The organism is Brevibacillus sp. AG162, assembly GCF_006715575.1.
In the GTDB taxonomy this organism is placed as follows: Bacteria; Bacillota; Bacilli; order Brevibacillales; family Brevibacillaceae; genus Brevibacillus; species Brevibacillus brevis.
The window spans coordinates 1-55,608 of record NZ_VFNO01000001.1 but is presented as its reverse complement, the minus strand read 5'-3'; the positions used below and the strand labels follow the sequence as shown (position 1 = coordinate 55,608).

Below are 55,608 nucleotides of genomic sequence, written 5' to 3'. Positions count from 1 at the left end.
TCTTTCGTGTTACTTCTGGGATTCAAGCCACTCGCAGACTTGGGCTGACGGCTACTCTTGTTCGGGAAGACGGGCGGGAGGAAGATGTTTTCACGCTGATTGGTCCAAAAAAGTACGAGGTTCCATGGAAAGTCATGGAAGAGCAAGGCTGGATCGCGGAAGCGCATTGCCGAGAAATTCGGCTCCCCTTTGAGCCGAAGTGGCGGGAGGCTTATGCACATGCAACCGCTCGTCAAAAGTTTCGCATTGCGGCAGAAAATCCAAAAAAACTGGAGGTCGTCCGCGAGCTATTGGAGAGGCACGCCCACGATCGTGTTTTGATCATCGGGCAATATATCGATCAGCTTGAGCAGATGGCAACGGCCCTCCAACTGCCACTCATTACAGGAAAAGTACCGGACAAAGAACGTGAGCTTTTATACACGCAGTTTAAAAAAGGGGAAATTACACGCCTGATCGTATCCAAGGTAGCCAATTTTGCGGTCGATTTGCCGGATGCAAACGTCGCGATCCAAATTTCCGGGACGTATGGTTCCAGACAAGAAGAGGCACAGCGCCTGGGACGTATCTTAAGGCCCAAAACAGACAACAACACCGCCCATTTTTATACATTGGTAACACGAGACACGAGAGAGCAGGAGTTTTCGCTCCATCGCCAGCTTTTTCTGGTCGAACAAGGCTATCCATACGATATTATAGAAATGGAAACGCTGGTCTGAAACGTTTACGAATAACCAGCGTCTCATAGAGGGAAGGGAGGCCAAAGATTCAATGCAATCCGACGCCGAAATCATTCAGCGGATTCTTCAAGGCGACATCGAAGCGTATCGCGACCTCATCCAGCGATATCAGCATATGATCTATGTTTTCATTTACAAAATGGTAAACAATCGCTCTGATGCAGAGGATCTCACTCAGGAAGTATTTGTAAAAGCGTATGAAAAATTGTCCACATTCCGCGGGGACAGCCAATTTTCTTCTTGGTTACATACGCTTGCCCGAAATAAGAGCATCGACTTCTTGCGTCGCCGAAAGTATCATGACTCGGATGAACAATTGGCCTATGTGCCATCCAATACACGTGACGAATCCCCTCAGGAATCGCTCATGACAAAAGAGCAACGTCGAGAAATTCAGGAGGCCTTTGCCTTACTGTCAGATTCCTATCGAGAAGTGATCGTCCTTCGCTGTACGCACGAATATCCGTTTGAAAAAATAGCTACACTCCTCGGCATCGCCGAATCTACTGCTCGCGTCCGTTACTTGCGTGCTCGTCAGGAACTCGCAAAATTGTTATCCCGCAAGGAAGGGGGGCTCGTACATGAACTGCCAGGCATTTAGAAAAGCATGGCTAGATGACACAGATAGCGATTCGCACTCACATATTGAAACCTGTGACGAATGCATCGCTTGGATAGAAACGCAAATGACAACAGAAGAGGAGGTGCAGTTCTTGAAGGAGGTTCCACTGCCTCAAGCGAACCTGGAAGACAGAATCATGCAAGCAATCTACCAGACCGCCGGAAAAGGTGTACCCCCTCACGCCGCTACTGCATCTTCAGAGCAACAAACGAGCACAGTGATTTCAAAGCCAAACAAGCGTTGGACCAAAGGCTTCCCTTCATACGCCTGGGTTAGCGCAGCGGCTGTCTTGCTCGCAGTAGGTTTCGTCGGCTATCAACAGCTGACACCGGATAGTATTCAAATGGCTGCCATACAAGAAAACGGGATGAAAGACACCAGGAACACTCTTGCATTCGACGAAGCGGAATCAAAATCGGCACCGCAAGCTCCAGCGCAAGCTCCAGCACCTGCTATCGCTTCCGTTCCAGCAGCTGCTGATAGTCCGACGATGAAAAAAGCAGAAAGCAATCCAGAGTCCTCTGCTACACAATCGCAGGTCGCTCCGACTGCACCTGCAAAAGATACACCTCCTGCACCACCTCCCCAATCGAACAATGCGATTGCGATGGTGAAACCAGAGGAAAAAGTAGCAACACCAGAGCCACGTACGATCAATAAAGATGGGCAGAACAGCGTGGCATCTCGCGGATTACAGGGGAACTCAGCTGATCAAGCAGCAAAAGCGAAATCGGAAGTTCCAGCCGAGTCAGCAAATACGGGTAACCATATAGCCGCTAAGGAAGCCAATGGCGCTATTGCTGAGAATCCTACGACTTTTGGGATCGCTTCCCAAGCGGAACCAGATACTGCTGATGGCGGTGCGACTGAGAACGCATTAGTGGGTCCATCGTTGCCAGCGGCAGCGAAGCAACCCATTACGCTCTCCTCCTTCTCGGATTTGAACACCGCTGTACAAGCATCAGATATGCCCGTGCCCGCCCTGTCGCAAGCACCGAATGGGTTCTCGATGAGTACGGTATCGGTCCAATATGAATCCGAAACCAGCCAGAAGGTGACTCGCTTAACTGCAGATTACAAGCGGAACAACGACTGGATTCGCCTAGATGTTGTGCGTAATACAGAAGGCAAGCGCAGCCTCTCTATCCCAGGCACTTTCTCCGCTACTCAGTTGTTCGCGGTCAACGGAGAGCAAGCTATCGCCGTTTCTTTTGATCAAACGGATTCAAAAAGTTCAACAGCACAGCACGCGGTTCATTTTAACGCTCAATCCGACAACCAATCGTTGTATGTGGTAGTGACCGCAAACGGAGTTACCTTACATGATTTAATGGAAGCTACCAAGCATATCACGTGGAATCCGTAAAAAGCTCCCTACGATTAGAAAAGACACGACTTGATTTTCAGGATCGTGTCTTTTTTCTGTTCTAGATGAGGAGCTAACTAATGGACAAATTTCACATCTGCTTCGGCCTATCTGCCTACGGTACACTTCGATCCGTCTTCCGCAAACAGAATCTACTACAAACAGAAAGCATCATCTGTATCGAGGATGATTTTTCATTCGAAACAATCGACATAACGGCATTTAGTGTGAATTGCGATTACAAAGTAAGAAATATAGACGGCAACGAGGTATCTTATGTATTGAAAAGCGTAGGTGCCCTCCCTCCTAAATTGGTGATGGATGCTTATCAGGTGAAAAAGAATATGCCTGCGAACCGAGTTCATGAGCTGATCAAGCAGGGGCTGCTACAGTACCAAGGAGAGTTGATGCCTCTACGCCGGTTAGAGATTCGATTAACGTAAAAAACGCTGTTCTCTTTCGCAAAGAGACAGCGTTTTTTTCCTACTTTTAATGCTTTTGATTTTTCTCCTGGTTCCATTGCTTGATCTGCTCAATGATTTCCCGAATTTGATTCCGTGCTTCCATATGCTCAGGCTCGCTTCCCCAATGCTGAATCAGCGGCGGCATCGCTTTTGCCATTGTCGTGTACAGGCACCATACTTTTACCATTTCTACGCGCTCAGGAGTCGCTTCTCCTGTCAACAGCTCTGTAAATTTATGAACTAGATCCTCCAGTTCAGGGACCAACGCTTCTTTTTTCTCGTCCATGTCAGTTACCTCACTTTCGGGAACTTTCTATTTGTATCCTTGGTTTATTTTACGAAAAAACGCCCACTTGGAAAAGGAAGATTTTTCAGGTGGGATCGGTTACGCTTAAACTATCAAGCTGATCGAGGTGAAGACTTATCAAAGACATTCGTATTCGATTGATTCCGACAACCAGAGATAACTGGCAAGATGCATTACGCTTGCAGGTACAAGATGAGCAGCAGCGCTTTGTCCCGTCTGTTGCCGTTTCATTGGCGAAGGTCCATATCCGTCCTGATGGTGACAACTGCACCTATGAACCATTCTGTTTGTATGGAGCTGATGAAATGCTTGGGTTTGTCATGATTACCTATGACGCCTCAACAGATTGGTGTTACTGGTTCAACGGTTTTTTGATCGATCACCAGCATCAAGGCAAAGGATATGGCAGGGCGGCTCTAGCAGCGATAGTGGATATAGTACGGAGCCGTTTCCCGCAAAGCCGATTTGTCAACCTAACCGTTTGCCCGGACAATACAGGTGCAAGACATTTATACAGTCAATCTGGTTTTGAAGAAACTGGCGACGTATATGATGGAGAGATTGTCTATAGACTCGCATTATAATAAGTATGAACAAAAACCGCCAGAAATTGGCGGTTTTTCATGCAAACAAGCTATTTCCCTTCTGGTACCATGAATTGCAAAAGACCAAAAGCCACCCCTGCTGTCAATAACGCACTCCAGATAATGATGCCCACTGACATCCACAACATAAGCTTTTTCGTAGGTGCTCCCAGCGAAATACCGATGGCAGCTCCCAGCGGGGCTCCCGTTAAAAGCGGCGAAGCGAGACCAAGACCGACCACTCCGTATTTATCCCATATCTGCCACATACGCCCCTGACGATTGCTCCGTTTCTCTACTCGCTTTAAAAGCCAGGTACGCAAAGAACCTCCCACAAAAATAACAGCACCTGCGCTGATAATCGCACCCACCGCACTAAATATTCCGATCAGGACTGGTGGTAGCTGCAACATAAAACCTACAGGGATCGCTGCCCACAGCTCAAACATGCCAGATAGTGTCACAGAGCCTGCTTTCCATAATACATCCATTCTGTTTCGCCTTTCTCCTCTCGCTGTCTTTTTCATTCGTCTTGGTAAAGACGAGCAGACATGTCAGAAAGTAACGGAAAAAAGTCAAATTAGGATGTAACATCTCTACGGATAAAGGTCGCGTACGCAATGATCAGCGCTGCGATCGCCCATACACTCAACACGGTCAATGAGAACGGCAGCGTCATTCCCTTAATCGGAGGCAGTGTTCCATTGAGATAATTCGTAAGCTGCAAATTTACCACAAACAAGTATTTGGACGATTCCCAGGAGGATGCCATCTGCGTCAGGATCGTTCCGCTAATTAACGCTGCCATCATGATTCCCATCCCCGCAGCCGCACTTCGAACCAAAACAGAGACCATGAGTGTTACCGTTGCAACTACGACGCAGACGAACCAGCCTAGCCCGTACTGCATCAGCAAAAATTGCCATTGTGGCAGCATGAATGCACCTGAAGTCTCGAGCTCTCCTCCCGATACCTCAAAGCCAGTCAAAATGGGCAGATCCCAACCCGAATAGCCAAACACGACCCCAGAGAGCAAATAAGCAAGAATCAGCGTCGTGAGAACCGTGAGAGAGGTAAACAGCAGCAGGGTGATGTATTTGCTGGTCAGCACCTTCCATCGCCGTACGGGTCGCGTCAATAGCAGCTTGACCGTCCCCTCGCTAAACTCAGAAGATACGAGGTCAACCGCGAGTACGACGATAATCATCGGCAAAAACATCGAAATGGCTTGATCCATAAAGCCACGGGCGAAAGTAGGTCCACCTGGCGCCATCGGGTTTATGTCGTGATCCAAGTAATATTGCTGCTGTGCGATCCTGACCTTGATAAAATCCCGCCACTCTTCGGGAAGTCGGCTTGATGCCAGCCGGTTTTGCATATCGACGATTTGTTGGGTTAATAGCGGACGCCAGTCGGTTGTCCCCATTCGTTCTTGTGCAGTGACAACCGAGCGGTACTGCGCGTATGTAAAAATCGGGATCAGAATCGCCAAGATCAGTACGACGACGAGAAAACGGCGCCGACGCAGCAATTTTATGGTTTCATTCTGTACGAGCCCCACCATGCTCTGCTCCATGACTTCCCCCTCCTCCCGTCAATGTAAGGAACAGGTCTTCCAGTGTAACCGTCTTCGTCGCAATCCCCATCACAGGTATGCCGCCATTGACCAGCGCCTGATTAGCCTCGCTCACTTTTTCTATGTCCATGCGTGATTTCAGTCGCTCTTCACTGACCACCCACACATCTGTCACTACTGGCAGTTTTCGCAGGACTTCCTCGGCCTTTTGTATATGGGAAGACGGAATTGTCCAATCGACCTGATCAGCAAACTGCTCCATCAGTTCTTTGACTAATCCAACCGAAATGACCTTCCCTTGGCTGATAATCGCTACCCGGTCGCACATCATCTCGATTTCACTGAGAAGATGACTCGAAATGAAGACAGCGAGCCCTTCTTCTTCAGCAAGCTTGCGAATAAATTGGCGCAACTCGCGGATCCCCGCCGGGTCCAAACCGTTCGTCGGTTCGTCCAGGATCAATATTTTCGGACGGTGCAAAAGTGCCTGCGCGATCCCCAGACGCTGCCTCATTCCGAGCGAGTACGTTTTCACCTTATCATCAATTGCCCGCTCCAAATCAACAAAGCGGACGATTTCCTCAATACGCTCAGGCGTAATGCCGCCGCTCATTCTCGCAAACTGCTCCAAATTTTCTCTGCCCGTCAAAAATTTGTACAGCTCCGGGTTTTCGACAATACAACCAACCTGCGCAATCGCTTGCGGAAACTTTTCCTGAAGAGAGATCCCTCCAATGCGAATATCTCCCCCATCCGCTTTTGCCAATCCAACGAGCATGCGGATCGTGGTGGTTTTGCCTGCGCCATTCGGCCCGAGAAATCCAAATACCTCTCCGGCGAACACGTCAAACGTAATATCATGAATGATCGGCTTTTTGCCAATCGCTTTTTTCAATCCTTTTACTGAGAGGACCGTTTCGGCCAATGTGCGCCCTCCTATCTGAGTCACCCCTCGTCAACTGACGATGGCGTTCTGTTTATGGTACACTGTCATAAGATGTCCACCCACATTATACCATGACCATAGACTTTATAACGAATAGGAGGATACCCGATGCGCACATCCGGCCAATTTCTTTGGCGCACGGCAGGTCTCTTGTCTTTTCTCTCATTTCTCATATTTGCGACAGGATTTGTCCTCGCGATGAATCCGCAGCAGTTGGCACCATCCACAGCAACCCCACCTGCGCAAAAAGAGCAGCCACCCTCGCCTTTACCAGAAAAGGGTGTCCACAAAGTAGTCGCACTAGGGGATTCCCTCACGCGCGGTGCCGGAGACGCAAACGGGCAAGGCTATGTCGGACTCGTTCGCCAAGCATTGGAGAAAAAATCCGGCCAGTCTATTACATTCACCAACCTCGCGATTAATGGACAGGAATCATCTGAACTGCTCAAACAAATGTCCCAGGAGCAAGTAAAGAAGCTGCTCGCTGAAGCCGATCTGATTCTGTTTACCATCGGTGGCAATGACTTGTTCAGGCAGACAGGCGGGCTGTATACCATTGAAAAAGAAAAAGTGACCACAGCTGTTAAGCAGCTTGCGGTCAACTATGAAGAGATTCTCAAACAGATTCGCAGCGTCAACAAGACGGCGACAATCGTCTATACTTCCCTGTACAATCCTTTTGGCAATACGGAAGCATCCGCCGACACCATTGGGCCCGTGCTCGACTGGAACAATCAGGCGTCCCAAATCGCCTCACGGTACCCGCAAGTATTCGTGGTGCCGACTTACGACTTGTTCTTGCGCAAGGAACAAAACTACTTGTATACAGACCACTTCCACCCGAATGCTGATGGCTATAAACGGATGGCGGATCGTATTTTGCAAGCCTTAGAGTGATTCAACCCTCGATTGATTCATGGACTTGCCTCGAGCTGCCTCAAAGGCACGAGCACCCGCCCATTGGAATGCACTGCTCATCATCGAGGTAGCTGCTACCACCAGGAACAAGGTCGTGCCTCCGTAGTGTGCCAAAAGCATTCCACCCATCCACGGACCGATGAACTGGCCAAGGTTGCTGAAGCTTTTTGCACCGTAATAGCTGCCGCGCATACTCTCTGGCGCCATTCGGTCGATCAGGACGTCTCCTGCTGTAAACGTAAGGATTTCACCAATTGTGAAAAATACCATTGCCACAATGAATATCAGCCACGAATTGGCAAATGCATAACCTACGTCACCAACCGCATACATGGCGTTTCCCACCACAATCGCGGTGAGAGGCGTCTTTTTTTCTGCCCAGTTCGTCAATGGAAGCTGCATCACAATGACGACAATCGCATTGACTGTCATCAGGATGGCAAACAGCTCTGTTCCATTCACGACTGTCATTTCTGCGAATTTTGCCAGTGTAGAAGACATCTGCGAGTAGCCAATCGCTCCTAAAACACCAGCGAGCATGTACAAGCGAAATGCCTTGTCGTTCACCACAACACTGAATGCACGGCCGAATGTAACGACTTCTTTCTTTTGACCTTCAATTTGCTTAATGCCAAACTTGTTCAATAATCCTTGCAAGCTAATCACATAGATGAGATAAATCACTGCTGTCATCAGGAAAGGTAGAGCGACAGAGCTTTTCGCGAGGACTACCCCTGCGATAGGCCCTACCGCTACCCCCACATTAATCGCCATGTAGCGAATACCGAACACACGAAGCCGCTTCTCTGGTGGCGTTACATCTGCCATCAGCGCCTGGGAGACCGGTTCGTAGAAGGATCGACAGAGTCCCCCTGCTATATTGAGCAAAAGCAGTATCCACGGGTCTTTACTAAGGGCAAACCCAACGAACACGAACGTCCACACGTACAATGCACCTAGCATCACTCGCCTGCGCCCAATTCTGTCCGACCACGCTCCCGCAATAAAGCCTCCGATTGTACCCGCGAGCGGTCCTGCTCCAATAGTCAAACCGATCATCGCCAAGCTCATATCGGTTTGATTAGACAAGTATAAAAACAAAAACGGCATGCTCATCGAGCTGGCGGCCCGGACGAACACGGTCCCGACGACTAATGACCAGACGATCGGGTGAAACTCCTGCAAACGCATCTTGATCCAGCTCATTGTCTCTCTCCTCACCACTGTTATGCTTTACCATCTCTGCCAGAACAGATGCTCTGTGATGTTCCCATTGTAGAGAGGCAATGGACGTTCGTCAATGAGCATTCAAAATTTTTTGATTATGAAACATTTCTATGAGAGCAATCAAAATTTCGATAGGGTTGGACACATTACCACCTGGTCTATGCAAAAGACCGCCAGAAAACGCTGACGGTCTTTGCCTATCCTATTTACAAAACAACTTCTATACGATCAATCATTTCTCCCTGTTCGTTCCATTTCACTGCGCGGTAAACGCTATCGTGGTAGAACGTGAACCAAGCGCCTTGTTTGATCCCGTTGTTGATCCATTCTTCTTTTGCAAAGATGGATGTCATCGGGTAGTCGTCGTACGCCATCACCCATAATGGATTTTGATGGGCGTGTGTAGGCATGATGTCAGCTAGATGCAAAAGCAGCTGCCCCTCTGTCTCCATCCGGACGATAGCATGTCCCTGGCTGTGACCACCTGTATGATGAAGCGTGATTCCTGGCACAACTTCGTGCGAAGCTCCGTACGTCTTCACCTGAATCTCAATCGGACGCCAGTTCTCTTCCCAATATGTATTCTTCGAGCGAATATTCGGCTCTCTCATCTCCGCCCATTCCTGCTCCTGCACGTAGATGACAGCTTGTGGAAACGTAGAAACAAGTTGTCCATCACGGATAGAGACAAGTCCGTTGGCATGATCGTAGTGCATATGCGTCATGATGACGATATCAATATCGGCAGGAGTCAACCCTTTCGCAGTGAGGGAGTCCACGACTTGAGACTCTTCCTCCAATCCAAAATTGCGCTTCTGTTTTTCCGTTAGCCGATCATTTCCCATACCCGATTCAATCAAAATACGTTTGCCATGAGCCTGTACCAGGATTGGGTCAGCACGCAAAGGGATTTGATTGAGATCATTAGATGGATATCTTTTGCTCCAGAGCGGCTTGGGCACCACACCAAACATTGCGCCCCCGTCCAGCTTCGTGAGTCCACCTCTCAGCCAAGACAATTGAAACTGACCTACCTGCCATTCGTTCCCTACCATGATCCTGACGCCTCCTCGATTGCTCGGAATGATGATTAAAGATCGAAAGCGAAAAGCACCCGTTCAGGGTGCCTTACTGCTTTTCTGCTACACTTACAGTTCTAGTCGCCGGGGCGATTTCTAACAGGAGATCACTCGATACAGCCTGCACAGTGACATCTGAATCACTTCGTCTATGATGAAGCACGAGTTGCGCTACCTTTTCATTCTCTCGGTAAACGCTGATTAATGTCTGTAATGGATTGGCACTCCCGCCTGCGATCAACTTAAACCCCGGGGCTATCGTAAACGTCCATCCCTCCACCTCTACTAGCGGTGCCAACGAGTACAGGAAGTAACGTTTCCCTAAGAGAATGCCATTATGGTTCATCAAGGCGAGAGCCCCCAATCAAATGAATTTGAACAGTATAACTTCATTTTGCAAAAATTAGCGGAGGTTGAAAAGCGATTCGACAAAACTTCTAAAAAGACGACATGCTTTTCTTAATCATATCCGATCACCACTGTTTTCGAAATAGAAAATCTTCTCAGCGCCTTAAATCGCTCTTCCTACGGTCGCCCCCTCCAAAATGGCCCGCTTGGCATCGAGCTCTCCCGCTTCTTTCGCCCCGCCTATAAGGTGTACAGGCAGCCGATCAAGCAATGCGTGGTATAGCGAATTGTTGGAGGTCGCTCCAGCCGCTACAATGACCGTATCAGCAGGTATCATGCGTTCCTCCCCGTTCTGAATGAAATACACCCCTTCTTCTGCAATCCGGCTGTATTCAATTTGTGTCAGCATCTCTACGCCACGTCGCTTCAGGTTGGCGAGAACTGCCCAGCGCGTCGTTTTCCCCAAGCCCGATCCGACATGCTTCCCACGCCGCAGCATGCTGATTTTCCGTTTTCGCTGTTGCAGTTGCTGTACAGCTCTTCCATCCAGAATCCGGTACTCCTGCAAGTATTCCGCTGCCTTCGGTGAGATCGTTTCGTCGTGCATCAGCAAATGGGACAAATCACACGCGATTCCTCCCGCGCCCACGATGACCACTTGTCTACCGACCTTGGCGCGCTTTTCAAATACCGCATCATATCCCTTCACATGTCCGAGCTCTACACCTGGAATCTCAGGACGCCGCGGAATGACTCCCGTTGCCACCACAACTTCTGCAAAGCCTTCTTCGATCAGGGCCTCTGGCTCTGCCAGAGTTCCCAGCCTGATTTCGACACCAAGACGCGCAAGCTCTGTCCGGTAATAGCGAAGCGTTTCATTAAATTCCTCTTTGCCCGGCACCTGTCTGGCGTAGTTTAATTGTCCACCGATCTGTTTTTTGGCCTCCATGATGACCACCTGATGCCCTCGTTCTGCCAGCACGCGAGCTGCCTCCAAGCCGGCTGGCCCCGCACCGATTACAGCTACCTTCTTGCGGTTTTCCGCCGGAACCAACTGCCACTCTGCTTCTCTGCCCACGAGAGGATTGACCAGACAGGAGGCTACCTTCCCATCAAAAATATGGTCGAGACAGGCTTGATTGCAAGCAATACATGTGTTTACTTCATCAAAGCGTCCTTCTTTGCTTTTTCGAACGATATACGGGTCCGCTAAAAATGGACGGGCCATCGAAACCATATCACTGCATTCTTCATACAAAATCTTTTCAGCCTGGCGCACGTCGTTGATTCGATTGCTGGCGATAACCGGGATGTTCACGACCTGCTTGACTTGCTGGGCCACCCATACATACGCTCCACGCGGCACCATCATGCCAATCGTCGGTACTTGTGATTCATGCCAGCCAATACCGATATTGAGAGCATCAACCCCTGCCTCCTCCAGCATTTTGGCAAATTGCAATGTCTCATCCATCGTCGTACTATCTGGCATCAAGTCCAATCCCGACATACGGTAGATAATCGGATAATCCGTTCCCACTGCTTGGCGAACACGCTTAGCCACCTCGATGCCAAAGCGGGCTCTGCGTAAAAAGTCCCCACCCCACTCATCTTCTCGCTTATTGGTTACAGGGGACAAAAATTGATTGATCAAATATCCTTCCGAACCCATAATTTCTACGGCATCAAAGCCAGCTTTTTTTGCGCGTACGGCACCATCAGCAAAGCATTGAATCGTTGCTTCGATTTCCTCTACATGTAACTCTCGCGGCTTCCAACGGTTAATCGGCGCCTGCAATGGTGATGGTGCTACCGGGTCTAATCCTGTTGCTTCTTTGTACGCATAACGCCCGGCATGGAACAGCTGCAACGCAATTCTCCCATTGGCTTGATGAACCTCTTTCGTGATCAGGCGCAATTTCTCGATATCCTCATCTTGATATACATTGCAATACTCGTCGCCCATACCGCCTTCCGGATGTACGGCAGCCCCTCCTGTCACGATCAGACCTGCCTCTCCATTTGCACGCTCTGCATAAAAGGTAGCAAGCCGAGCAACACCATTCTGAAGCTTTTCAAATCCAACGTGCATGGACCCCATCATAATTCGATTTGGCAACGTCATCGAGCCAATTTGAATTGGTTCCCATACTTTTGAAAGTTCCACGATAAATGCCCTCCCAACGAGTGAATGCTCATTCATTTTTATTACCTATACGATTCTCTCTCTCCTCCTCATATTCCTCCTTCTTCACCTTTCATACAAAAAGCTCAGGACATTACTCCTGAGCTTTCCTTATGTACAGCCTATTTTTTACGTGCCGAGTTTGACGAGCATCCCCAAATCAGCGGAAAATCTTGCGATGGTTTCCGCAAATGCCATTTCCTCAGCTTCTGTTCGCGGCATCTGCACGACAAAGTGATAATCCAGCACAATATTCGCTTCTGCCTGCTTGCCAGGCTCCACAAAGCGGCGCTTTTCTGTCATCGAGCACTCAGCAACTAAGCTTTTTGCTTGCGTCCATAATTGTTGAATCTCCTCTTCTTGCAAGCTATAAGGATAGTCAATTTCTACCTCAATTTCACAGCTGTCCTCTTCCGCAAGCGAAAACAGATGGATGGTAGCCGTTGGTTGCTTCTCGTCCTCTGCCTCGGAAAACGTGATCAGAACCTCTTGCCCTTCCGATTCTTCCAACAAAGAATGATCAGAGCGCAAGACGATATCCGAAATCATTCCATGCGTATGTAACTGTTGATTTAGTTTTTCCACCATAAATTGTAGCACGTACTTCTTTCCTCCTGTTTCACGATATCCTCTCGTAGCAGTATAGCACGAGTTGTACAGATGCGAAAAACCCCTTCACGAGGAAGGGGTCGGTGTATTGTTCATATTTTTTTGATTCATGAATTCTGACAGCCACGCACGACGTACTTCTTTGTTTGGACAGTAACCTAAAATGTAGCTTTCTCCGCGCATATATTTTTCCTTAATCCACTCTTTATGCTTGCGGAAAAAGGCATGCTGGAAATCGATCGGCATCTGCTGATATTCTTCCAGTGCTGAAGGGTTCTGGAGGAAAAAATCTTCGTCGTACACAAACTCTTCGTTTTGTTGGCGGCTGATCAGGTACACAAAAGCAATCACCAGGAACAGGTTCACCAAAAAAATCGTCATAGAAATCCCTCCAGTCAATAATAATTATCTGATTAATCTGTCTTATCAGCATATTATTATTGTACCACGAAATTGGTGTTTTCTAAACCTTTTCCATAAACGAATTTTTAAAAATTTATATGAATCGACAAATAAAAAACACCCGCTCAAATGATGAACGGGTGTTTTCGTACTCGTTAGGAGTTCGTGCTAGGACCATCTGTAGGTGGACCAGCATCCTGACTGGTCGGCGGGATGATATCCGGCGGTGGGGAAGAGTTGTTGCCGTTATTACCTGCTGGTACATTCCCAGGAGATTGTGTTGCATCAGTCGCAGGCGTCTGTACTCCCTGACCTTGATCTGTCGACTGGCCTTGCCCTTCTGGGCTTACGACATCAGGTGGCGGCATTGCGCCTTCATTTGCCGTACCATCTTGATTGTCTGTTGGATTCGTCGGCTCTTGTTCTTTCGGAGCCTCCGTTTTTTGTTTCGCTGGCGTTGACGCAGCTGATTCTGTCGTTTTCTTCTTGACGCTCTTCTTGTTGCTTGTCGCAACCGCTTCACCAGAACCGAGTATCGGCGAATTGTTGAGCGACGCTACGACGCTCCCACTCAATCCCATCTCTGATTGCAAGGAATCGCGAACAGACTCGAGCTTTTCTTTTTCGAGATACGTATATCCTCCTTGCCAATATGCCCCATTATCCAATGCGGTGACCGTAGAGGAATTAAATCCTTTGAAATCGTAGGCCAAGCCTTTGATCTGATCCTTGGAAAGATCGGTATGTATATTCTTTGCGCCTACGTCCATGACATTAAATATCTTCGTCAAACCTTCAAGAGAACCCACTTTGCCCACGACAGCCTTGATGACCTCTTGTTGACGACGGTTGCGGTCGAAGTCACTGGAGTAGTACTTCGTTCCACGGTTGTCATGACGATGTCGTACATAACCAAGTGCCTGCTCGCCATTCAATGTTTGAAGTCCTGGCTGGAGATTGATGTGTGTATCGTCAGTTGGATCATCGTATACCAGTCTGCGATCCACATTGACTTCCACACCACCTAATTCGTCAATGACCGCTTTGAAACCATCGAAATCAATGGCTACAAAATGCTCAATCGGAATACCCAGTATTTCATTCAACGTTTTCTTCGTTAAGGAAATCCCATCTTCAGTAACCGTCTGGTTGTTCCGCTCTGCTTGCCTGCGTTCTGCTTCGCCATTGGCATAGACAGAATTGATCTTATGGTAGTCGCGATAGCCTGGGATCTTGACGCGTGTGTCCCGTGGAATCGATACCATGGTAACTTTCTTCGTCTTTGGGTTGGCAACTGCCACGATCATTACGTCTGTGTTCATCGAACCTGTTTCAGGACGGGTATCAGAACCAAGCAATACGAACGACATTGGCTTATCCGAATAGTAAACAGGATCGACATTTTGGGATACTGGCGAAGTAAACCCGCTGTTTACAGGGCTCGTTACTTCGGTCAGAGTGTCTTCAATTTTCCAATAAATTGCTCCAGCCACACCGCCAACCAGCAGTAAGGTGATCAATGTGAAGGATACCACGAGTTTACGTATTTTTCGATTACGGCTCGGCTGTTTCTTTCGAGAAGCTGAAGCGCGTGTTTTCACAACAGTATCTGGCATATGAATCAGTCTCCTTGTTCGCGCACGCTTTTTGACAAAGTAAAGGGAGGCACGATTTTGAATTGTGCCACTCGACAATATGCACCACTATTTTCTTCAGTTGGCAATACTCTGATTCAGGTATTGTATCATATCGTTGTCTGCATTTGTAGAAAAATGTTCCTTTAAACGAAAAGTCCCCCATCTTTTTGTCGATTAGGGGGACTTTAGTTGCACATATAATTTTCGGCTTATTGCAAGCCGCGTGGTGCCTGACTAAACCCTTGTACAGGACCTTCAGGACGCTTGTTTTTGGAGCGGTGTGAATCTCCGCCCTGCCGAACATGGCTCTCTTGTTTTCCGTTCACATCATTCGATTTCTTTTCCATGACATACACTCCTCCTCTATACCAACTAACGGGTAGTGTACGTCAAGCTATGTATTTTCATTCTCGGTCGAGGATCTGTCTTTCTTTTGCGGCATAGTAATCTTTTCGTGCCAAAAGGACATCGATATCGTATCGTCCATTTCCCTTTGTCCTCATCTCGGCCAGAGCAACGCCGAAAGCTGCTTGTTCTGCAAGGGACAACGCTTTGTTTTGCGCATAAATGATGCCCGCGGCAAACGCGTCTCCCGCGGACTCTCGAATCGGCATAGTCGGTGCAGCAAGCCATTTTTCCTCATGTGCGGTGCACAGCCACAATCCTGCTTCCCCACAAATGACCATGACCTGATGAATACCTTCTGCCACCAATTTTTTCGCGCATACTTCCACATCATTATAGGAATGAAGCGATTGGCCACCTAACACTTCCAGTTCATCAATGCTTGCAACAAGTATATGAACGCCTTCAAGCAACCCTTTCCATTTTTCTGCTTTTTTCACAGAAACAGGGTCTACGATGATCTTTTTGTCGAGTTTTCTGGCTTCCGCCAAAAATGCCCGCATGACCTCAACGGGAAGATTGGCATCCAGAAACAAGCCTGCGGCCTGAGGCAAGCGCTTGAGACCTTGCTGGACAATCTCCGCTGGCCACTCTTCATTTAATTCCATATCTGCAACAGCCGTGTACAATTCACCATCACGATCACGAATAGCCAAGTAGCGCCCAGTCGATTTCCCTGCGATTCGCAACATGCCATGGGTTGCCACTCCACTATTTGCTGTGACCTGTCTTAGCCATTCGCCATCTGCATCTTCTCCCACCAGAGCAAACAGCTGCACTTCTTCTCCTAGCCATCCCAGATTTTCCGCCACGTTTCGAGCTACGCCGCCTGCTGCTTGATGCACTTCACCTGGATTACTTGTTCCAGGCAACAGTCTGGCAGAAGTGACTCCCTGCACGTCAACATTGGCTCCTCCCACGCATAGCCAGTATTCTGTTATACCTTCCAGCATTCCAGCATTCCCCCTAGCCTTCTGCTCATGGTCTAGTCCATTGTGCTTCTCTCTTTTTTCGACAGCATCTCCCCATTTACCTACTATTTTAAAAACTTCCTGATAGATCAAATTCTTTATTTCCGATCATCATATTCCTTTCATACATGGATGACGTCCTGTAGAATCCATGCTACATTGAAAAAAATAAAAAGTAAGTTACCTAAGAAAGGTTGGGGATGGACTGACATGAGTGCCTCATCGACACCCATTCACTCTACACCGGCAGGGACTGCGGCACCGACTGTCTATCGCATGCTGTTTGCCATTAGCATTGCGCATCTGTTAAACGACAGCTTGCAAGCGGTCATCCCTGCATTGCTTCCAATTGTAGAGAAGAATCTGGCATTAACATTTACACAAGTCGGAATGATTTTACTCGTCATGAATCTTACTTCATCTGTTTTACAACCATTCGTCGGTTACTTCTCCGATCGCAAATCGATCCCTATATTGCCACCACTGGCTTTGATCGTATCGGGATTGGGGATGCTGGCTCTCGCTTTCTCTGGCAATTACTATTTCGTTCTCGCAGCAGTCGCCTGTGTTGGAATTGGCTCAGCCATCTTCCACCCTGAAGCCTCACGCTTCGCCCACTTGGCATCCGGTCCTCGCAGGGGGCTGGGACAATCCATTTTTCAAGTAGGTGGAAATGCTGGGCAAGCACTCGCTCCCTTGATGACCATCCTGGTCTTTGCGAACCTGGGCCAGACAGGCGCTGCCTGGTTTCTGCTGCCCGCGCTATTGGCCAGTGGCATCTTGCTCTATGTTGCTCTCTGGTATCGTGGGGAACAGCGTTTGAAAAAGGCGACTGCCGCACCTGTTACGTATACGAATCGGAACAAGCGGCTGATAGCCCTCGGCCTCCTGATTGTCATCGTCAGTGTGCGTTCCTGGATGAATGCTGGCTACCAAAGCTTTTACCAGTTTTATTTGATGTATGTGAAAGATATGGATTACGCCAATGCACAGCTCGTCATTTTTGGTTTTCTTTTCGCAGGAGCGATTGGGACATTTTTTGGCGGACCGCTGTCTGACCGATTCGGAAAAAGGAACTTGCTCATCATTTCCACACTCGGTTCACTTCCACTAACATTGCTGACGCCTTACGTCTCAGGCTTTTGGGCCTTTCCATTGCTGGTAATCAGCGGCTTTATCATGCTTTCCAGCTTCTCCGTCACGGTCGTATATGCGCAGGAACTATTGCCTGGCAAAATTGGGACCGTATCCGGGCTGATTATCGGTCTTGCCTTTGGAATGGGAGGCATGGGCGCTCTCGTATTCGGCTATCTCGCGGATCTCTACAGTCTGAGCTTTGTCATTCTGTTATGTTCGTTCCTCCCGTTGATCGGGTTTATGGGCTTTTTGCTGCCGAAAGACAAGACACTCCGCGAATGGGCTCACTAACCTATACCAAAGAAAAGCCAAAATCAAAAAACCCGAGGACGCGAATCCTCGGGTTTTTATTTATGCTATAGGGGATCTAGACCAATACACCTGTTGGTGCACCCAGCACTTGGGCAATGACTGGTGGATACACTTCAGGCGTACCAAACAGTCTCCAAGTACCATCCTCACCTTGACCGAACAAGCCATGGATCATCCAATCTGCTGTAAGCATAGCACCCAATTCAGCGCCAATAGACAGCTTGATTGTCTCGCCATTCGCACGTTTTGCCGTACAACCAGATGAAGTGATCTCTTGCACGAGCATGGATTCTTCCGTGATATCTTTGATCACCATCGGGTTGTTGTAAAGATTTTGAGTCGCTTCTTTTTCCAGCACACCGCGCAAGCGATAGGATTCCGGCAATGTTTCCTTCAACTCGGCGAACAATGGCTGCATGACAGGATAAAGCGCGTATGGTCCTTGCTTATCCAGCCACTTGAAGAACGCCGTCAAAACAGACATCAGATTTGTTGCCAACGTTTTGGTCGTTGCGTCCGTACGCGTGAAAATGTCGTGAACGAGGAAGTATACCAGGTCCTCTCTGCGCAACTGCTCCCATGTGAAAGATGGACCAAACGCTCCTCTGACGAATGAACGGAAGTTGTTCATAACCTCATCGTACTTTTTGACCGTTGCTTCCGACTTGCCCTCGGTCATCTCTTGCACGAAGCGATTGATGTCCGCAAGTCTGTCAGGATGTACGGTGTACACACTCTCAGGCAATCCCTCGATCAACGGACGGCGCAGCAGGTTATGCACATGCAGGCTGTCATTTGACAACGAGAGGCGAGGACGAAGCATGTCCATTCGGATAAAGCGAGCCAAGCCCTGTCCAATTTTATGATCCTGTTCCATTTGCTCCATCAGCTTGTGGAGTTTTTCATGCAGTACCTCGTTTTCTGCAGCTGCAACCAAGAGCGGAGCCAAATCATCGAGCTGTTCATGGGAAGTAACCAGCCATTTTTCAGCAAAATAGGTTTGGACTGCCCACTGCAACACTTTTGGTGGCAAAGTAGGCTGACTCGTGATAAACAGAGTTCCTTTGGACAAACGAGAGCCCGTTGAAGTAAGAACGCGAATCTCCTCTTCGTTCTCAAATGCAAGCAGCAGCAAAAGCTCTGAGACTTCGTCCAACTGCGGTGCATATCCTTCCAGAATCAGGTTGTCATCCTGCAAAATCACTTCTGCCTGTACTTCGTATAGCTCCAGCAAGGCATCCTTTAAATTCGGGAACAAATGCTCTTCCTTGCGCGTCGCATATACCCATATCTCACGAGCACCATCACGTTTTTTCAGCTCAAATGCAGGGTTCGACTCGATTACTTTCAGCAGCTGTTTACGATCTGGCATAGAATAGGTACGACGCAGAAGCGATTCTTGCTTCGGTGCTTCAGACTCGCTTGCCGCTTCACCAAATTGAACGATGAAGTGATACAGCTCTGTCGTATAGCTTCTCTTGCTCGTATCTGCCTTCGCAGCTTCTACTTCTGGATGCTGGTTTAACCACTCGAGCAGGCTTTCCTTGACATGTGGCTGCAAAATGATGCTGCCAGAGAAGAGCATATCACGCAGACCTAGATTCAGCAGGCGCCCTACGATCAATTGTCCAGGGACAACATTCAACGTATTGGCACGAAGCAGATAGTGTTTTTCTTCCGAAATCGGTTGTTGAACCGTGATGACATCACGATCCACTTCCACGATTTCATAAACATTCAGGTGCAATCCAGCAAACGCACGGCGAAGATCAGGCTCCATCCGACGTCCATGCTGTTTGATATAGTTCTCAAGCAGCGTGCTTCCACCTGTTTTGACGTCCAATACACACCAGTTGAAGAAATGGGCTGCCCATTCAGGACGTGCGACGCTCTCTTGGGTCAAGCCTACTTCTTCAGCAAAACGGTTCCGCGCTTCTTGAATCGTCTCGCTGGTTACATTTGCGCCGACAAAATGGTTCAGTCTTTCAACCCAGCCAGCGTATTCTTTTTGCAACTTTTGCTCGTGGCGGCTACGCAGCTCCGTAATGGGAGTGACAACCCCACAGCATTTTTTGTATTTTTTTCCGCTCCCACAAGGGCACAGTTCGTTTCTTCCTACCGACATAGAGGGTTTGGATCTCCTTTCCATCCCACGCGGCATGCGCGGGGAATCATGCACAATCCCCCTATTTTACCGCATTATTCGTCATGTGTTCAAGTGTTCTCGCTTTGATTCATGTGCGATACCCACATCCGTGTTGTTTCTTTCCCATTGGACAATAAATTGTTCCAGTCGATTCATCAACCTGACGATGCGCTGCTTCTCGCCCATGCATGCTGAAATAGCAGAGAGCTGGTTCGTGGCAAAAAGCTCCACCACTTCCTTCTCCATGTCTTGAAGGCGAATCCGATAGCCCGCGATAACCTCGCGCAGGATGGCAAATCTCTGCTCTAACCGGATCGTAGCCTCAAGTTTACTCATTGTTGTTCACTGGTCGCCAGTACCTGTTGAATGCCAAGTACGATCTGCTCATGCTTATGTTTCTCTTTCATCAGCACTTCTATAGCTTGCATATTGCTTTGTTGAAAATGAGCGACAACTTCTTGGGACATTTCTTGGTTTCTAGTCTCCAAGCGGTTGATGGCTTCTTGCATCAGTTTTTGTACTTCCTCGAGAACTTGCTGGTTGGTAATGGTAGACATAGTAGCTTCCTCCTTGGTAAATAGTAGTTCTTGTTGTTCTTCCACCTGGTGTAAGGGATTCGCTGGTTCTTCCAATGCAATTTCTTCTGAGACGGACTCGCTGTTTCCTATCGATACAGAAGGGGCAGCAACAGCAACCTCGAGGGCCGCCTGCTCTTCCTTGGAATCTTCGCTACGAGCAATGATGTACATGGTATCACCGTCAATGCGGAAGCGGTCATCTTGCGCAGGGAGAAAAGCAGCATCTGCAGCAATCCCTACTTCCTGCTCCAGAAAATGGACTAATGTTCGAGCAGCTACCTGCGTAATGCCATTATCGCGGCAAAACGCATACACTTGGTCATTGCCCAAACTCCACTCTGCCAAAAACCATCTGCTGTCGCCTTGATATTGCACAAAGCGAGGATCGCGTTCCAATTGCAGCATACGAAGAATCTGATTCCAGCCAAACTGCGTTTGACGACGCAGCTCTGCGACAATTTGCTCAAGCTTTTTGGGTGTTTGGCTATCGCGCAAATAGCGATGAGCCAAGTCGTACACTTGATGCGGCTGGCGAGTGATCTCTACGATCGCCTCTGAGCTTCCAACGCGCACTGGAGACTGCTCCATGTTCAACACTTTATCCAGTATCGTCTTGCAGTCCAGATCCAAAAAAGCATTCAGCTCATTCGCTTCCATCCGGGAGCAGATCTCCGTACGTGGAAGGGAGCGCTCACCGGGCCGGAATACCTTTTTTACAATACTTGGTAGGGTATAAGTTGGCCGTTTCATTGCACTTTCTCCTTCTCGTGATCGGCATTGTTTGCCAAATCAAATGGGAATCAAGAAGATATTCTACAAAAAGAAAAAAAATCCTACCTACCTTGAAGTGTTTATGAATTCCGATAATGATGAAAAGGAAAACCCGACATGGCTTCTACACCATATCGGGTATCGGTTATTGGATAGCTTTCCATTCCAGCCAGGTTTCTTCCACTGCACCCGTAGCAGCATCGATCTGCAGAGACTTGGCATCGGCTGTCGGTAAATAGGCCAGCTGCGGCAGTTGCGCTGAATGCGTACCTGCCTTCGGATACCAGTATGCCAAGCGCAGATTTGCTTCTTTGACATAGGCATCCTTTGCTTTCTCATTCTTGACAATACCGTCTTTACTGATGGTAGCAGGCATGGACGGCAGGTCATTTACTTGAGCAAGGACTACATTGCCCTTCTTTGCGTCCACTTCCAAGTAGAACAGTGGTCTCTTGGTAGGGATACCGTCAATCTCAGGATGAAAAGCAAAGCTACTGATCGGCCGCACGAGATTTTGATCCGCCCAGCCCGGCAGATTTTCCACAAGACTCGTCTCCTTTACGGAGAATGATTGTTCTTTGGACGATAAGTATTTCTCCACAAATTGTACGGCGATGTCTTTTGCCTCATCATGCGTGAGCGGCTTCTCAAGCTCCTTTTCTACGGGACCGTCCAGCTTGAATTCAATGGGTGATTTTGTTTTACGGTCGAGTGTAATCCACGCGCTTTGATACGAGCTGGCATTCCATTCATGGCGATCGATGTCACTGTTTTTATACTTTTTGTCTTCTTTTACATTTTTGTACGTGCGTTGATTCAGCTTCAGGCCAAATTCCTTCTCCAGCATCTGCTCCATTTTTTTCGTATCTCGCCAGACGCCCATGTCGGCCGTTCCTTTGATTTTCATCGTCTCACTCGTTGTTTTATACACAGACGGAACTTCTTCACCAGACAGTGCATCTATCGTTGGCAATTGGTCAGGCACGTAAACGAGCTTGCCCGCTGACTCATCGTAGACCAATTCCAAGGATACCTTGTCTTGCCACTTCTTCATTGCCTTTTCAAGCGGTACAGCCTTGCTTGGGTCCGTTACCTCTGCTTCGGTAGGAAGCTTTACCTTTTCTTGCTGAAAATGGACAACCTGCCCCTTTGCGTCAACCATGACCCGCGCTGTCTCTTTGTCCACCCACGTATTGTTCAACTGTGGGTAGACACTGACAACTGCCAGATGATCCAGCTCTGACGCACGATCGACAGAAAGCATCGCTTGCGGGGAAATAACATGGTCAACCGCTATGTAATTTCGAATAAAATCGACAGCCTTTTGATAGGCTTCCTTTTTATTGATTTTGGTTGTTTTGTCCCGATTCACATCATGCAGGACAAATCTGGTCATATCTCCCTCTGCATTTGTGGAGATCGTGAGCGTCGTATTTGTGGTAATGACACTCTTTCGATCCGAGAGATTAATGACATACCCCGATTTGCTTGTCCCTCCGTATGAGTCCACATGAAGGCCTTTCATGAGAGGCACATAGTCCTCTTTCAATTCTGTCAACAAGTGGACGATGTCTTCTGGCAACTGAATGGGTTCCAGGCTCGATTTGCCATCATACGCATAGGAAGACAACGGATGCAGAAGTGCCACTGGTGTCGTGACCATGCTGACTGCCAACACAAACATGGCAGCTCTGTTTCGCTTTTTCACATGAATACCTCCTAAGTACAAGACATTACTGTTAAGACGAGCTTCTCGCAAAAACGTTTCTGATTTATCTAAAAAAAGCCAACTGCCTCGTTTTGCTTAGCAGTTGGCTTTTTGTTGTATGAATTAATACCCGCGCCAGACTTTTCGTCTAAGCACGCCAGCGTACGCCCATTCCTCTTCTTCCGGCATGTCCGCTAGAGTTTGGCTCAAAGCGTTCATTTTGCTGTCGATCTGGTCCAGGTAATGGAACATGACAGCTGTAGGCGTTTTTCCAGATACAGCACTGCCCCAGCCATTCTCTACCTCTCCATGATGACTCAAAATGCAATGCTTCAAGTGCAGAACCTCCGCGTCCCCTAAAGAAATATCTAGCTTGCGGCAAATGCCGCTCACCATCTCGACTCCCATAACCAGGTGACCAATTAACTGACCTGGCGTTGTGTAATCCGGGGCGATGGGGTCAGACAGCTCGTATAGTTTTCCAATATCGTGCAAGATACAAGTCGCAATCAGTACATCCCTGTCTACTTGTGGATACAGTGGCAAGAGGCTCTGTGCCGCTGTCAACAGAGAGACAATATGCTCGAGCAAACCATGATAATAGTTGTGGTGCATGCGAACGCCAGCAGGATAATGGCGAAGGCGATCCTGAATCTCCTCTGTTGCCAGCGCCTCTTGAATAATGGCCTTGAGCGTGGCACTCTGCAGGCTGTCGACTGCATCGGTAAGCTTTGTCCACAGTTCATCTACTGGAACTGGCGAGATCGGAATGAGCGACTCCATCTGAACTTCGTCGGATGCAGCAGCAGGTCTGATCCGTTGAATCACCAGTTGCTTTTTCCCACGATACATTTGGACGGCAGCGTCGATCTTCACGACGACCTTGACGTTGATCCATTCCTTCATTTCTGCATTGACATCCCACAGCTTTGCCATGATCGTACCGGAGCGATCTCCCAGCTCCAGATTCAAGTATTCACTCTGATTACTCGCTACGCCAGCTTCCTTGTTTTTAATCAGGCAAAAAGCGACAACACGCTCTCCCTCTTGATAATCCAATAAATATTTCATCTATTTGTCCCATCCTAGCTTATTTTTTTCGGAACAGGGTTTCTTCCAGCTTTTTCACTATTTTCTTGCCGACTAAATCATCCGCTGATCGAATCACCTTCGTAATGACAGCCAAGAGGTCTTCTTCGCCATTCCAATGCTCACGTACAATCGATTCATCGATATCCACCAAAATCTTGCGCAATGCATAAACAGCCAAAATGACGTCGTCCAGAAGTCCGAAACCCCCGACTAATACCTCCGGAATAAAATCAACCGGGGTGATGAAGTAGGCAACTGCTACACCCGCTAACGCTTTTGATTGAACACCTACGCGCTTGTCCAGCATCAGACGGGCCAAGAGAACAAACAAATCTGGTGCAAGCAAAATAAAGTTGGCTACAGAATCATTGACTCCCTTGTCTTTAATGAACGCTTCGATTTTGTCACGCAATTTATCATAAAATCGCTGATGTTTTTCCGGTAATACGACAGGAACCAGTTCGGTTGGCTTCTGAACTACAGGCAGTAGATTTTCGTTGCTGTTTTCTTCACTCATTCTGATCCCTCCGTAATTGCTTTTTTACTTTTGCCTTGTGTCTAAAATACGACCAGGCTGCAATCAATACGAGCAAAGCGATAAAGAAAATCGCGAGGTTACGGGCAATCAAATTAAACAGCTCATCCCAGCGTTCTCCTAATTGCCAGCCAAGCGTCACGAAAAGCAAGCTCCAAAAAAGCCCACCCAAATAGGTAAAGAGCATGAAAGTCGGAAATGGCAGTCGCGTGATCCCGGCAAAATAGGCCGTAAACTGACGAACACCTGGGATGAAATAACCTAGCGGAAGCGCCCATTTGCCGACGCGATTAAACCACTCTTCCGTTTTTTTGTAAATGGTATAGCCCATTCCCAGCCGTTTCCCATATCGTTCGAGAAAAGGGTAGCCTAATGTTCTGCCGATCCAGTATGCCACCGTCATTGCTGTAACGGAACCGAGAAAGCAGACGAAAAAAGTAGGCCAAAATTCCAATTTTCCCGTTGAGACAAGAAATCCAGAAAAAACGAGCAGCGTTTCTTCAGGCAAGGGCATCCCCAAAATTCCTAGAAAGAACAATCCAAACAAGGCACCATACCCATATTGCGTAATATAGTCACCGAAGGTTCCCATTACATCTTCCACGAATGTCACCACTTTTCCAGCAAGCTGCCCTCTTCCATTATGCCAAAAGAAAGGCGCATTCACAAATCAGAGCTCGTATGACAACTATTAATTTTTGCCAACTTGGAGATACTCTACAACATCAACTTAAAAAACGAATCCAGCTTCACCATTCGCCTTACCCTTTGGGGATTTACAGACAAATGACTTGGGACAAACGAGGGATAGCACGGATGTGGAAAAAAACATATCGAAAGCTAAAGTTCGAATACTACAAGGTGCTGAGAATGAAAGGGGCTCCAGCTTTTATCGCCCGTGGATTTTCGCTCGGAATCTTCATCGAGTTCATAACGCTGCCTACTTTTGGCATCGCGTTTTTGTTGCTTTTCCCGCTTTGCAAGCTGTTTCGGGCCAGTTTGCCCGCTGCTTTGGTTGCGTTTGTCATCGGAAAGCTCATCTTACCGCTTTTCATCCTTTTCAATTACAATATTGGATACGTGTTGATCGGCAAACCGTTACAAGGACATTTGATCCATCCCGAGCCTGGAATGCAATGGCTTGTCTGGGTGAAAGAAAAAGGACTTGCCTATTTTACCGGGAGTGTCATCATGGGGCTTTTTGTCGCGTTCGCGAGCTACTTTCTCGTGTTAATAGGCCTTCAATTGTATCGCCGCAAGAAATTACGGCGCTCATTGCCTGAAGAAAGTCCTACCCCTTAATCGCTCGAACGAAAAAGACCGGTCCGACAATCGAATGTCAGTCCGGTCTTTTTTGCTCGCAATGTTATGCAAAGTAGCCTTGATCGTGCAGGTGCTCCATGATTTCGGCAACAGTTTTGTCTTCTTTCAAGAGCTCTACGGTTACTTCCACTTGCTCTGGGGACAAACCGTTCGCTCCGAGGCTTTCCTTGATCAACACGTCGTTGGGGCGACGGAAGTACGTTTGCAACGTACGCTTCACACGTCCTTCCAGACTTGTTCTCAGCATCAATTCAGTCGTAGACATCTGTTCCACCTCTTTCCTAGAAAGATTTGCGTAACCCCTATTATCTTATAAAACCGTGGAATAATCAACCTTTCTGCGAAATAGCTTCCTTGCAGAGTTGATCCCGGTTTTGGTCATGGGAAGAACGGAGATGTTCATCGATCGATACACCATTATACGTCAGTTGGGAAAACTGCTCTCCCAGTACATCTTCCTCTATGTTATTGGCGATACCCTCGAAAACAACTGCACGTGCATCCAACAAGTACTGGCGATCGCGTTCAATCCGATGCAGGATTTCCTCGCGTCCTTTTGCAGGTACTCCGTGTCCAGGAATGACTTCTTCCACTTCTCCTTGAAGGACCAACCGCTCAAGCTTTTCCAAACTCTCCAAATAGGCACTGCTGTCGTCAATAAACGGGAACTCCAAATTCGATAGCATGTCACCGACAACAAGCAGCTTCTGCTCCCGGAACAAGGTCGCCATCTGATCGGGTGTATGTCCTGGTACAGGCAGGAAAAAGACTTCCTGCCAATCTTGGGCATCCTCCACAAGTTTCGTGAATGTCGGCATTCCTACTTCATACGATCTGACTACGTAATACGACCCGTCAAACCGTTTCGCCTTGTTCAGCTTCTGCTCAATCCGTCCATCTGTGAGGATTTCCTTTTGTGCAATGATTGTGGCATCCGGAAATTTGCCGACTCCGACAACATGATCCCAATCTCCGTGAGTTAGGACGAGAATAAGCTCTCTTCCGTTCCTCTCCCTTCGCACATAGTCAGCAATCGCCTCTATCTCGTGGGGAAAATAGGCTGGATCAAACAAGTAGAGACGTTCCTCAGTTGATACGACTGCACTGGTCGTTTGCCACAGACAACTTGTAAACAGCTTGTAGGATTGTGCCATATCTATATGCCTGGCATGATGTTGCGCTTATGCTCAGAGATTCGATGCAGGTAATAAATGCGTTCTTTGGCTTCCGGTCGAGTTTCCCCTGTAATCAGCAAACGATCGAGATCCTCATAGGTGAAACCCATCTCCTGTTCATCCGTCTGCCCTTCCCACAAATCAGCTGAAGGTGGCTTCGTGATGATCTCTCCAGGCACCCCGAGCTCAGCAGCGAGAATTCGCATCTCATGCTTCGTCAGACTTGCTACTGGATTAAAGTCGGCAAGACCGTCGCCACCTTTTGTCATATAGCCAACATAAATCTCGCTGCGATTGCACGTATCCGCTACCAAGTATCCTTTTTGGTTAGCAATGGCATACAGCACTGTCATGCGCAAACGAGCCTTTGTATTTCCCTTTGTTTTGTCATCAAGCCCAAGTACACCCTCGATAGCAGGTACCAAAGCGTTATAGGCAGGCCCTACATCTACCGTGTGCAAATTCAATCCAATCGCTTCAGCAAGTCGCTTGGAATCTGTTTCATGAACGGTTTGCGAGTATGCAGGCAACCAAACGCCAATGACGCGTTCTGAACCCAATGCACGAACACACAGCGCTGCCGTAACGGCACTGTCAATCCCACCAGAGATACCGACGACTGCACCGCCGAGTCCATTTCCGTCAATTTGCTCACGAATAAAGGCAATACGTTTTTCCACGTCTTCTTTTACATGAATCTGGTAGTTCGCCAGATGTTCTTGAAACTTGTCCACGCTACCTACCCCCAGGGTTGATTATTTCTCCCTCATCCTACCATGCCGTTTTCAGTGTGGCAATTGGCGCAGAACGGGACTACACTATATACTATAGAGAGTTCTTGACTAACGAGGAGAAGGAGAGAGTCGATGATTATCCTCAAGACACCTGAAGAAATTGAACTCATGCATGGAGCAGGCAAGATTTTGGCTGCTTGTCATCGTGAGATTGCCAAGATGATTCGTCCAGGCATTTCTACCTGGGAGATTGATCAATTCGTCGAAGAATTTTTGGCTGAAAATGGCGCGACCCCTGAGCAAAAAGGGTTTCATGGATATCCCTATGCCACATGCGGTTCCGTAAATGATGTCATCTGCCATGGCTTCCCGAAAAAAGAGCCTCTGCGTGATGGCGATATCGTCACAATCGACATGGTTGTACGCAAAAACGGTTGGCTGGCTGACTCCGCTTGGTCCTATGAAGTGGGAACGGTGTCCCCGGAAGCGAAAAGACTTCTGGAAGTCACTGAAAAATCGCTGTATCTCGGTATTGAGCAAGCTGTCGTAGGCAATCGGATCGGCGACATTTCCCACGCCATTCAAACGTATGCGCAAGAACAAGGCTACTCCGTCGTGCGCGATTTTACCGGACATGGTATCGGTCAGGAAATGCATGAGGAGCCGTTTGTTCCTCACTTTGGCCCTCCTGGCAGAGGACAACGCCTCAAAGAAGGCATGGTCATTACCATTGAGCCTATGCTGAACATCGGAACGTACCATGCAACGGTCGATGAAGATGGCTGGACAGCACGTACACGAGATGGGAAGCTGTCCGCTCAATACGAGCACACCCTCGCTATTACCGCGGATGGACCTGTTATCTTAACCAAACAATAAGGATGTACGAAAAGCCCTTGCATTGTCAGGGCTTTTTCTTTTTCTCCCAATGTGCCCGGTCGCACATTCAAACGTTGACACCCCTTCTTCCGCTCCGTATGATGCAAGTACGCTTTGTTACTACCCAGTAACAAATTGATCAAACCAGCAACCGCTAAGCACAAGGAGGGTTTCATCCCATGTCCGATACAAACTCATCTAAGCAACTACGCGATATCCCATTGTCCGTTCTCGATTTAGCACCCATTACGGAGGGTAGCAACGCTGCTGAATCGTACAAAAACAGTCTCAATCTGGCGCAACAGGTGGAAAAATGGGGCTTTACACGTTACTGGCTCGCCGAACACCACGCAATGCCCAGCGTAGCCAGCTCTGCCACTTCCGTTCTCATCGGTCACATTGCCGGTGGCACCAGCAAAATCCGTGTGGGTTCAGGCGGCATAATGCTGCCCAACCATGCTCCACTCGTGATCGCTGAGCAATTCGGGACACTGGAGTCTCTCTATCCTGGCCGGATCGACTTAGGTCTTGGACGCGCACCCGGGGCGGACCAACGAACAGCACGTGCGCTACGCCGCGATTTGCGGATTGGTGGAGAAGATTTCCCGGAGTTATTGGAAGAGCTCCGTGAATATCTTCGTCCACGAACAACCGAGTCGGCATCTGCCATCCGCGCTATCCCTGGCGAAGGTTTGAACATCCCGATCTGGCTGCTCGGTTCGAGCGATTTCTCAGCGCGACTGGCAGGCATGCTCGGATTGCCGTTTGCTTTTGCTGGGCATTTTTCGCCGAACTTTACCTTGCCTGCCTTGCAGACATATCGCCATTGTTTCCGTCCATCGGAAGTACTGGATCAGCCATATGCCATGGTTGGCGTCAACGTGATGGCAGCCGATACCGATGAGCTTGCAAATCGACTGGCCACCTCCCATTACCAGGCATTCTTAAATCTCGTCCGCGGCGATCTCAAGCCAATCCAACCACCTGTGGACAATATGGATGAGCTATGGAGCGAATTTGAAAAACTGTCTGTCCAAGCACAGCTGCGCTCTTCCATCATCGGCAGCCCTGTTACCGTGAAAAGCAAACTGCAAGAGTTGGTCGATGCCACAGGAGCAGATGAGCTCATGATTACGACGCAAATGTACCACCATGCCGATCGCGTGCGCTCTTTTGAAATTGTCGCCGACGTCTGGAAGTCCTAAATGGGGGATGGTATATGACGGAAGCAAAACGGCCTCGCGTGCCTCGGGAAAAAGCCCAAGAGATCATATTGAACGCTGCGGAAGAATTGTTTTATCAAGAAGGGATCCATGCTGTTAGTGTAGACGCCATCGTCGAGCGTGCCGGAATGAATAAAATGAGCGTCTATCGGCAGTTTTCCTCGAAAACGGACCTGATTCTCGCCTACATGACCCGAAAGCAAGACGCTTTTTGGCAAGAATGGGAAGAAAGCATCGCCAAACATCCCAACCAGCCGCGAGAGCAAATCATTCAGTTTTTTGCTGATCTGGCTGAGCGAGCATCCAATGAGCAATTTCGCGGCTGTTGCTTTATCAATGTAGCTGTAGAGTTTCCTGATCCGGTTCATCCTGTTCGCGAGTTGGTTTGCTCGCATCAGAAACGAATCCGCGACGCTTTTTTGGACCGCACGACTGCCCTTGGCGCTGCGCATCCATGCGAGCTGGCCTATACGCTTATCTTGTTGATGGAAGGTACTTACGCAGATAGCCAGACGTACGGAACCGATAGTGCAGCGATTCGCATGGTTCCTGCCATCGTAGAAAAAGTTTTGGACCAAGCGCTTCACAATTAAAAAAGTGGCTCCCTGCCTTATTCCAGCAGTTGCCACTTCCTCTTTTTGTCGCTCATACAGCTGTTTTAGCGCTGAGCACTGGTCGCATACTTGTCTTGTTTCGCCGTCATCGCTTCTAATTCTTTGACGTCTTGTTCCAAGTCATGGATGTCTTCTTCAATCAGTTTTTTCAGATGTTGCTTTTCCCGCAGGATTTTGCGGGTTTGCTCCAAACGCTGATTCAAATCGAACACGCCGAGATACACTGCTTTTCCCTCCCTATGTAGGTTTTCCACCTTACATGTTATGCAGTGATCGCCAGAAGTTGCAGACCATTTTTTTGTGGGGTCAAAATAGGTAAAAGTGAAAAGAGACTTCCCGTGAGCATAAAGCTCTGGAAGTCTCCTATTCGCTTTAGAGTCCTTTGTATTTGCCCAATTCTTCCCGCAGGCGATACACTTCCTGCACCAAAGCACGCTTCTCCAGACGGTCAATTTCCTGATCCAAATCGTTCATGCGTGCATGTCCATTATATGGCACATCATGCATCGGGAAGCCGTCAGAAGCGTATGACCACTGCGGTTCCTTCGGCATGATCATCGCCATCAGCAAGTAAAGCAAAATCGGTACTCCTGTAAAAACAGTGAGAACGACAACTCCTACTCGTACCAGCGTAGAGTCAATACGCAAAAATTGTGCAATCCCACCACAAACTCCAAATAACCGTTTATCATGAGAACGGTATAGTCGTCTTTCCATCATTACATTCCACCCTCTCTACAGTATCCGCTTGCCTTGTATCTACAGGATATCCGATAGGCGATTCCGGTAAAATGGTCCGTAGAGGGATTTGTCCTCCGTCGCTGGACGGAGATCAATCATTTGGCAGGTGGCTCATAAACGGGGCGTGGACGATCAAACTGTTCGCCCAGAGTCGCATACGTATGGCCCGCTAATCTGCTAACGGGTGCAAACGCTGCAGCATCAATCCGTCCTGCATGATACAACTCATCCGCTACATGGACATGCATCACTTCCCCGATAATCAAATCCGAAGTGGTCGGACTACCTAATTCCACAATCTGATGCAGCTTGCACTCAAAATGGATGCGGGATGCACGGAGTCTTGGCACCTTGACGCGAACGGATGGGGCGACTTCCAGCCCCAATGCCTCTACTTCACTGATCTCTGGCGGGTAATCAGCAGAAGTCTGATTGACCGCATCCACATTGTGTACGTCCACCATATTGACCACGAATTCTCCCGTTTGCATGATGTTTCGTGCCGTATCTTTTGGGACGCTCCCCGGCTTTCGCATGACGGCAACCGAAACCATCATCGGCTCAATACTGGCGACATTAAAATAACTGAAAGGAGCGGCATTGACGATTCCTCCCTCCCCTAACGAGGTGACCCAAGCGATCGGCCTCGGGACGATACATCCGATCAAGAGCTTGTATTTTTCCTGACGTTCGATTTCGTGAATGGCGATTTCCATTGCGATTTTGCACCTCTTCCTATTCCTGGGGTGGCAACCAGCTTGACATGTATGCCTCATCCTCAATTTCCAACGCTTGCTTTGTGACATGAAGCGGGTGGAATGTGTCCAGCATGACAGCCAGCTCCTGCGTTTCTTTTTTCCCAATGCTCGCCTCTACCTTGCCTGGATGCGGCCCGTGAGGAATCCCCATTGGATGCAGGGTGATAGACCCCTCGTATATGCCTTTTCTACTCATAAAATTGCCATCTACGTAGTATAACACCTCGTCACTTTCAACATTACTGTGGTAGTAAGGCGCAGGGATCGCTTGCGGATGATAGTCGTACATCCGCGGAACGAATGAGCAGATGACAAAGTTTTGACCGGCAAAGGTTTGATGGACAGGTGGCGGTTGATGAATGCGCCCAGTAATCGGTTCAAAATCATGAACACTCAGTGCATACGGATACAAATACCCGTCCCAGCCCACGACATCAAACGGATGGAAGTCAAAGAAGTAGCTGTAGACCACGGACTGGCGTTTGACGCGCACCTCGAAGTCTCCGCTTTCCACATGCGTCACCAACTTTTCCGGTACACGAATGTCACGTTCGCAAAACGGCGAATGTTCCAACAATTGACCGTGCTCGTTGCGATAACGCTTTGGTGGCACAATCTCATTCTGGGACTCAATGACGAGGAAACGGCTCTGGACAGAAGGTACAATCCGATAGGTTGTGCCGATCGGAATGACGAGGTAGTCGCCAGGCTTGTAAGTGAGTGTACCGAAAATCGTTTGCAGTTCTCCCTCACCTTGATGGACAAAGACGACTTCATCCCCATCTGCATTGCGATAAAAGTAATCCATCGGCTCTGTCGGTGCGCATACTGCCATGACGACATCGTTATTCCCCAGCAAGTAGCGACGTCCGAAAATCGGGTCCCCGCCCGGCTGAACATCAAACGTTTTAAAATGCTGATGCTTCAAATCAACCTGCTCCACATATTCCAGGCGGACGTCTGCGTATTTGCGCGTCTCCCTCACTTGGGTAGGCGGATTGTGGTGATATAGAATCGACTGAATTCCGGAAAACCCTTTGGTTCCCATCACTTGCTCACGGTACAGTCCCCCATCCGGCTTATAAAATGTCGTATGCCGCTTTTGTGGAACTTCCCCCATTCGTTGATAAAAAGCCATACGTTCCTTCCTCCTTTTTTTCATCCTTATTCACAAATCGTATTGCGAAGCACACCGAGGCGTTCCACCTCTAGCTCTACTACATCCCCTGGCGCAAGCCAAGCATACTGCTCTGTCCCCAGCTCCAAAATGCAGCCAGTCCCTACTGTTCCCGATCCGATAACATCTCCGGGATACAAGGAACAGTCCTCTGAGGCACGGGCAATCATTTCAGCAAATGTATAGTGAATGTCCTTGAAGTTTCCTTTTGAATACTCCCTACCATTGATACGTGCCACCATCTCCAGATCGTAGCGGCTGCCCTTTTCGCCTGCGATACGTATATCAGCCAGCTCCTCCGGTGTAACCAGCCACGGCCCCATGGACGTTGCGAAGTCTTTGCCCTTGGCAGGCCCTAAGCCGACCTTGACCTCCTCCCGTTGTATATCCCGGGCACTCCAGTCGTTTAAGATACAAAATCCTGCGATGTGCTCTTCCGCTCGTTCAACTGGGATGTTTACTCCTGCTTTTCCAATCACGCAGGCAATTTCCAGCTCATAGTCCAGCCACTCGGTTGCTTTTGGTCTGCGAATATTCGCTTGCGTCCCTGTAAAAGCTGCTGCATTCGAAAAATAAAAGACGGGGAAGTGATACCATTCGGGCACCATCGGAAGTCCGCGTTTGGCTCGCGCTGTCTTCACATGGGCCTCGAAGGCATAAAAGTCACGAAAGCTGGCGGGACGTGGAAGTGGCGAACTTAGCTCGACTTGCTCATAATCCCAGCCATCCTGTGCCTCGTATGCTGTTTGGAGAACGGGTAACCAGTTTGCCCACTCCTCGAGCAAACCAAGCACTGTACTCGGCGCTCCCGGGCAAGCCTGTGCAATATCTTTGACTTTTCCTTCGTGCAAGAGCCCCGCTCGCCAAGCATCCCTTTCCCTTTCTCGATAGGAAACCAGCTTCATGAAACCCTCTCCTTCTCTTGGGCAAATGAGAAAACCCAGCTCACCCCCAATGCAATTCCGGTGCATGACAAATAAGAAGGGAAGCCCTCGTTGTCAAAACGATCCGAAACAGGCATCAGGCGCAAGCTGGGTCTAGTCTGCTACTGAAAAAAATCTTTGCGGGATTTTCCCCCGCAGACAGCCAGCTATTCTCTGTTGTGTTTCCAATGTTTGTAATGAATTTCTTCTATCATATCGAAAACGCTTACAGCTTTCCAGAGGGAAATGACGAAATTTTTCGCCTAGGTCATTTCCTTGCACGGATAATCGGAAAAAAATTGTTGGACTACCTGCTCCATATCACTTGGCAGCGGCTCCTCCCAGCTCATCGGAAAACCGCTGCGCGGATGGACAAAGGATAGCCCCCATGCATGTAAAGCTTGTCTGCCGATATGCTCCCGTTCTCCCCCGTACAGATCATCTCCTGCAAGTGGGTGCCCTTCACTGCTCATATGTACGCGAATCTGATGCGTGCGCCCCGTCTCCAGCTTCACCTCGACAAAACTCATTCCTTCCCCTCGGGCAAGCACACGATAATGGGTAACAGCTGTCTGCCCATCCGGCCTTACCTGTCTGGTGATAAACGAATTTTCCGCAAGGCCAATCGGCGCATCAATCGTACCTTCATCAGACTCCACGATCCCTTGAACGATAGCTCGATAGGTCCGCTGCAGCGTTCTGATCTGCTGCATGCGGCTGAATTGTTCATGTGCCCATTGATTTTTCGCCACGATCATCAAGCCTGATGTATCTTTATCCAAACGGTTCACCGCTCGGAACTTTCTGTGCTCACCACGCTTTTTCCAATAAGCGATCATCCCGTTTGCCAAAGTTCCACTGGGATGATTTCCTGTCGGATGAACAACCAATCCCGCTGGCTTTGCAATGACCATCAAATCCTCGTCCTCGTAACGGATGGAGAGCGGCATGTCCTCTGGGGCAACGGTCTCTTCCGCCTCTTCTTCAACCATGACGGCTATTTTATCGCCGGCTTGCAATTTTTCATTTACGAATACGAGGACGCCATTCCGTGTAATAGAGCCTTTAAACTTGGCACGAATGAGCAGACGACGCGATACGCCATACCGCTTTTGCAGTACTTCCCGCACGGTTTGCCCTGCATCTGCCTCATCCACCGTGAAGCTTATTAATTCTTCTAGCATGTTGTCTCTCCTTTAAGTCTTCCCTCCCCCTCAGTATAGCAAAAAACGATCATGGCTGTTTGGCCATAACCGTCTGGAGTGTCTATCAACTGTTTTCTTTCACTTCGATGACAAAGGCATGACCTGCATCGCCTTGCGTCCACTGACCGCGAACATCGAACAAATACCAGCCCGGCTGTTCGGGTGCCTTCCACTGATTGCCGTTTTCCACTGCTTGCTCCACTTCTTTCATACCGTTCCATTGGGTTACCTTGAGCGTATTTGCAGTTGGCTGCTGGGCAAAAGTGACGGTCAGCGTCGCCCCGGGCTTTACTTGCAGGGGTGCAGGCTTTTGCTCTGCGATGAGTTCGGGTGGTGCCGCCGTATCCTTGCAGATCGCTTCGCTATTATAGCTCCAGCAGGAAGATGCTGGCACCGTCGCAGCTGTTTTTCCGCTCCATTCAATCACTGGCTGTGGTGGTTCCGCGAGCTGCGAAGTCCCTTGCGCGGATGATCCGTTCCCACACCCCGTCAGCAACAGTGTCGCTATCAAAAATAGTTGACCAATCCATCCTACCTTTTTCATCCAATCACCTCAAACCTATGACGCGAGAAAAAGGGGATTCGTTTCATGCGACTTGGCTCAGTCGATCATTGCCCTACGATTGCCACACACTCGTTGGAATCGAAAAAGTAGTAGAAACCTCTTTCAAATAGTCATCGAGCTGTTCTGCCGGATTATGGATCGGTTTGCCATGGCACACTTCCAAATGGCGTGGTCGCAATTGACGGACGATCAAACTGCTTTTGAGTGCTTGAGCCATATCCGCCGTAAACATCGGCATGGGACGATGCAATCTGCCGCGTTTGGAAGTAAACAAGTCTCCCGCCAAAAGCACTCCATCCTTTTCGTGATAATACACCACATGCCCCGGAGAATGACCGGGTGTCAGATAAGGTTGCAGTCCGCCAATTGGGGCTACATTCCCTTCGGCATCCTCTGGCAAAGGCTGAGCCAAGCCAGGCTGGACGTTTACTTCCAGCTTTTTACGACGAGGATACAGCTCTTTCCCTTCCATATACGGAATCTCGATTCGATGGGCAAAGACTGGTACGGATTCTTCCGCCGCGATTTTTTTAACGGCCCCCACGTGATCCGAATGACCATGCGTCAGCAAAATTCGTTTGAGTGGTCCCGCATTCAACTGCTTGATAAAAGCCATAATCCGTTTCGTCATAAATGGCATCCCTGCATCGACAAGCGTAACGCCATCTTCTTCCCTGACAATCCAGACCCGCAAAGGAATCAATAACCACGCTTTGATACACCAAATGTTCGCCGAGATTTGCTCCACTCTGATCATTCTGTCGTCACTCCCTGTTCCTTATTTTTTGACTTCCTGCGAGAAAAACATCTACAGCTAAAGCGAATGTAGGTGCCAGCCTTTCCATCAAGCTGTCCAACGGTTCTTCGGAATGTGTATACGTACCAACGATGCCGTGCAGCGTGTAGAAGTAAATCCTTGCATGGGCAAGCGCATTTTCTTCCTCCATCTCACTTGGCAAGCATCTCCTTACAGCCTCCCTCAATAAACCAAACAATTGATTGCGCAGCGTTTGCAATTCTTTTTCCGGTTCCTCCACATCGATCCGAGAGGCTTTGATCATGAAGAACAAGGTATACATCGTTCGATTGCGCAAGCAAAAGTGGATGAACTGACTGCTGAGTTCACGCAGGTTCTCTTCTGGTGTTCTTCCGTGTTTGGACAGTGCTTCTTCCATTTGTAGAGTTAAGCTTTGCAACGGTTCCTTGGACAGATGATGAAGCAGTGCTTCTTTGTCCTTGAAATAAATATAGAGGGTTGTATGGGAACAGCCGGCTGCTTTGGCGATTTCCCTGATGGATACCGTATCAAAGCCTCTGGTAGCGAAAAGGTCTGCTGCTGCCGTCAAAATCGCCCGTTTCGTTTCTTCTGAGCGTATTTCTTGTTTGCTTGCCATGTGTGATATTCAGCTCCTTACTTCTTGCAAAACTTCATAACCATCGGTTAGTAACCGTTGGTTATAATATAACCACTGGTTACCAATTCCGTCAAGACTATTTTTTCCATTCGCTGTAAATAAAAAAACCCCCTTTTCGTCACTTGGACAAAAAGGGAGCCTCTTATGAAAAGGATTGTTTTAGCTTACTTCGCAGCTTGTGCAGCAGCAATCGCAGCTTCGTAGTTTGGATGCTCACCAGCAGCAGCCACATACTCAGCGTGTACAACCTTGTCGTTTGCATCGATTACGAATACAGCGCGAGCCAAGAGACGGAATTCTTTGATCGCTACGCCGTAAGCTGTACCGAAGCTCAGGTCTTTGTGGTCAGATACTGTTTTCACTTTGTCGATGCCAGCAGCACCGCACCAGCGGTTTTGCGCGAATGGCAGGTCAACGGAAACAGTCAGAACAGTAACGCCATCCAATTTCGCAGCCTCTTCGTTGAAACGGCGAGTTTGTGCATCGCACACGCCAGTGTCAATAGAAGGGATTACGGAGATGATGCGAACCGTGCCTTTGGAATCTTCCAAAGTTACAGGGGACAGATCGCCACCTACTACAGTAAAGTTAGGAGCAGTATCTCCTACTTTGATTTCAGGACCGAGCAGTGTTACAGGACCACCTTTGAATACAAATGCGCCTTGACGCTCAACAGCAGTTGTCATGATTTCTTCCTCCTCACCAAATCTTTCATATGTACTCAATTATCATACCCTATCATTCACTTTTTTTCACTATGCCAATAGTAGAAATTACAGATTCACTTGCACTTTTTCGCTCCGCTTGGCTTGTACCTCGGCGATTCGTTTCACTTCATGCTCATACTCCCAATCCGTTTTCGCATTCAGCTCATGACAGCGCATCAGCGCATGATAGAGGGCAAATGCGAAGGTAACCTGCTTCATTTCATACCGCGTTCCATGTGCTTTTGGCAATGCCGTGTTGATAATCTCAATTTGATACGTGGCTTTTTCCCGCTTGTCCCTGACTGGCACGATATACCCCATACGCTTTAAGACATGGCCGTAATCGAATTCTCCTTCATCGTCAAAATCAATGGTGTCGTCCGATGTTGCCAAATACTCGAGCAAGGTCCCCATATCCAGCATTTCGAAGCAAGCAGGCTGTGGCATGGACAAAACTGAGCCGTCATTGTTTACAAAATAAATATGGTCGCGATAATGAAAGATCAGTTCATCTTCTGGAACTTCGTCGGGAAACATCCAGTGATTTTGCGGAATCAGGTAACGCCAGATTTGTGCAGGTTCACAATGGAGTAATTCCATGGCAGGGCTCCCTCCTCTTCCCTACCAGTTTTGGCAAAACTAGCACTCGCTATTCAGACAGCTCCTGCATGTAGCGTCGCCAATTCCCATGCGGAATGTGCACCCCTGTTTGCTTGACCAGGTCTCGATCCAAATAACGATAAACGTAGACGTTCACGACCTGACCTGTTCCTTCCAGCGTCGCTGGCACGATAATCCGTTCATATTCATTGCGCGGATCTCCCTCGCCATAGTACGTCTCCAGCTCGTCCAGTCCAGCTAGCGCTTGCTCGTACACGTCAGGGGCAAACGTGACGATCTCCCCCACGACCTCCTGCTCTCCTCCAAGTAATCCCGGATAGCCTGCCGGCAAATGATAGATCTCTCCTTGAATCGTCGCAGGTATTGCCTCATGCTTATACGGTTTGACGTAATTCCTGTAATTACCAAAGCCCTTCAAAAGTGTGCCGTACACAAATACGGGCAGCCTTTCGTTCTGATTGTTCACGTTCATCCATCCTCCTGTATCGAAAAAAGTGTGTCTTGTGTCGAGAAAATTTTGTATATTTGTTCTATATATAATTTTAATACGTCTTCTTTTCCGAGACGTAAGGGGGAGAGAATAATGAAAAAGAGAAAAATCAATCGCCTACTGGTAGCAAACCGCGGTGAGATCGCCATTCGAATCTTCCGTGCAGCAACGGAACTCGGCATACGTACGGTAGCCGTGTACTCCGAGCAGGACAACGTTTCTATCCATCGCTTCAAGGCTGACGAATCTTACTTGGTCGGAGCGGGAAAAGGGCCTATTGAGGCTTACCTCGATATTGAAAGCATCATCGAAATTGCCAAGCGCAACGATATCGATGCCGTTCACCCAGGCTACGGATTCCTTGCCGAAAATGCTGAATTTGCAAAGCGCTGCCAAGAGGAAGGGATCATTTTCATTGGACCATCCCCTGCGCTAATCGACAAATTCGGGGACAAGGTAGAAGCCCGTCGTCTTGCGATTGAAGCGGAAATCCCAGTGATTCCAGGCACTCCGGAGCCAATCGAAACACTCCAAGAGGCGCTTCTCTTTGCCAAAGAATACGGCTACCCCATCATTATTAAAGGCGTATCTGGCGGCGGAGGCCGTGGCATGCGTATCGTCCGCAGTCAGGAGGAATTGCAAGATTCGTTAGATCGTGCACGTTCAGAGGCCCGCTCTTCCTTCGGTAATGCCAAGGTGTATTTGGAACGATACTTGGAACAGCCCAAACATATCGAGGTCCAAATTCTCGGTGACAACCACGGAAACATCGTCCATCTGTATGAGCGCGATTGCTCTGTTCAACGGCGCCATCAAAAAGTAGTCGAAGTAGCACCGAGCCTATCCTTGGATGACAAGCTGCGTGAAGATATTTGCCAGGCTGCTCTCACTCTCATGAAAAAAGCCGGTTATTCGAACGCTGGTACTGTCGAGTTTTTGTTAACGCCGGACAAGCGTTTTTATTTTATAGAAGTCAATCCACGCATTCAAGTAGAGCATACCATCACGGAGCTCATCACTGGAATCGACATTGTTCAGTCGCAGATTCGCGTAGCCGAGGGTCATGCCCTCTCCGATGAAGAAATTGGCATCCGGGCGCAGAGCGATATCCAGATGAGTGGTTTTGCCATCCAATGCCGCGTCACGACAGAAGACGCAGAAAACAACTTCCTGCCAGATGCCGGTCGCTTGTCCGCCTGGCGTTCCGGTGGAGGCTTCGGAGTAAGGCTCGACGGTGGCAATGGTTATCCAGGTGCGATCATTACCCCGTTTTATGACTCGCTTCTGGTCAAAATCTCCACGTATGGCGCGAGCTTTGATCAAGCCGCTCGCAAAATGCTGCGCACATTGCGTGAGTTCCGTATTCGCGGCGTGAAAACGAACCTGCCGTTTTTAGAAAATGTCGTGACACATCCTGATTTTTTGAGTGGCAACTACGATACGTCCTTTATTGACACCAAACCTGAGTTGTTCATCTTCCCTGGCCGTCAGGACCGAGGTACCAAATTACTATCTTATATCGGAGACACGATTGTCAACGGATATCCGGGTCTCCCTAAATCGGAGAAAAAGCCGCACTTCGACTCGCCTCGTATCCCGCGGACACCATTTACCCAGCCATATCCGGACGGTACCAAGCAAATTCTGGACAAAGAAGGTGCCGACGGTCTGGTACGCTGGATTCAAGCGCAGAAGCAGGTGCTTGTCACAGACACGACATTCCGCGATGCCCACCAGTCTTTGTTTGCTACGCGTGTTCGTACCTACGATCTCGCCTCCATTGCAGAAGCGACAGGCAAGCTCGGTTCTGGTCTCTTCTCGCTGGAGATGTGGGGCGGCGCTACTTTTGACACGACGATGCGCTTTTTGCAGGAATCTCCTTGGGAGCGACTGCAAATTCTCCGCCAGCGCATACCGAATGTCCTGTTCCAAATGCTCTTGCGCGGAGCAAATGGCGTAGGCTACACCAATTACCCGGATAATGTGATTCACGCCTTCGTCAAAGCATCTGCTGAAAATGGCATTGATGTCTTCCGGATCTTTGACAGCCTGAACTGGCTTCCCGGGATGCAAACAGCCATTGAAGCCGTACGTGAATCTGGCAAGGTAGCTGAAGCAGCGATTTGCTACACCGGAGATATTCTGGACCCGACCAAGACCAAATACACCTTGGCCTACTATGTCAATCTGGCTAAGGAATTGGAAAAAGCAGGTGCTCATATTCTCGCGATCAAGGATATGGCAGGTCTTTTGAAGCCGTATGCTGCTTATTCGCTCGTCTCTGCTTTAAAACAAGAAATCAGCATTCCGATCCATCTGCACACTCATGATACGTCAGGAAACGCTGGGGCTATGCTTCTAAAAGCAATCGAAGCAGGCGTGGATATCGTCGATGCTTGCGTCAGCTCGATGTCTGGACTCACTTCCCAGCCAAGCTTGAACGGGTTGATCGCGAGCCTAGCCCACACGGAGCGTGAAACTGGCTTATCTCTTGAATCGTTCAACAAGCTGTCTGATTACTGGGAGGATGTTCGTCCGTACTACCAAGGTTTTGAAAGCGGCATGAAAGCGAGCAACACGGAGGTGTACGTGCACGAAATGCCTGGAGGCCAATACACCAATCTGGAACAGCAAGCCAAAGCGGTTGGTCTGGAAGGCCGTTGGGACGAAGTGAAGCACATGTATGCTGTCGTCAATCAAATGTGTGGCGACATCGTAAAAGTGACCCCGTCTTCCAAGGTCGTCGGTGATATGGCACTGTTTATGGTCCAAAACAACTTAAATGAGGAAAACATTTGGGAGAAAGGCACACGCCTCGACTTTCCGGATTCCGTCATTCAATTTTTCCAAGGGTATCTTGGCCAACCGCCAGGCGGATTCCCGAAGAAGTTGCAGGAGCTGGTGCTCAAAGGTCGCGATGCCTTTACTGCACGTCCGGGTGAATTGCTTGCACCCATTGACTTTACGCAAGTTGCTGCTGAGCTGGAAGCCAAAATCGGACGTGAGCCCAGTCATTTAGACGTCCTGTCCTATATCATGTATCCGCAAGTCTATTTGCAATTTGAACAGCGCCTAAAGGAATACGGTGACCTGTCGGTATTGAATACGGGAACGTTTTTCTACGGATTGCGTCCAGGTGAGGAAACTGCCATTACGATCGAGCGCGGTAAAACGCTGATTATCAAGCTGGTTGCAGTTGGCGAGCTTCATCCAGATGGCCGTCGCATCATCTATTTTGAACTGAACGGACAGCCACGCGAAATTTTCATCCGTGACCAGTCTGCGAAAGTCTCTGAACTGATCCGCCGAAAAGCAGAAGCGCAAAACCCTGCCCACCTCGGTGCCTCCATGCCAGGAAAAGTACTCAAGGTACTTGTAGCTGAAGGTGACAAGGTACGTAAAGGGGAGCATCTTTTGGTGAGTGAAGCGATGAAAATGGAAACGACCATTCAGGCCCCGCTCGACGGAAAAATTAAAGCCGTCTATGTGAAAGCAGGCGAAGCCATTCAAACTGGCGATCTGCTCATTGAAATGGAGTAAGCATCGTCTATAATAGGAGATAGTAAATTGTTCCTGGGGATTCATTCCATTTACTTGTGAGGAGGTGACTGACATGAAAACGAATCGAGTCAGCCATGTTCCATTTACGCAGCGGGTAGGCCGCTATCATTCCCACATGCTTCAGGCAAAATTAAGCACGCCAGTCAATCCGGTCTTTCGTTATAATTTGCAGCCATTCTACACTCGTCAGCAGCAATGGACAACGGAGCTTTCCGATTCCTTATCGCGTCTGTACCGCTTTTCCTCAGATTTGGAGAAGAGTGCTCGGGAATTTATTGACGCGGGGAAAGACAACGAGACTGGACCTGACATGGAGCGATTACATGAGCGAACACACTCATTAGTAAGTAAATACAATCGCCTGCAGCTATTTCTTGCAGAAAAAGCAGATACCTTGACGACGCAAAAGCTGGATGCATTCGCTCAAGTGGCTAAAGACGCAGAGGAAAAACTCCAAACGTTTGGACTCAAGCTGTTACCAGATGGACAACTGGAAATGGACGATGAGAAATGGTTGGAAGCCGTACAGACCCGCTATGTGGACTATACAAATACAATGGAAAGTGTAGCCCAAGCATTCAGAGCAGGTACTTTGGAATTGCAAAGCAAACCCCTTGGCTCCTTTTCACGTTACTATGAGGAAGCGATGGCTCTCCATCCTTATATCGCCTCCTCCAGCTCGAGCCTTCATTATCAGCATGTTGCGAAAACAGGCTTGTATGTAAACGAACGCTGGTAATGCCATATACCTTCTACCAAAAAAACAGGTATGCCCCTTTTATGGAGGCATACCTGTTTTGTGCTTTCCTTATTTTCGATCCATAAGGTCTTCCAAATCTTGTTCTTCTGCTCTGGCGATAATCGTATTGGAGTAAACAGGAGTTTCATCCGATTTGGTAAACATCCCTTGAACTTTATCCACGATTTGCGGAACAGAATCCAAAATCCGGTCGTAGAGATGGGTCGTATTTTCAAGGGGAATCGAACGAATTCCTTGTTTGCCAACGACCAAAAAAGCTACAGGTGTGATGGAGACACCGCCACCACTCCCCCCACCAAACGGGTGACCAGAATGTTCATGCTGCTGATGGTGTTGGTGCCCATTATGATGGTGATCGTATTGGAACTCACTACCCCCGGCCGCGAAACCAAATCCTACCTTGGAGATTGGAAGAATGACACTACCGTCAGGTGTCTCAACAGGATCACCAATGATTGTATTCACGTCCACCATTTGCTTGAGATTTTCCATTGCTGTTCTCATGAGTCCTTGAATTGGGTGGTCTGCCATATTTGTCGCTCCTCCTTCCTGTCTGTGTCATGTTTTATCATTCCCCCAACAAATCCAGAGCATGTACCTTGCATAAGGGAATAAATATTCATACTCCCACATTTGTGTTTAGGCACGCGTAGGCGCAGCTTGCCATTTTCGCTGCTTGCTTTTTCGAACCCGCAGAAATACTTTTAGCCCAGAAAAAAGGAAATGACCCAAATAAAAATGCAGCACAAAATGCACTTTGGTATGTAAAAGTGGCTGGTTCCAAACAGGCTGTACACTCATCGCTGGCATAGCACGCAATGAAATGGCGTTTGACATTACGCCGACAATCATGCTTTTTACTCCCCAGATTAAGCCTGTCAAAGCACCTGTTTCTGCTGCCTGCCCTGTGCCCAGCACTGTATGCCATTCGAAATGCGTACAGCGAATTCGTCTAAACAACTCCTTTACCAACGGCATCAAATCGCGCACTCTTTCCAGCAACTCACGATAATTTTGATACCATTTCTTTACTTGCCTCCGCGTAAAATCTTTGACCCTCTCCCGAACCTTTCTTCCTTGCTGTATCGTTTCCTCTTTCGCTACCAGCTCTGGTCCTGCTTCTGTCAATTTCAAGAGGAGAACGGGAATATCGTATTTCCTTCGAATAACGCCCCAAGCTGTAATCGTTATCTCCAAATGATCATTATTGCCCTCGCGACTGTAAAAGCACGTCACCTGTATTGGTGTTATGATTACCAAAATAAATAGAAAAAGCAATCCAACGAACACCCAAACCATAAAAAAAATCCCACCCTTTCCACGTTAGTATGAGTGGAAAGAGCAGGAAATATGTTCAGCATTTTATTAATCAAGCACGTATACTTTGACGCCTTTTTGCAAGCCGTGATTTTCGGCTTCATTCACCGTCGGGAGATACAAATCCACATGGCGTTGCTTTACCGCACCACCGATATCAGCTGCCACTGCATAGCCGTAGCCATCAATATACAAGTGTGTACCCAGCGGGATGACATTTGGATCAACCGCTACAACCCCTTCGCGCAGTGGATACTCCAGATACGACAGAATCTTGTCGTTCGTGTAGCTGTAAGCAGTCGTCTGTACCGTTAATTCCTGGCGAAAAGGTGTACCGTTTCCGAGGGCTTTTGTCGTTCTCGGCTTATCCGGAAGAAAGTGAAGGGCCGCGTATGTAGCTGCTTCCGCTCTCGTCATATACTTGTTCGGCTTTATTGTACCGTCCTCATAGGCACTCATTAACCCGTTTTGCATGGCGTAAACGAGTGGGCGTTGCTCATTCTCTTTCACGCTGTTCCCATCCGGGTATTGGTTCAAAGTCTGGATCGTCGTAGACCACTTCAGGTTATTGACTGCTCCGCTGTCACCCATCGTTCTTACCAGAATTGAGGCGAGCTCTGCTCTTTTTACTGGCGCATCCGGATGTAAGTACAGGCGATTCCCCTGCTTTTGCCCATGGACAATTCCTAGTCGATAGGCCGTCTCTGCATAGGACGACAGCCAGCTGTTTGCAGGTACGTCCGCAAAGGATGATTGCTTGTTGCCAAGAGGTTCAATTCCTTTTGCATTTACAAACATCGTAAGCAGTTCACCCAATGTCACGTTGTCATCCGGTCGAAAATATTCGTTTTGACCAATTACGTCGGCTATGTAAAGTTGATTGATTTCTTGTTCTGCCCAATGGCCGCTAATGTCTGCATAAGGTGTTTCGTTCTTGTGAGTTGTTTCTGCCTCGACAACTGGTGTGCCTATAAGCAAAAAGGCTGCCAGCGAGGCAAGGATCATCCGTTTCTTCATCATCAACCTCCATGGGGAAATTTGCGAATCCTTTCGTACCATTTTATCGAACTATTTTGCAAAAACAATGAACAATAGTTTCCAGTCAAAAGGAAAGCCCTCGAACAGTATCCTGACGAATACTGTTTCGAGGGCTACATGAACAATGGTTAAATGGCAAAAATGTGTTTGCCGATCTTTTTCACGTGTGTACGAGACCAAATCCACTTGGAGGTTGCCGTAACAGGATTAAAGTAGTAAAGAGAATTGTTTGTCGGGTCCCATCCTCGTACGGCATCCCAAGCTGCCTGGTAAGCCGTCTTGTTAGGAGTCATCCAGAATTGTCCATCATCTACAGCGGTAAACGCTAATGGCTCAAAGATGACACCCGCGAGTGTATTGGGAAAGTTTTTGGACTGGATACGGTTCAACGCGACCGCAGCTACAGCTACTTGACCCTTATAAGGTTCTCCACGAGCTTCAGAATAGACCAGCTGCGCCAGCATCTGCATTTCCGCTTTGTTTACTGACACTTTCTTTAGAACGCGCCATGTATTTGGACCAGTGATACCGTCAATGCGAAGTCCGTATGCTTTTTGAAACTGTCTGACGGCCTTTGTTGTATTTGCTCCGTAAATGCCATCCATTTTGCCGTTGTAGTAACCCAGCATCTGCAAACGATACTGCAAATCCCATACATCCCCGTTCACACTACCGCGTTGAATCTGTGTAGCTGCCAGGGAGTCAGCCGAGAAAATAAACGCTACAGCCATAAAGGCAGCAAGCAAGGTTGTTACTGCTTTCTTGCTCCACCACATAAATTGTTCCCTCCTTTACCCAACCCATTCTACAAGTTGGCGAAAGTAGGTTCAATTCAAGTATTTTGGCACAAGTGGCAACATGTACCTGCCATTATCCTTTTGGTCGGAACAAGACGGCCGTGATAAATCCAAAGACGATGGCAGCCGAAATCCCTGCACTTGTCACTTCAAAAATGCCGGTAATAATGCCAATGACTCCATGCTGCTCGGCCTCCGCCATCGCCCCGTGCACCAATGCATTTCCAAAGCTCGTGATAGGTACTGTCGCTCCTGCTCCGGCAAAATTAACCAGTGGCTCGTATAGACCGAGTCCATCTAGCACTGCTCCAGTGACAACAAGAGAGGACATCGTATGGGCAGGTGTGAGCTTGACTACATCCATGAGAAATTGACCAATTAAACAAATCGTTCCTCCTACGAGAAACGCCCACAAAAACATCATGGTATCACTCTCCAAGTTACTCCGACTCAACAGCCACGGCATGGGCGATGCAAGGAATGCTTTCTCCCTGCTGGAAGGTCAACGGGGATAAAAGGGCTCCCGTGGCAATCAGCAAGATTCGCTTCCATTCTCCTTGCTTCATCCGCCGAAGTAGATGCCCGTATGTCACTGTAGCAATACAGCCACATCCGCTACCACCCGACCACACATTTGGATTTTCTCCATAAATGAGTTTCCCGCAATCGATGTAACGCTCTAATGGAATTTGCATGTGATGCTTGGGCAGCAGATCAGATAAAATAGCATGGCCCGTTCGTCCTAAATCGCCTGTTACAATCAAATCGTAATGGTCGTGAGGGAGCTGAAAGTCACGGAAATGCGACTCAATCGTGGATAATGCAGCTGGCGCCATCGCTGCTCCCATATTGAATGGGTCTGTCAATCCCATATCGACGACATGCCCGATGGTTGCTCCCGTAATCCGCAATCCCTTACCTTGACTGGCTACAACAGCAGCCCCTGCTCCAGTCACTGTCCATTGTGCCGTTGGTGGCTTCTGTGAACCGTACTCCGTTGGATAACGATATTGCTTTTCCGCAGCCCCATTGTGACTGGAGGTAGCAGCCAAGACGTATTCAGCAGCTTGACTATTCACCATGAGAGCAGCCAAGGCCAGGCCTTCCATCGCTGTTGAGCACGCTCCGAAAATCCCCAGAAACGGAATCGAAAGTGTCCGGGCCGAAAAGCTGGCAGATATGATCTGGTTCATTAAATCCCCGGCAAGCATAAAGTTTATTTGCTCTTTCGTGAGCCCCGCTTTCTCCACCGCTTTCGAGCACGCTTCTTCCAGCAAGACTTTCTCCGCCTTTTCCCAGCTGTCTTGTCCGAGATTCAAGTCTCCGTGCAAGATATCAAAGTCTTCGGCTAACGGTCCCTTAGCCTCAAAAGGCCCACCAATCGCAGCGTGCCCGAGAATGACAGGTTTTAAAGGAAAGACCCAAGACTGATGACCTTGGCGCATCCGTCAGCCTCCCATCGTAAACAAGGTTTTGATCAAGCCAACGACGAATGCCGCCGCCACTCCAAACACAATCACTGACCCCGCGAGCTTGAACATGTTACCGCCGACCCCCAGCACAAATCCTTCGCTGCGATGCTCGATGGCCGCAGATGCAATCGAGTTGGCAAAGCCCGTAACCGGCACACTCGTACCTGCCCCAGCCCATTGGGCAATCCGGTCATATAGTCCTAGACCGGTCAAAAGAGCAGAAAGAATGATCAAGACAGCTACTGTAGGATTCCCAGCGGTTTTCTCCGTAAAATCGAAGTAGTGAATGAACATTTCTTGTATCCCTTGTCCGATCATACAAATGCCGCCACCCACTAAAAATGCCCGGGTAAAATTACGCAAAAGCGGTCTCGGAGGCTCGTGCGTCTTTGCCAATTGCTGATACTCTTGCTGGACGGGAGTCAGCTTTTTCTTTTTTTGATCTGCCATGTCACCCACTCCTTTTTACCGTATCATGAACGGTTTTACTTGATCGATAATCTGTTGTAGCTGTTCCGAATCGGTTTGGTAGGTACGTTTCATCTGTTCATTTTTTGTACTGAGTGCATATAGCTCCAGATCGGCCTGGCATTTTTTCAATGTAGCAAAAGCCAGCTTCATCGCTTGAGCCCCAGGAACCATCAGTTTATCGTCATAGAGGTCGAGATAGAGCTCTCCACCTTTGTCTACTTGCCCGAGGAAAACATTTTCCAGAGCCACTCCCGCTTTTTGCAGCTCCGTGCGAACCCATCTGCGATTCAGACCTGCTGTTGCCAATGGCTCGTCCATGATCACCCCATCCAAAATGACTATTTGATTCTCTTCCGAAGGAGCCACTGTCAATTCAAGGTGTTTGGGTGTTACCGGCTGACTCTCTGATTTTAATAGGACACTGACTTCCCCGCTTGTTTCCATGAGTGCAAACTCTACATCGGCTACTCGGAACACGTTTTTGACTCGTAAGTGCTCCATCAAGTCTTCCGCGGTCAATCGTTCCTTTTTCAGATTGTCTTCCAATATTTTGCCTTCCTTGATGAGAACCGTTGCTTTCCCTTCAAATAAGTCACGGAGAAACTTGCTTTTGAGTGAAAGCCACTCCATTAAAACAGGGAAGAGCGCAAAAACCCCCATGGCGATCAAACTATGATAGATCGGTCCATCCATTTCGGTTGCCATGAAGGCCGCAATCGAACCGATGCTGATGCCGACGATATATTCGATGTATGTAAGTTGCTTGATTTGCCTTTTCCCAATGATCTTCGTCAATAAAAATAAGTACGCAACTGCACCAACAGCACGTAACGTGATATTTATCCAGTCAGGCATAAGCCACCTCCATCACCTGAGGTGATTTTTATAGGTAGTAAAACCAAGAGAGAGGGAGTCCCTCTCCCTTTCCCAACACTTCCTAGAATCCCTTAAACTGTGGTTCTTCCTTTTCCAGCTCCGTTACACGCTGCTGGAGGTTATCTACGATGGATTGCGTTTGCTCTGCTGCTTGCGAATACAATTGCTTCGCTTTCTTGTTTTGCGTGCTCAGAGCAAACGTTTCAAAATCTGCTTGTGCGCCTTTCAAGCTGGCAAGCGTTTGTTTTACTTGTGCTCCTACTGTCATATCCACTCACCTCCTAACACATATAGAATCCGCCTCTACCCATTATTTAATGCGGTTGTCTGCCCCATTTTCACCTGCCAATAATTTCCTTTTCTTAGAAAAGTAAAAAGAGAGACACCATAGGTGCCTCCCCTTCATCCAGCTTATTAGATTAGCCACGTCCAGCCAGTTGTTGCTCAGCAAAGGAGACAAGACGTTTTGTAATCTCTCCTCCAACTGAACCGTTTTGACGGGAAGTGGTGTCTGCTCCGAGCTGAACGCCGAATTCGGATGCGATTTCGTATTTCAGTTGATCCAGAGCTTGGTTTGCTTGAGGAACCAGCAAGTTGTTACGAGATCCGCTGTTGTTGTTAGCCATCTATATCACCTCCTCGTCGTTGGTAAGTTTAATATGTGTGAAGTTTTGCTTGTTCATGCGTCCTTTTTTTCTTCCAATTTTAGTCTGTTAATTGGAGAAGAGTCTGGGCAATTCGATGAGCTGCTTCCGGTCGCCCCAGCTTGTCCAAACCTCCTGCAAAAGCATCCCTTTTCTCAGGCTGACGCCATGACTTGATGATCTCTTTGATTTCTACCGGCGTTTCAGCCAAGATCGCCGCTTGTTGCTCGAGTAAAAAGGAACAATTATGCTTTTCTTGTCCGGGCAATGGGTGGAATAAAATGAGCGGTGTCTTAAGGGCAAGTGACTCCGCGCACGAAATACCACCTGGCTTCGTTATATAGGCGTCTGCTGCTCCAATCCACTGCCACATTTGCGGTTCAAACCCTTTCAATATAAAACGATGACAGGTGGCATCCGTACCTAGCAAGTCCGCCAGTCGTCTGTACAGGCTTGCATTCTTCCCTGTTACGACTACGATCTGCAATGGTTGCTCTTCCAACAGCAACTCTCGTACGACCTGCTCCACTCCACCATAACCGCCTTCTCCCCCACCAATCAGCACGGTGAATTGATCTGCCACGAGGCCAAGCTGTTTTTTCAAAGCCGCTTTGTCGGTATGCAGCGCTGTAGTAAAAGCAGGACGAACTGGAATGCCATAAACATGGATTTTTTCCGGTGCAATCCCATAGCGCTCGATTAGAGTTTGCGCAATTTGCTCATGTGCTACCATGTACGCATCAATTTCTGGATGAACCCAAAACCGATTAATATGGAAGTCTGTGGGCACACAAACGAGCTGGAAAGGCTTGGACACCCTTCTCTTTGCTTCTGCCAATGCGGACAAGCAGTATGCATGCGTAGCGATGACGACATCTGGTTTCTCTTCTTGCAACAGTTGGTTGGTTAATCTTGGGGATAGCCACCATCCCAGTGCTTTGGTCAATACTCTGCCCAGCAATTCTTCCTGTTCATAGATGCGTTGCCATACTGGTTGACCGTAGCGCAGCATATTGCGATAAAAAAAATGAGAGAGCACACGTAAGCTTGGACTGGCGGTTTTCAGCCCTCCCACCACTCGCGCCGATCGTGCCCCCTCCTTTTCCATTAAAGCTTCTTGCAAAGCTTCGGCAGCCATCCGATGGCCACTCCCTGCCCATTCCTCTGTCACTAACAGAAACCGCTTTGCCATTAGTAGGACTCTCCTAGAGGCTGCTTGCCCTCAGCATATCGATTGAGTAATAATTCCTTGGACATATAGACGCGCTTTAAGGGCATTTCATGATTCCATGATTGCAATCGTTGCTTTCCATTGGGATGCACGAATCTGAGCATGAGACGCAAGTACCATCGCTTGTATCGAAAAAACCAGGACATGGGTACATCAGAAATCGAGAATCCCAAAGGTTTTACCCCTTTATCAAGCATAGTAGTTCCCACTATCCCTTTTATTTGGTCTTTATTTTCCATGGAATTCAGGAACCTAGCTAGCTGCGGCAGTGACTGGAGGATATGTCTACGCAAGAGAAGTGCCACGCGCAGTTCATCCTTTACTTCTTTGCACAGCGTAGCAAAGTAATAATTGTGTATATGTAGCTTTAAGATCAAATCCCCTTCATGAATGATGTAATTATCAGTAGTAACGAGTGGCTCTCCCCGATAGCGTAAAACGACAACCCGAAATATATTTTTCCCTTTCTCAATATAGGTAAGTCTGGTGCAGCGCTGGTAGATCTCATCCCAGTATCCCCATAGCATCAAGAGGCTTGTATTCATTTCGAAATAGTTCCTTTCCCGCTATGTTTTCTTGCAACTCGATGTGACCACTTACAGTCCGTTAAAACGGTCCTGATCTTTGTCGTAGTATGCCCCAGAATGTACGATCTTCATCACTTTTTCACGTCCTTTTCATCCGTCCCCAAAACATGACCACTACGGCAGCAAATACGGGCAGCCACATATGATTGAGAAGCAAAGGATTCACCCACTTCCAGACATACGGATCCTGAAGACACATATCAACTGCTGTAAAGGTAAGAATCCCTCCGCCAATGATGACCATACTGGGAAAACGATTCATCATGCGGGCAATCCACACACTTCCCCACATTAATAATGGGATACTCATGACTAACCCCAGCAAAACTAACCATAAATCGCCATGTGCTGCTCCACCCACTGCCAAAACATTGTCCAAACTCATGACAAAATCTGCTACTATGATGGTCCTGACTGCCTGACCAATTGTCTGATTATGCGATACGTCTGCGAGCTCTTCATTCTCACCCAGCATCAGCTTACACGCTATCCATAGCAATAATAATCCCCCGATTGCCTTCACAAGAGGAATATCCAACATCCAGGTAGTCATTCCCGTTAGTACAATTCGCAAGAGGATTGCACCCAATGTCCCATATAAAATTGCCCGTTTTCTCTCTTTTTGAGGGAGTCCGCGGCAAGCCATACCTATGACCACAGCATTGTCACTGCTTAATACCAGATCGATCATGAAGATGTGTACAAGACCCAGCCAAAAATACTCGCCCATCTCTGCCTCCCTGGTCCAATAAAGTTCGTCCATTCTACTTTATGCGACTGGAATCGGACTCATGATTGAATATTTTTCCGAAAAAAGGCGGTTTTCAGCGGATTTTGTAGATAAAAACTTCCGAAAAAAATACATTTTATTGCGAAATCAGGCTAATTATACCTTGTCTAAATTAGGCATTTTCCCTTACGATTTTAGTGGGGTGGATAAGAGATGGTGGAGACTGTGACGCTAAACCTTTATGATGTTTCAAAGAAGATTATAGACTTAACACCAAGCATCACCACAATATGGCTGCAAGAAATTGTTCGCAGCATGGAAATTCCTGTAACCATTCCTCGCGATTTTGCAGAAAAACGAACAGTGCTCTTGGCTCGCTATCTGGTTGAGGATGTAGATCATGACATGCAGACTTGGGCATTAGATATGGGAGAGTGGCTTCGTTCTCAGGAATTCCCCTTCTCCTCCATTTTGCGCACATACCAATTGTACCGGAATGTATTCTGGCGGGTTCTCCAACCGGAATTACAGAGATGGTCCCTCTCCTCACAAGAAATGCACTATTTGGAAAGCCAACTGGGCAAGGCCATGGATGAAAGTGTTTTCTGGGCTGTTTATCATTTTGAACAAATGATGAATAAAGAGCTGGTCCAGAAGGAAGAAACGATCTCCTATTTGCATAACGACAAACTGACCATGCTCGGAAAAATTGCTGCCAATATGGCTCATGAGCTGCGCAATCCGTTGTGCGCTATTGAAGGGTTCCTGAAGCTGATCGGCGAGTCTACACAGGAACAGGCCCAGCTTCAGACTTATATCCAAGTCGTCATGCATGAATTTGAGAATTTACATCGGCAACTGACCGGATTCCTCAGCTTTTCCAAAAAACCAATTCTCGATGAAATTTTTAAAACCGTTCAAGTAGAAGAACTGCTTGAAGAAGTAGAAATGCTGATTACGCCTCGCCTCGTGGGAGAAAACATACGTTTTGAAAAACAAATCCACCCCTGCTTACTCGCATGTTATGAAGAAGGCTTGAAGCAAGTTGTCGTTAATCTCTTAAACAATGCCATTGACGCCGTGCAAAATCGTACAGACAAGTATATTCATGTTATTTCCACTTCTTCAGATGGATGGCTCTATTTGAGTGTGGAAAACAACGGCGAAAGGATTCCACCCGAGATCGTGGAAAATCTTTTCCAGCCATTCTTTACGACTAAACAAAATGGGACGGGTATCGGTTTATCCATCTGCAAAAATATTATCGAAAAGCATCAAGGCACGATCCATTGTGATTCCAACGAAAAACGCACACGCTTTATCGTTTCTCTGCCGATTGCGAATGCCCAGGAGGTTGGTCCGCGAATGGAGGCTCTCTAGGGGTCACCCTCTTTTGAATCACGCAAAAAAGCCCCCTGACAATGCAGGAGGCAAGGCAAGAGATCCGTTACCAATTTCATCGGTAAGCGACCTTAGTTTTACTGTACACGAAAACATATGTTTCTACCATAGAAAACGTCAGACAGCTTTCGACAAAAATTTATACCTGTATTGAACAAAGGCTTATCTATTCAACGTTTGGATAAGCCTTCATACTTTTGCCTCAAGTAAAAATAGGCCTGCTTTCCTAGACGCAAAAAAGCAGAGAACCTATTGGCTCTCTGCTTTATGTATGGAGCGGGTGATGGGAATCGAACCCACGCGACCAGCTTGGAAGGCTGGAGTTCTACCATTGAACTACACCCGCATCAAAATAGATGCTGGTGCCGAGGACCGGACTTGAACCGGTACGGGAGAAACTCCCGACAGATTTTAAGTCTGTTGCGTCTGCCCATTCCGCCACCCCGGCAAACCTGAAAACGTGGGCAAATCATGGTCGGGAAGACAGGATTCGAACCTGCGACCCCTTGGTCCCAAGCCAAGTACTCTACCAAGCTGAGCTACTTCCCGACATTTTATCATCTTCACTTTTGTAGTAAAGAAGCGTGCCCTGAGAGATTCGAACTCCCGACCTTTTGATTCGTAGTCAAACGCTCTATCCAGCTGAGCTAAGGGCACATGTTATGGAGCGGACGAAGGGTCTCGAACCCTCGACCTTCGCCTTGGCAAGGCGACGCTCTACCAATTGAGCTACGTCCGCATTGTAAGAAAAAGTTGATTGGTGCGGTCGAGAGGACTTGAACCTCCACGGTGTTGCCACCACTAGAACCTGAATCTAGCGCGTCTGCCAATTCCGCCACGACCGCATTTTCCCATCCAAGTAGCCAGAGCTGTTGATAAGCTGACTTTCACTTTTCGGGTTTATAAAAACTGGTGAGCCATGAAGGACTCGAACCTTCGACCCTCTGATTAAAAGTCAGATGCTCTACCAACTGAGCTAATGGCTCATGAAAAATGGTGGGGAGAGACGGATTCGAACCGCCGAACCCGGAGGGAGCAGATTTACAGTCTGCCGTGTTTAGCCACTTCACTATCTCCCCAATTTCATGGTGCCGGCAATAGGACTTGAACCCACAACCCCCTGATTACAAGTCAGGTGCTCTACCAATTGAGCTATACCGGCATATCTTTAATTATGGCATATCTTTCATGAAAAATCAACGTTTTTTTATTCCGTTAAACCTTTTTCATGTTTATGAACTATGCCATCTCGTTAAGAAAGATGGCGGAGCTGACGGGACTCGAACCCGCGACCTCCGGTGTGACAGACCGGCGTGAACTCCAACTTCACCACAGCTCCATGTTTGGTTGCACCCAATGGGCACTTCGATCCTACTTGATCACAATGATTACTCAACGTAGAGCAAGTAGAAAATTTGGTTGCGGGAGCAGGATTTGAACCTGCGACCTTCGGGTTATGAGCCCGACGAGCTACCGAGCTGCTCCATCCCGCGATAGTCAGGACGACT

At 48.2% G+C, this 55,608-nt stretch carries 62 protein-coding genes and 11 tRNA genes (1 of these 73 only partly in view); 14 read left to right on the top strand and 59 right to left on the bottom strand.

What is annotated here, in order from left to right:
- The 4 genes from FB479_RS00360 to FB479_RS00345 all read left to right on the top strand — a co-directional run.
- Window positions 1-719, top strand: the end of a protein-coding gene (locus tag FB479_RS00360) for a DNA repair helicase XPB (RefSeq protein ID WP_197724042.1). Its footprint begins 946 nt before the window's first position; the window shows 719 of its 1,665 coding nt (coding positions 947-1,665); its start codon lies off the left edge, out of view; its stop codon occupies window positions 717-719.
- Between the two features lie 52 nt (window positions 720-771).
- The gene (locus FB479_RS00355) at window positions 772-1,341 is read left to right on the top strand and encodes an RNA polymerase sigma factor (RefSeq protein WP_007716978.1); all 570 of its coding nucleotides are present in this window, start codon (window positions 772-774) and stop codon (window positions 1,339-1,341) included.
- Window positions 1,322-2,728 (top strand): hypothetical protein, encoded by a 1,407-nt coding sequence (locus tag FB479_RS00350; protein ID WP_142061436.1) that lies wholly within the window; start codon window positions 1,322-1,324, stop codon window positions 2,726-2,728. Before FB479_RS00355 ends, FB479_RS00350 begins: the two co-directional genes overlap by 20 nt.
- A gap of 80 nt (window positions 2,729-2,808) precedes the next feature.
- Window positions 2,809-3,171: a DUF1835 domain-containing protein gene (locus FB479_RS00345; protein WP_106653730.1), complete on the top strand. Its 363-nt coding sequence runs from the start codon at window positions 2,809-2,811 to the stop codon at window positions 3,169-3,171.
- 46 nt (window positions 3,172-3,217) lie between these two features.
- Here the strand turns inward: FB479_RS00345 and FB479_RS00340 are convergent, their stop codons facing one another.
- On the bottom strand, window positions 3,218-3,478 hold the full coding sequence (locus FB479_RS00340; protein ID WP_007716985.1) for a DUF2573 family protein: 261 nt from the start codon (window positions 3,476-3,478) through the stop codon (window positions 3,218-3,220).
- A 146-nt stretch (window positions 3,479-3,624) separates the two neighbouring features.
- On the opposite strand from FB479_RS00340, the gene FB479_RS00335 reads away from it, so the two are divergent.
- Window positions 3,625-4,083 (top strand): GNAT family N-acetyltransferase, encoded by a 459-nt coding sequence (locus tag FB479_RS00335; RefSeq protein WP_142061433.1) that lies wholly within the window; start codon window positions 3,625-3,627, stop codon window positions 4,081-4,083.
- 50 nt (window positions 4,084-4,133) lie between these two features.
- On the opposite strand, the gene FB479_RS00330 is transcribed toward FB479_RS00335, so the two are convergent.
- The 3 genes from FB479_RS00330 to FB479_RS00320 all read right to left on the bottom strand — a co-directional run bounded on the left by FB479_RS00330 (window position 4,134) and on the right by FB479_RS00320 (window position 6,584).
- A complete protein-coding gene (locus FB479_RS00330) occupies window positions 4,134-4,574 on the bottom strand; it encodes a small multi-drug export protein (protein WP_106653732.1) in 441 nt (146 codons plus the stop codon).
- Window positions 4,575-4,663: 89 nt separating this feature from the next.
- Window positions 4,664-5,659 carry an ABC transporter permease gene (locus FB479_RS00325; protein WP_106653733.1) on the bottom strand — a complete coding sequence of 332 codons (996 nt, stop codon included), beginning with the start codon at window positions 5,657-5,659 and terminating at the stop codon, window positions 4,664-4,666.
- Window positions 5,625-6,584: an ABC transporter ATP-binding protein gene (locus tag FB479_RS00320; protein ID WP_106653734.1), complete on the bottom strand. Its 960-nt coding sequence runs from the start codon at window positions 6,582-6,584 to the stop codon at window positions 5,625-5,627. Before FB479_RS00320 ends, FB479_RS00325 begins: the two co-directional genes overlap by 35 nt.
- 129 nt (window positions 6,585-6,713) lie before the next feature.
- Here FB479_RS00320 and FB479_RS00315 point away from each other — a divergent pair, with 129 nt between their 5' ends.
- Window positions 6,714-7,502 carry a GDSL-type esterase/lipase family protein gene (locus tag FB479_RS00315; RefSeq protein WP_106653735.1) on the top strand — a complete coding sequence of 263 codons (789 nt, stop codon included), beginning with the start codon at window positions 6,714-6,716 and terminating at the stop codon, window positions 7,500-7,502.
- Here the strand turns inward: FB479_RS00315 and FB479_RS00310 are convergent.
- The 9 genes from FB479_RS00310 to FB479_RS00275 form a co-directional block, all read right to left on the bottom strand.
- Window positions 7,494-8,729, bottom strand: coding sequence for an MDR family MFS transporter (locus tag FB479_RS00310; RefSeq protein ID WP_106653736.1), 1,236 nt, complete (start codon window positions 8,727-8,729; stop codon window positions 7,494-7,496). The two genes, FB479_RS00315 and FB479_RS00310, sit on opposite strands and share 9 nt — an antisense overlap.
- Before the next feature lie 227 nt (window positions 8,730-8,956).
- Window positions 8,957-9,805 (bottom strand): YtnP family quorum-quenching lactonase, encoded by an 849-nt coding sequence (locus FB479_RS00305; RefSeq protein WP_106653737.1) that lies wholly within the window; start codon window positions 9,803-9,805, stop codon window positions 8,957-8,959.
- Window positions 9,806-9,878: 73 nt separating this feature from the next.
- Entirely contained in the window at window positions 9,879-10,175 is a 297-nt protein-coding gene (locus FB479_RS00300) for a hypothetical protein (protein WP_106653738.1), read from the bottom strand.
- Window positions 10,176-10,340: 165 nt separating this feature from the next.
- Entirely contained in the window at window positions 10,341-12,344 is a 2,004-nt protein-coding gene (locus FB479_RS00295; protein WP_142061430.1) for an NADPH-dependent 2,4-dienoyl-CoA reductase, read from the bottom strand.
- A 147-nt stretch (window positions 12,345-12,491) separates the two neighbouring features.
- Window positions 12,492-12,962 (bottom strand): hypothetical protein, encoded by a 471-nt coding sequence (locus FB479_RS00290; protein ID WP_142061427.1) that lies wholly within the window; start codon window positions 12,960-12,962, stop codon window positions 12,492-12,494.
- A 75-nt stretch (window positions 12,963-13,037) separates the two neighbouring features.
- Complete coding sequence (locus FB479_RS00285; protein ID WP_007717017.1) at window positions 13,038-13,352, bottom strand: hypothetical protein; 315 nt, start codon at window positions 13,350-13,352, stop codon at window positions 13,038-13,040.
- Window positions 13,353-13,528: 176 nt separating this feature from the next.
- Window positions 13,529-14,989: an LCP family protein gene (locus FB479_RS00280; RefSeq protein WP_142061424.1), complete on the bottom strand. Its 1,461-nt coding sequence runs from the start codon at window positions 14,987-14,989 to the stop codon at window positions 13,529-13,531.
- A 230-nt stretch (window positions 14,990-15,219) separates the two neighbouring features.
- Window positions 15,220-15,357 (bottom strand): hypothetical protein, encoded by a 138-nt coding sequence (locus FB479_RS30255; protein WP_007717021.1) that lies wholly within the window; start codon window positions 15,355-15,357, stop codon window positions 15,220-15,222.
- Between the two features lie 57 nt (window positions 15,358-15,414).
- Window positions 15,415-16,368, bottom strand: coding sequence for a carbohydrate kinase family protein (locus tag FB479_RS00275; protein ID WP_142061421.1), 954 nt, complete (start codon window positions 16,366-16,368; stop codon window positions 15,415-15,417).
- A 228-nt stretch (window positions 16,369-16,596) separates the two neighbouring features.
- Here FB479_RS00275 and FB479_RS00270 point away from each other — a divergent pair, with 228 nt between their 5' ends.
- The gene (locus FB479_RS00270) at window positions 16,597-17,814 is read left to right on the top strand and encodes an MFS transporter (protein ID WP_106653741.1); all 1,218 of its coding nucleotides are present in this window, start codon (window positions 16,597-16,599) and stop codon (window positions 17,812-17,814) included.
- A gap of 76 nt (window positions 17,815-17,890) precedes the next feature.
- Here the strand turns inward: FB479_RS00270 and FB479_RS00265 are convergent, their stop codons facing one another.
- The 7 genes from FB479_RS00265 to FB479_RS00235 all read right to left on the bottom strand — a co-directional run bounded on the left by FB479_RS00265 (window position 17,891) and on the right by FB479_RS00235 (window position 25,269).
- Complete coding sequence (locus FB479_RS00265; RefSeq protein ID WP_142061418.1) at window positions 17,891-19,960, bottom strand: YecA family protein; 2,070 nt, start codon at window positions 19,958-19,960, stop codon at window positions 17,891-17,893.
- A gap of 81 nt (window positions 19,961-20,041) precedes the next feature.
- Window positions 20,042-20,317: a hypothetical protein gene (locus FB479_RS00260; RefSeq protein ID WP_106653743.1), complete on the bottom strand. Its 276-nt coding sequence runs from the start codon at window positions 20,315-20,317 to the stop codon at window positions 20,042-20,044.
- Window positions 20,314-21,309 (bottom strand): hypothetical protein, encoded by a 996-nt coding sequence (locus tag FB479_RS00255; protein WP_142061415.1) that lies wholly within the window; start codon window positions 21,307-21,309, stop codon window positions 20,314-20,316. The genes FB479_RS00260 and FB479_RS00255 overlap by 4 nt, the downstream gene beginning before the upstream one ends.
- A 166-nt stretch (window positions 21,310-21,475) precedes the next feature.
- Window positions 21,476-23,038: a YcdB/YcdC domain-containing protein gene (locus tag FB479_RS00250; RefSeq protein WP_142061412.1), complete on the bottom strand. Its 1,563-nt coding sequence runs from the start codon at window positions 23,036-23,038 to the stop codon at window positions 21,476-21,478.
- A 123-nt stretch (window positions 23,039-23,161) separates the two neighbouring features.
- Window positions 23,162-24,109 carry a 3'-5' exoribonuclease YhaM family protein gene (locus tag FB479_RS00245; protein ID WP_142061409.1) on the bottom strand — a complete coding sequence of 316 codons (948 nt, stop codon included), beginning with the start codon at window positions 24,107-24,109 and terminating at the stop codon, window positions 23,162-23,164.
- Window positions 24,110-24,128: 19 nt separating this feature from the next.
- On the bottom strand, window positions 24,129-24,647 hold the full coding sequence (locus tag FB479_RS00240; RefSeq protein WP_106653747.1) for a YkvA family protein: 519 nt from the start codon (window positions 24,645-24,647) through the stop codon (window positions 24,129-24,131).
- Window positions 24,640-25,269 (bottom strand): DedA family protein, encoded by a 630-nt coding sequence (locus FB479_RS00235; protein ID WP_142061406.1) that lies wholly within the window; start codon window positions 25,267-25,269, stop codon window positions 24,640-24,642. The genes FB479_RS00240 and FB479_RS00235 overlap by 8 nt, the downstream gene beginning before the upstream one ends.
- Before the next feature lie 212 nt (window positions 25,270-25,481).
- Here FB479_RS00235 and FB479_RS00230 point away from each other — a divergent pair, with 212 nt between their 5' ends.
- Window positions 25,482-25,967, top strand: coding sequence for a DUF2062 domain-containing protein (locus FB479_RS00230; RefSeq protein WP_142061403.1), 486 nt, complete (start codon window positions 25,482-25,484; stop codon window positions 25,965-25,967).
- A gap of 64 nt (window positions 25,968-26,031) precedes the next feature.
- On the opposite strand, the gene FB479_RS00225 is transcribed toward FB479_RS00230, so the two are convergent.
- The 3 genes from FB479_RS00225 to nadE form a co-directional block, all read right to left on the bottom strand.
- Window positions 26,032-26,253, bottom strand: coding sequence for a hypothetical protein (locus FB479_RS00225; protein WP_048033928.1), 222 nt, complete (start codon window positions 26,251-26,253; stop codon window positions 26,032-26,034).
- Between the two features lie 64 nt (window positions 26,254-26,317).
- On the bottom strand, window positions 26,318-27,142 hold the full coding sequence (locus FB479_RS00220) for an MBL fold metallo-hydrolase (protein ID WP_142061399.1): 825 nt from the start codon (window positions 27,140-27,142) through the stop codon (window positions 26,318-26,320).
- A gap of 2 nt (window positions 27,143-27,144) precedes the next feature.
- Window positions 27,145-27,897, bottom strand: a complete 753-nt coding sequence (gene nadE, locus FB479_RS00215) for an NAD(+) synthase (protein WP_142061396.1) — start codon at window positions 27,895-27,897, stop codon at window positions 27,145-27,147.
- Window positions 27,898-28,029: 132 nt separating this feature from the next.
- Between nadE and map the strand changes: the two genes are divergently transcribed.
- The 3 genes from map (at window position 28,030) to FB479_RS00200 (ending at window position 30,592) form a co-directional block, all read left to right on the top strand.
- Window positions 28,030-28,776 carry a type I methionyl aminopeptidase gene (gene map / locus FB479_RS00210; RefSeq protein ID WP_142061393.1) on the top strand — a complete coding sequence of 249 codons (747 nt, stop codon included), beginning with the start codon at window positions 28,030-28,032 and terminating at the stop codon, window positions 28,774-28,776.
- 179 nt (window positions 28,777-28,955) lie between these two features.
- Window positions 28,956-29,981, top strand: coding sequence for an LLM class flavin-dependent oxidoreductase (locus FB479_RS00205; protein WP_106653752.1), 1,026 nt, complete (start codon window positions 28,956-28,958; stop codon window positions 29,979-29,981).
- 14 nt (window positions 29,982-29,995) lie between these two features.
- Window positions 29,996-30,592: a TetR/AcrR family transcriptional regulator gene (locus FB479_RS00200; protein ID WP_106653753.1), complete on the top strand. Its 597-nt coding sequence runs from the start codon at window positions 29,996-29,998 to the stop codon at window positions 30,590-30,592.
- Between the two features lie 65 nt (window positions 30,593-30,657).
- On the opposite strand, the gene FB479_RS00195 is transcribed toward FB479_RS00200, so the two are convergent.
- The 12 genes from FB479_RS00195 to FB479_RS00140 all read right to left on the bottom strand — a co-directional run bounded on the left by FB479_RS00195 (window position 30,658) and on the right by FB479_RS00140 (window position 39,197).
- Window positions 30,658-30,837: a hypothetical protein gene (locus FB479_RS00195; RefSeq protein WP_106653754.1), complete on the bottom strand. Its 180-nt coding sequence runs from the start codon at window positions 30,835-30,837 to the stop codon at window positions 30,658-30,660.
- Between the two features lie 148 nt (window positions 30,838-30,985).
- Window positions 30,986-31,333 (bottom strand): PspC domain-containing protein, encoded by a 348-nt coding sequence (locus FB479_RS00190; protein WP_082517145.1) that lies wholly within the window; start codon window positions 31,331-31,333, stop codon window positions 30,986-30,988.
- A 116-nt stretch (window positions 31,334-31,449) separates the two neighbouring features.
- Entirely contained in the window at window positions 31,450-32,070 is a 621-nt protein-coding gene (locus FB479_RS00185; RefSeq protein WP_142061390.1) for a flavin reductase family protein, read from the bottom strand.
- 19 nt (window positions 32,071-32,089) lie between these two features.
- Window positions 32,090-33,250: a homogentisate 1,2-dioxygenase gene (locus tag FB479_RS00180; RefSeq protein WP_142061387.1), complete on the bottom strand. Its 1,161-nt coding sequence runs from the start codon at window positions 33,248-33,250 to the stop codon at window positions 32,090-32,092.
- 26 nt (window positions 33,251-33,276) lie between these two features.
- Window positions 33,277-34,194 carry a fumarylacetoacetate hydrolase family protein gene (locus tag FB479_RS00175; protein ID WP_142061384.1) on the bottom strand — a complete coding sequence of 306 codons (918 nt, stop codon included), beginning with the start codon at window positions 34,192-34,194 and terminating at the stop codon, window positions 33,277-33,279.
- 281 nt (window positions 34,195-34,475) lie between these two features.
- The gene (locus FB479_RS00170) at window positions 34,476-35,396 is read right to left on the bottom strand and encodes an RluA family pseudouridine synthase (protein WP_142061381.1); all 921 of its coding nucleotides are present in this window, start codon (window positions 35,394-35,396) and stop codon (window positions 34,476-34,478) included.
- Between the two features lie 85 nt (window positions 35,397-35,481).
- Window positions 35,482-35,961, bottom strand: a complete 480-nt coding sequence (locus FB479_RS00165; RefSeq protein WP_142061379.1) for a hypothetical protein — start codon at window positions 35,959-35,961, stop codon at window positions 35,482-35,484.
- 73 nt (window positions 35,962-36,034) lie between these two features.
- On the bottom strand, window positions 36,035-36,739 hold the full coding sequence (locus tag FB479_RS00160; protein WP_106653760.1) for an MBL fold metallo-hydrolase: 705 nt from the start codon (window positions 36,737-36,739) through the stop codon (window positions 36,035-36,037).
- A gap of 7 nt (window positions 36,740-36,746) precedes the next feature.
- The gene (locus tag FB479_RS00155) at window positions 36,747-37,376 is read right to left on the bottom strand and encodes a TetR/AcrR family transcriptional regulator (protein ID WP_106653761.1); all 630 of its coding nucleotides are present in this window, start codon (window positions 37,374-37,376) and stop codon (window positions 36,747-36,749) included.
- Window positions 37,377-37,561: 185 nt separating this feature from the next.
- The gene (gene tpx / locus FB479_RS00150) at window positions 37,562-38,083 is read right to left on the bottom strand and encodes a thiol peroxidase (protein ID WP_048033942.1); all 522 of its coding nucleotides are present in this window, start codon (window positions 38,081-38,083) and stop codon (window positions 37,562-37,564) included.
- Window positions 38,084-38,170: 87 nt separating this feature from the next.
- A complete protein-coding gene (locus FB479_RS00145) occupies window positions 38,171-38,704 on the bottom strand; it encodes a hypothetical protein (protein WP_142061377.1) in 534 nt (177 codons plus the stop codon).
- Between the two features lie 49 nt (window positions 38,705-38,753).
- Entirely contained in the window at window positions 38,754-39,197 is a 444-nt protein-coding gene (locus FB479_RS00140; protein WP_142061374.1) for a gamma-glutamylcyclotransferase family protein, read from the bottom strand.
- 111 nt (window positions 39,198-39,308) lie between these two features.
- Here FB479_RS00140 and FB479_RS00135 point away from each other — a divergent pair, with 111 nt between their 5' ends.
- Window positions 39,309-42,755, top strand: a complete 3,447-nt coding sequence (locus FB479_RS00135; RefSeq protein WP_142061371.1) for a pyruvate carboxylase — start codon at window positions 39,309-39,311, stop codon at window positions 42,753-42,755.
- Between the two features lie 73 nt (window positions 42,756-42,828).
- Window positions 42,829-43,515 carry a hypothetical protein gene (locus FB479_RS00130; RefSeq protein WP_142061368.1) on the top strand — a complete coding sequence of 229 codons (687 nt, stop codon included), beginning with the start codon at window positions 42,829-42,831 and terminating at the stop codon, window positions 43,513-43,515.
- A 69-nt stretch (window positions 43,516-43,584) separates the two neighbouring features.
- Here the strand turns inward: FB479_RS00130 and ytfJ are convergent, their stop codons facing one another.
- The 13 genes from ytfJ to FB479_RS00065 form a co-directional block, all read right to left on the bottom strand.
- Entirely contained in the window at window positions 43,585-44,067 is a 483-nt protein-coding gene (gene ytfJ, locus FB479_RS00125) for a GerW family sporulation protein (RefSeq protein WP_142061365.1), read from the bottom strand.
- Window positions 44,068-44,175: 108 nt separating this feature from the next.
- Window positions 44,176-44,835 (bottom strand): DUF2953 domain-containing protein, encoded by a 660-nt coding sequence (locus FB479_RS00120; protein ID WP_106653767.1) that lies wholly within the window; start codon window positions 44,833-44,835, stop codon window positions 44,176-44,178.
- A 66-nt stretch (window positions 44,836-44,901) separates the two neighbouring features.
- Complete coding sequence (locus FB479_RS00115; RefSeq protein WP_142061362.1) at window positions 44,902-45,870, bottom strand: S-layer homology domain-containing protein; 969 nt, start codon at window positions 45,868-45,870, stop codon at window positions 44,902-44,904.
- Window positions 45,871-46,019: 149 nt separating this feature from the next.
- The gene (gene sleB / locus FB479_RS00110; RefSeq protein WP_142061359.1) at window positions 46,020-46,667 is read right to left on the bottom strand and encodes a spore cortex-lytic enzyme; all 648 of its coding nucleotides are present in this window, start codon (window positions 46,665-46,667) and stop codon (window positions 46,020-46,022) included.
- Between the two features lie 94 nt (window positions 46,668-46,761).
- The gene (spoVAE, locus tag FB479_RS00105) at window positions 46,762-47,112 is read right to left on the bottom strand and encodes a stage V sporulation protein AE (RefSeq protein ID WP_047068574.1); all 351 of its coding nucleotides are present in this window, start codon (window positions 47,110-47,112) and stop codon (window positions 46,762-46,764) included.
- 16 nt (window positions 47,113-47,128) lie between these two features.
- Window positions 47,129-48,133, bottom strand: coding sequence for a stage V sporulation protein AD (gene spoVAD / locus FB479_RS00100; protein WP_106653770.1), 1,005 nt, complete (start codon window positions 48,131-48,133; stop codon window positions 47,129-47,131).
- 3 nt (window positions 48,134-48,136) lie between these two features.
- On the bottom strand, window positions 48,137-48,610 hold the full coding sequence (spoVAC, locus tag FB479_RS00095) for a stage V sporulation protein AC (protein ID WP_088908679.1): 474 nt from the start codon (window positions 48,608-48,610) through the stop codon (window positions 48,137-48,139).
- Between the two features lie 15 nt (window positions 48,611-48,625).
- On the bottom strand, window positions 48,626-49,486 hold the full coding sequence (locus FB479_RS00090; protein ID WP_106653771.1) for a DUF421 domain-containing protein: 861 nt from the start codon (window positions 49,484-49,486) through the stop codon (window positions 48,626-48,628).
- Window positions 49,487-49,568: 82 nt separating this feature from the next.
- Entirely contained in the window at window positions 49,569-49,775 is a 207-nt protein-coding gene (locus FB479_RS00085) for a DUF1657 domain-containing protein (RefSeq protein WP_007717150.1), read from the bottom strand.
- Between the two features lie 151 nt (window positions 49,776-49,926).
- A complete protein-coding gene (locus FB479_RS00080) occupies window positions 49,927-50,133 on the bottom strand; it encodes an alpha/beta-type small acid-soluble spore protein (RefSeq protein ID WP_047068578.1) in 207 nt (68 codons plus the stop codon).
- A gap of 79 nt (window positions 50,134-50,212) precedes the next feature.
- Window positions 50,213-51,343 carry an MGDG synthase family glycosyltransferase gene (locus tag FB479_RS00075; protein WP_142061356.1) on the bottom strand — a complete coding sequence of 377 codons (1,131 nt, stop codon included), beginning with the start codon at window positions 51,341-51,343 and terminating at the stop codon, window positions 50,213-50,215.
- Window positions 51,343-51,927 (bottom strand): YkoP family protein, encoded by a 585-nt coding sequence (locus tag FB479_RS00070; protein ID WP_106653774.1) that lies wholly within the window; start codon window positions 51,925-51,927, stop codon window positions 51,343-51,345. Before FB479_RS00070 ends, FB479_RS00075 begins: the two co-directional genes overlap by 1 nt.
- Before the next feature lie 121 nt (window positions 51,928-52,048).
- A complete protein-coding gene (locus FB479_RS00065) occupies window positions 52,049-52,699 on the bottom strand; it encodes a TerC family protein (RefSeq protein ID WP_142061353.1) in 651 nt (216 codons plus the stop codon).
- A gap of 213 nt (window positions 52,700-52,912) precedes the next feature.
- On the opposite strand from FB479_RS00065, the gene FB479_RS00060 reads away from it, so the two are divergent.
- The gene (locus FB479_RS00060) at window positions 52,913-54,079 is read left to right on the top strand and encodes a sensor histidine kinase (protein ID WP_142061350.1); all 1,167 of its coding nucleotides are present in this window, start codon (window positions 52,913-52,915) and stop codon (window positions 54,077-54,079) included.
- 293 nt (window positions 54,080-54,372) lie between these two features.
- On the opposite strand, the gene FB479_RS00055 is transcribed toward FB479_RS00060, so the two are convergent.
- From FB479_RS00055 to FB479_RS00005, 11 genes are all read right to left on the bottom strand, one after another.
- Window positions 54,373-54,446 (bottom strand) — tRNA-Gly (locus FB479_RS00055).
- A gap of 14 nt (window positions 54,447-54,460) precedes the next feature.
- Window positions 54,461-54,548, bottom strand: a tRNA-Leu gene (locus FB479_RS00050).
- Between the two features lie 24 nt (window positions 54,549-54,572).
- Window positions 54,573-54,649 (bottom strand) — tRNA-Pro (locus tag FB479_RS00045).
- A gap of 34 nt (window positions 54,650-54,683) precedes the next feature.
- Window positions 54,684-54,757 (bottom strand) — tRNA-Arg (locus FB479_RS00040).
- A gap of 6 nt (window positions 54,758-54,763) precedes the next feature.
- Window positions 54,764-54,839, bottom strand: a tRNA-Gly gene (locus tag FB479_RS00035).
- Window positions 54,840-54,858: 19 nt separating this feature from the next.
- Window positions 54,859-54,945: transfer RNA gene (locus FB479_RS00030), tRNA-Leu, on the bottom strand.
- A gap of 65 nt (window positions 54,946-55,010) precedes the next feature.
- A tRNA-Lys gene (locus FB479_RS00025) sits at window positions 55,011-55,086 on the bottom strand.
- Between the two features lie 8 nt (window positions 55,087-55,094).
- A tRNA-Tyr gene (locus FB479_RS00020) sits at window positions 55,095-55,179 on the bottom strand.
- A gap of 7 nt (window positions 55,180-55,186) precedes the next feature.
- A tRNA-Thr gene (locus FB479_RS00015) sits at window positions 55,187-55,262 on the bottom strand.
- 100 nt (window positions 55,263-55,362) lie between these two features.
- Window positions 55,363-55,439, bottom strand: a tRNA-Asp gene (locus FB479_RS00010).
- Between the two features lie 77 nt (window positions 55,440-55,516).
- Window positions 55,517-55,593: transfer RNA gene (locus FB479_RS00005), tRNA-Met, on the bottom strand.
- Window positions 55,594-55,608 lie beyond the last annotated feature (15 nt).

Bases quoted from the DNA above. Each gene is read 5' to 3' on its own strand.
- FB479_RS00355 (WP_007716978.1), top strand. From the start codon at position 772: ATGCAATCCGACGCCGAAATCATTCAGCGGATTCTTCAAGGCGACATC.
- FB479_RS00350 (WP_142061436.1), top strand. From the start codon at position 1,322: ATGAACTGCCAGGCATTTAGAAAAGCATGGCTAGATGACACAGATAGC.
- FB479_RS00345 (WP_106653730.1), top strand. From the start codon at position 2,809: ATGGACAAATTTCACATCTGCTTCGGCCTATCTGCCTACGGTACACTT.
- FB479_RS00340 (WP_007716985.1), bottom strand. From the start codon at position 3,478: ATGGACGAGAAAAAAGAAGCGTTGGTCCCTGAACTGGAGGATCTAGTT.
- FB479_RS00330 (WP_106653732.1), bottom strand. From the start codon at position 4,574: ATGGATGTATTATGGAAAGCAGGCTCTGTGACACTATCTGGCATGTTT.
- FB479_RS00325 (WP_106653733.1), bottom strand. From the start codon at position 5,659: ATGGAGCAGAGCATGGTGGGGCTCGTACAGAATGAAACCATAAAATTG.
- FB479_RS00315 (WP_106653735.1), top strand. From the start codon at position 6,714: ATGCGCACATCCGGCCAATTTCTTTGGCGCACGGCAGGTCTCTTGTCT.
- FB479_RS00310 (WP_106653736.1), bottom strand. From the start codon at position 8,729: ATGAGCTGGATCAAGATGCGTTTGCAGGAGTTTCACCCGATCGTCTGG.
- FB479_RS00305 (WP_106653737.1), bottom strand. From the start codon at position 9,805: ATGGTAGGGAACGAATGGCAGGTAGGTCAGTTTCAATTGTCTTGGCTG.
- FB479_RS00300 (WP_106653738.1), bottom strand. From the start codon at position 10,175: ATGAACCATAATGGCATTCTCTTAGGGAAACGTTACTTCCTGTACTCG.
- FB479_RS00285 (WP_007717017.1), bottom strand. From the start codon at position 13,352: ATGACGATTTTTTTGGTGAACCTGTTCCTGGTGATTGCTTTTGTGTAC.
- FB479_RS00280 (WP_142061424.1), bottom strand. From the start codon at position 14,989: ATGCCAGATACTGTTGTGAAAACACGCGCTTCAGCTTCTCGAAAGAAA.
- FB479_RS30255 (WP_007717021.1), bottom strand. From the start codon at position 15,357: ATGGAAAAGAAATCGAATGATGTGAACGGAAAACAAGAGAGCCATGTT.
- FB479_RS00275 (WP_142061421.1), bottom strand. From the start codon at position 16,368: ATGCTGGAAGGTATAACAGAATACTGGCTATGCGTGGGAGGAGCCAAT.
- FB479_RS00270 (WP_106653741.1), top strand. From the start codon at position 16,597: ATGAGTGCCTCATCGACACCCATTCACTCTACACCGGCAGGGACTGCG.
- FB479_RS00265 (WP_142061418.1), bottom strand. From the start codon at position 19,960: ATGTCGGTAGGAAGAAACGAACTGTGCCCTTGTGGGAGCGGAAAAAAA.
- FB479_RS00260 (WP_106653743.1), bottom strand. From the start codon at position 20,317: ATGAGTAAACTTGAGGCTACGATCCGGTTAGAGCAGAGATTTGCCATC.
- FB479_RS00255 (WP_142061415.1), bottom strand. From the start codon at position 21,309: ATGAAACGGCCAACTTATACCCTACCAAGTATTGTAAAAAAGGTATTC.
- FB479_RS00245 (WP_142061409.1), bottom strand. From the start codon at position 24,109: ATGAAATATTTATTGGATTATCAAGAGGGAGAGCGTGTTGTCGCTTTT.
- FB479_RS00240 (WP_106653747.1), bottom strand. From the start codon at position 24,647: ATGAGTGAAGAAAACAGCAACGAAAATCTACTGCCTGTAGTTCAGAAG.
- FB479_RS00230 (WP_142061403.1), top strand. From the start codon at position 25,482: ATGTGGAAAAAAACATATCGAAAGCTAAAGTTCGAATACTACAAGGTG.
- FB479_RS00225 (WP_048033928.1), bottom strand. From the start codon at position 26,253: ATGTCTACGACTGAATTGATGCTGAGAACAAGTCTGGAAGGACGTGTG.
- FB479_RS00220 (WP_142061399.1), bottom strand. From the start codon at position 27,142: ATGGCACAATCCTACAAGCTGTTTACAAGTTGTCTGTGGCAAACGACC.
- map (WP_142061393.1), top strand. From the start codon at position 28,030: ATGATTATCCTCAAGACACCTGAAGAAATTGAACTCATGCATGGAGCA.
- FB479_RS00205 (WP_106653752.1), top strand. From the start codon at position 28,956: ATGTCCGATACAAACTCATCTAAGCAACTACGCGATATCCCATTGTCC.
- FB479_RS00200 (WP_106653753.1), top strand. From the start codon at position 29,996: ATGACGGAAGCAAAACGGCCTCGCGTGCCTCGGGAAAAAGCCCAAGAG.
- FB479_RS00190 (WP_082517145.1), bottom strand. From the start codon at position 31,333: ATGATGGAAAGACGACTATACCGTTCTCATGATAAACGGTTATTTGGA.
- FB479_RS00185 (WP_142061390.1), bottom strand. From the start codon at position 32,070: ATGGAAATCGCCATTCACGAAATCGAACGTCAGGAAAAATACAAGCTC.
- FB479_RS00180 (WP_142061387.1), bottom strand. From the start codon at position 33,250: ATGGCTTTTTATCAACGAATGGGGGAAGTTCCACAAAAGCGGCATACG.
- FB479_RS00175 (WP_142061384.1), bottom strand. From the start codon at position 34,194: ATGAAGCTGGTTTCCTATCGAGAAAGGGAAAGGGATGCTTGGCGAGCG.
- FB479_RS00170 (WP_142061381.1), bottom strand. From the start codon at position 35,396: ATGCTAGAAGAATTAATAAGCTTCACGGTGGATGAGGCAGATGCAGGG.
- FB479_RS00165 (WP_142061379.1), bottom strand. From the start codon at position 35,961: ATGAAAAAGGTAGGATGGATTGGTCAACTATTTTTGATAGCGACACTG.
- FB479_RS00160 (WP_106653760.1), bottom strand. From the start codon at position 36,739: ATGATCAGAGTGGAGCAAATCTCGGCGAACATTTGGTGTATCAAAGCG.
- FB479_RS00155 (WP_106653761.1), bottom strand. From the start codon at position 37,376: ATGGCAAGCAAACAAGAAATACGCTCAGAAGAAACGAAACGGGCGATT.
- tpx (WP_048033942.1), bottom strand. From the start codon at position 38,083: ATGACAACTGCTGTTGAGCGTCAAGGCGCATTTGTATTCAAAGGTGGT.
- FB479_RS00145 (WP_142061377.1), bottom strand. From the start codon at position 38,704: ATGGAATTACTCCATTGTGAACCTGCACAAATCTGGCGTTACCTGATT.
- FB479_RS00140 (WP_142061374.1), bottom strand. From the start codon at position 39,197: ATGAACGTGAACAATCAGAACGAAAGGCTGCCCGTATTTGTGTACGGC.
- FB479_RS00135 (WP_142061371.1), top strand. From the start codon at position 39,309: ATGAAAAAGAGAAAAATCAATCGCCTACTGGTAGCAAACCGCGGTGAG.
- FB479_RS00130 (WP_142061368.1), top strand. From the start codon at position 42,829: ATGAAAACGAATCGAGTCAGCCATGTTCCATTTACGCAGCGGGTAGGC.
- ytfJ (WP_142061365.1), bottom strand. From the start codon at position 44,067: ATGGCAGACCACCCAATTCAAGGACTCATGAGAACAGCAATGGAAAAT.
- FB479_RS00120 (WP_106653767.1), bottom strand. From the start codon at position 44,835: ATGGTTTGGGTGTTCGTTGGATTGCTTTTTCTATTTATTTTGGTAATC.
- FB479_RS00115 (WP_142061362.1), bottom strand. From the start codon at position 45,870: ATGAAGAAACGGATGATCCTTGCCTCGCTGGCAGCCTTTTTGCTTATA.
- sleB (WP_142061359.1), bottom strand. From the start codon at position 46,667: ATGTGGTGGAGCAAGAAAGCAGTAACAACCTTGCTTGCTGCCTTTATG.
- spoVAE (WP_047068574.1), bottom strand. From the start codon at position 47,112: ATGATGTTTTTGTGGGCGTTTCTCGTAGGAGGAACGATTTGTTTAATT.
- spoVAD (WP_106653770.1), bottom strand. From the start codon at position 48,133: ATGCGCCAAGGTCATCAGTCTTGGGTCTTTCCTTTAAAACCTGTCATT.
- spoVAC (WP_088908679.1), bottom strand. From the start codon at position 48,610: ATGGCAGATCAAAAAAAGAAAAAGCTGACTCCCGTCCAGCAAGAGTAT.
- FB479_RS00090 (WP_106653771.1), bottom strand. From the start codon at position 49,486: ATGCCTGACTGGATAAATATCACGTTACGTGCTGTTGGTGCAGTTGCG.
- FB479_RS00085 (WP_007717150.1), bottom strand. From the start codon at position 49,775: ATGACAGTAGGAGCACAAGTAAAACAAACGCTTGCCAGCTTGAAAGGC.
- FB479_RS00080 (WP_047068578.1), bottom strand. From the start codon at position 50,133: ATGGCTAACAACAACAGCGGATCTCGTAACAACTTGCTGGTTCCTCAA.
- FB479_RS00075 (WP_142061356.1), bottom strand. From the start codon at position 51,343: ATGGCAAAGCGGTTTCTGTTAGTGACAGAGGAATGGGCAGGGAGTGGC.
- FB479_RS00070 (WP_106653774.1), bottom strand. From the start codon at position 51,927: ATGAATACAAGCCTCTTGATGCTATGGGGATACTGGGATGAGATCTAC.
- FB479_RS00065 (WP_142061353.1), bottom strand. From the start codon at position 52,699: ATGGGCGAGTATTTTTGGCTGGGTCTTGTACACATCTTCATGATCGAT.
- FB479_RS00060 (WP_142061350.1), top strand. From the start codon at position 52,913: ATGGTGGAGACTGTGACGCTAAACCTTTATGATGTTTCAAAGAAGATT.